The 57,671-nt window shown below is 30.0% G+C and carries 57 protein-coding genes (2 of these 57 cut by a window edge); 17 read left to right on the top strand and 40 right to left on the bottom strand.

What is annotated here, in order from left to right:
- From MBBWO_RS04895 to MBBWO_RS04865, 7 genes are all read right to left on the bottom strand, one after another.
- A protein-coding gene (locus MBBWO_RS04895; protein WP_116669760.1) for a TIGR02710 family CRISPR-associated CARF protein crosses the window boundary here: on the bottom strand, positions 1 to 54 show its beginning. Its footprint begins 1,272 nt before the window's first position; only the first 54 of its 1,326 coding nucleotides appear in the window; it begins with the start codon at positions 52 to 54; its stop codon lies off the left edge, out of view.
- Between the two features lie 40 nt (positions 55 to 94).
- The gene (gene csm5 / locus MBBWO_RS04890) at positions 95 to 1,213 is read right to left on the bottom strand and encodes a type III-A CRISPR-associated RAMP protein Csm5 (RefSeq protein ID WP_116669759.1); all 1,119 of its coding nucleotides are present in this window, start codon (positions 1,211 to 1,213) and stop codon (positions 95 to 97) included.
- A 1-nt stretch (position 1,214) separates the two neighbouring features.
- Complete coding sequence (csm4, locus tag MBBWO_RS04885) at positions 1,215 to 2,168, bottom strand: type III-A CRISPR-associated RAMP protein Csm4 (RefSeq protein WP_116669758.1); 954 nt, start codon at positions 2,166 to 2,168, stop codon at positions 1,215 to 1,217.
- Between the two features lie 13 nt (positions 2,169 to 2,181).
- Complete coding sequence (csm3, locus tag MBBWO_RS04880; RefSeq protein WP_116669757.1) at positions 2,182 to 2,913, bottom strand: type III-A CRISPR-associated RAMP protein Csm3; 732 nt, start codon at positions 2,911 to 2,913, stop codon at positions 2,182 to 2,184.
- Positions 2,914 to 2,923: 10 nt separating this feature from the next.
- A complete protein-coding gene (gene csm2 / locus MBBWO_RS04875) occupies positions 2,924 to 3,358 on the bottom strand; it encodes a type III-A CRISPR-associated protein Csm2 (protein WP_116669756.1) in 435 nt (144 codons plus the stop codon).
- Positions 3,359 to 3,362: 4 nt separating this feature from the next.
- Positions 3,363 to 5,924, bottom strand: a complete 2,562-nt coding sequence (gene cas10, locus MBBWO_RS04870) for a type III-A CRISPR-associated protein Cas10/Csm1 (protein ID WP_116669755.1) — start codon at positions 5,922 to 5,924, stop codon at positions 3,363 to 3,365.
- Positions 5,925 to 6,246: 322 nt separating this feature from the next.
- Positions 6,247 to 8,961 (bottom strand): valine--tRNA ligase, encoded by a 2,715-nt coding sequence (locus tag MBBWO_RS04865; RefSeq protein WP_116669754.1) that lies wholly within the window; start codon positions 8,959 to 8,961, stop codon positions 6,247 to 6,249.
- Positions 8,962 to 9,305: 344 nt separating this feature from the next.
- On the opposite strand from MBBWO_RS04865, the gene MBBWO_RS04860 reads away from it, so the two are divergent.
- The 6 genes from MBBWO_RS04860 to pheT all read left to right on the top strand — a co-directional run bounded on the left by MBBWO_RS04860 (position 9,306) and on the right by pheT (position 13,494).
- On the top strand, positions 9,306 to 9,590 hold the full coding sequence (locus MBBWO_RS04860) for a hypothetical protein (RefSeq protein ID WP_116669753.1): 285 nt from the start codon (positions 9,306 to 9,308) through the stop codon (positions 9,588 to 9,590).
- A 3-nt stretch (positions 9,591 to 9,593) separates the two neighbouring features.
- Entirely contained in the window at positions 9,594 to 9,977 is a 384-nt protein-coding gene (locus MBBWO_RS04855; RefSeq protein WP_116669752.1) for a PIN domain-containing protein, read from the top strand.
- A 149-nt stretch (positions 9,978 to 10,126) separates the two neighbouring features.
- Complete coding sequence (locus MBBWO_RS04850) at positions 10,127 to 10,609, top strand: zinc ribbon domain-containing protein (RefSeq protein WP_116669751.1); 483 nt, start codon at positions 10,127 to 10,129, stop codon at positions 10,607 to 10,609.
- A 108-nt stretch (positions 10,610 to 10,717) separates the two neighbouring features.
- Positions 10,718 to 11,251, top strand: coding sequence for a flavodoxin domain-containing protein (locus MBBWO_RS04845; RefSeq protein ID WP_116669750.1), 534 nt, complete (start codon positions 10,718 to 10,720; stop codon positions 11,249 to 11,251).
- Between the two features lie 187 nt (positions 11,252 to 11,438).
- On the top strand, positions 11,439 to 11,801 hold the full coding sequence (locus tag MBBWO_RS04840; protein ID WP_116669749.1) for a hypothetical protein: 363 nt from the start codon (positions 11,439 to 11,441) through the stop codon (positions 11,799 to 11,801).
- A 37-nt stretch (positions 11,802 to 11,838) separates the two neighbouring features.
- Positions 11,839 to 13,494, top strand: a complete 1,656-nt coding sequence (pheT, locus tag MBBWO_RS04835) for a phenylalanine--tRNA ligase subunit beta (protein ID WP_116669748.1) — start codon at positions 11,839 to 11,841, stop codon at positions 13,492 to 13,494.
- A gap of 41 nt (positions 13,495 to 13,535) precedes the next feature.
- Here pheT and MBBWO_RS04830 read toward each other — a convergent pair whose 3' ends face one another.
- The 6 genes from MBBWO_RS04830 to MBBWO_RS04805 all read right to left on the bottom strand — a co-directional run bounded on the left by MBBWO_RS04830 (position 13,536) and on the right by MBBWO_RS04805 (position 17,230).
- Positions 13,536 to 14,348, bottom strand: coding sequence for a DUF6270 domain-containing protein (locus MBBWO_RS04830; protein WP_116669747.1), 813 nt, complete (start codon positions 14,346 to 14,348; stop codon positions 13,536 to 13,538).
- A gap of 65 nt (positions 14,349 to 14,413) precedes the next feature.
- Positions 14,414 to 14,818: a secondary thiamine-phosphate synthase enzyme YjbQ gene (locus tag MBBWO_RS04825; protein ID WP_116669746.1), complete on the bottom strand. Its 405-nt coding sequence runs from the start codon at positions 14,816 to 14,818 to the stop codon at positions 14,414 to 14,416.
- Positions 14,819 to 14,835: 17 nt separating this feature from the next.
- Positions 14,836 to 15,054, bottom strand: a complete 219-nt coding sequence (locus MBBWO_RS04820; protein WP_116669745.1) for a hypothetical protein — start codon at positions 15,052 to 15,054, stop codon at positions 14,836 to 14,838.
- A 13-nt stretch (positions 15,055 to 15,067) separates the two neighbouring features.
- Positions 15,068 to 15,733, bottom strand: coding sequence for a ribose-5-phosphate isomerase RpiA (gene rpiA, locus MBBWO_RS04815; RefSeq protein WP_116669744.1), 666 nt, complete (start codon positions 15,731 to 15,733; stop codon positions 15,068 to 15,070).
- 16 nt (positions 15,734 to 15,749) lie between these two features.
- On the bottom strand, positions 15,750 to 16,187 hold the full coding sequence (locus MBBWO_RS04810; RefSeq protein WP_116669743.1) for a UPF0179 family protein: 438 nt from the start codon (positions 16,185 to 16,187) through the stop codon (positions 15,750 to 15,752).
- Positions 16,187 to 17,230 carry an NAD(P)-dependent glycerol-1-phosphate dehydrogenase gene (locus MBBWO_RS04805; RefSeq protein ID WP_116669742.1) on the bottom strand — a complete coding sequence of 348 codons (1,044 nt, stop codon included), beginning with the start codon at positions 17,228 to 17,230 and terminating at the stop codon, positions 16,187 to 16,189. Before MBBWO_RS04805 ends, MBBWO_RS04810 begins: the two co-directional genes overlap by 1 nt.
- Positions 17,231 to 17,387: 157 nt before the next feature.
- Between MBBWO_RS04805 and MBBWO_RS04800 the strand changes: the two genes are divergently transcribed.
- A complete protein-coding gene (locus MBBWO_RS04800) occupies positions 17,388 to 18,068 on the top strand; it encodes a DNA polymerase domain-containing protein (RefSeq protein ID WP_394340362.1) in 681 nt (226 codons plus the stop codon).
- Positions 18,069 to 18,205: 137 nt separating this feature from the next.
- Positions 18,206 to 18,907 (top strand): TIGR02253 family HAD-type hydrolase, encoded by a 702-nt coding sequence (locus MBBWO_RS04795; protein ID WP_116669741.1) that lies wholly within the window; start codon positions 18,206 to 18,208, stop codon positions 18,905 to 18,907.
- A 23-nt stretch (positions 18,908 to 18,930) separates the two neighbouring features.
- Here MBBWO_RS04795 and MBBWO_RS04790 read toward each other — a convergent pair whose 3' ends face one another.
- The 5 genes from MBBWO_RS04790 to MBBWO_RS04770 form a co-directional block, all read right to left on the bottom strand.
- The gene (locus MBBWO_RS04790; protein ID WP_116669740.1) at positions 18,931 to 19,704 is read right to left on the bottom strand and encodes an exodeoxyribonuclease III; all 774 of its coding nucleotides are present in this window, start codon (positions 19,702 to 19,704) and stop codon (positions 18,931 to 18,933) included.
- 52 nt (positions 19,705 to 19,756) lie between these two features.
- Positions 19,757 to 21,304: a phenylalanine--tRNA ligase subunit alpha gene (pheS, locus tag MBBWO_RS04785; protein ID WP_116669739.1), complete on the bottom strand. Its 1,548-nt coding sequence runs from the start codon at positions 21,302 to 21,304 to the stop codon at positions 19,757 to 19,759.
- A 124-nt stretch (positions 21,305 to 21,428) separates the two neighbouring features.
- Positions 21,429 to 22,319 carry a triphosphoribosyl-dephospho-CoA synthase gene (locus tag MBBWO_RS04780; protein ID WP_116669738.1) on the bottom strand — a complete coding sequence of 297 codons (891 nt, stop codon included), beginning with the start codon at positions 22,317 to 22,319 and terminating at the stop codon, positions 21,429 to 21,431.
- A gap of 9 nt (positions 22,320 to 22,328) precedes the next feature.
- On the bottom strand, positions 22,329 to 23,333 hold the full coding sequence (hemB, locus tag MBBWO_RS04775; RefSeq protein ID WP_116669737.1) for a porphobilinogen synthase: 1,005 nt from the start codon (positions 23,331 to 23,333) through the stop codon (positions 22,329 to 22,331).
- A 4-nt stretch (positions 23,334 to 23,337) separates the two neighbouring features.
- Positions 23,338 to 24,036, bottom strand: coding sequence for an endonuclease III domain-containing protein (locus tag MBBWO_RS04770; RefSeq protein WP_116669736.1), 699 nt, complete (start codon positions 24,034 to 24,036; stop codon positions 23,338 to 23,340).
- A 122-nt stretch (positions 24,037 to 24,158) separates the two neighbouring features.
- Between MBBWO_RS04770 and aroC the strand changes: the two genes are divergently transcribed.
- The gene (aroC, locus tag MBBWO_RS04765) at positions 24,159 to 25,256 is read left to right on the top strand and encodes a chorismate synthase (protein ID WP_116669735.1); all 1,098 of its coding nucleotides are present in this window, start codon (positions 24,159 to 24,161) and stop codon (positions 25,254 to 25,256) included.
- A 21-nt stretch (positions 25,257 to 25,277) separates the two neighbouring features.
- On the opposite strand, the gene MBBWO_RS04760 is transcribed toward aroC, so the two are convergent.
- From MBBWO_RS04760 to acs, 3 genes are all read right to left on the bottom strand, one after another.
- The gene (locus tag MBBWO_RS04760; protein ID WP_116669734.1) at positions 25,278 to 26,228 is read right to left on the bottom strand and encodes an MBL fold metallo-hydrolase; all 951 of its coding nucleotides are present in this window, start codon (positions 26,226 to 26,228) and stop codon (positions 25,278 to 25,280) included.
- Positions 26,229 to 26,245: 17 nt separating this feature from the next.
- A complete protein-coding gene (locus tag MBBWO_RS04755) occupies positions 26,246 to 27,166 on the bottom strand; it encodes an MJ0548 connectase family domain-containing protein (RefSeq protein ID WP_116669733.1) in 921 nt (306 codons plus the stop codon).
- Positions 27,167 to 27,381: 215 nt separating this feature from the next.
- Positions 27,382 to 29,484 (bottom strand): acetate--CoA ligase alpha subunit, encoded by a 2,103-nt coding sequence (gene acs / locus MBBWO_RS04750; RefSeq protein WP_116669732.1) that lies wholly within the window; start codon positions 29,482 to 29,484, stop codon positions 27,382 to 27,384.
- 539 nt (positions 29,485 to 30,023) lie between these two features.
- Between acs and MBBWO_RS04745 the strand changes: the two genes are divergently transcribed.
- Together MBBWO_RS04745 and MBBWO_RS04740 are read left to right on the top strand one after the other, a co-directional pair.
- Positions 30,024 to 30,500, top strand: coding sequence for a hypothetical protein (locus tag MBBWO_RS04745; RefSeq protein ID WP_116669731.1), 477 nt, complete (start codon positions 30,024 to 30,026; stop codon positions 30,498 to 30,500).
- Positions 30,501 to 31,124 carry a DUF447 domain-containing protein gene (locus MBBWO_RS04740; RefSeq protein ID WP_116669730.1) on the top strand — a complete coding sequence of 208 codons (624 nt, stop codon included), beginning with the start codon at positions 30,501 to 30,503 and terminating at the stop codon, positions 31,122 to 31,124.
- A gap of 43 nt (positions 31,125 to 31,167) precedes the next feature.
- Here the strand turns inward: MBBWO_RS04740 and MBBWO_RS04735 are convergent, their stop codons facing one another.
- The 7 genes from MBBWO_RS04735 to MBBWO_RS04705 form a co-directional block, all read right to left on the bottom strand.
- Positions 31,168 to 32,109, bottom strand: a complete 942-nt coding sequence (locus MBBWO_RS04735; protein ID WP_116669729.1) for an ABC transporter substrate-binding protein — start codon at positions 32,107 to 32,109, stop codon at positions 31,168 to 31,170.
- A gap of 93 nt (positions 32,110 to 32,202) precedes the next feature.
- Entirely contained in the window at positions 32,203 to 33,225 is a 1,023-nt protein-coding gene (locus MBBWO_RS04730; RefSeq protein ID WP_116669728.1) for an adenylosuccinate synthetase, read from the bottom strand.
- A gap of 136 nt (positions 33,226 to 33,361) precedes the next feature.
- Positions 33,362 to 33,904: a hypothetical protein gene (locus tag MBBWO_RS04725; protein WP_116669727.1), complete on the bottom strand. Its 543-nt coding sequence runs from the start codon at positions 33,902 to 33,904 to the stop codon at positions 33,362 to 33,364.
- Positions 33,905 to 33,913: 9 nt separating this feature from the next.
- Complete coding sequence (locus tag MBBWO_RS04720) at positions 33,914 to 34,498, bottom strand: hypothetical protein (RefSeq protein ID WP_116669726.1); 585 nt, start codon at positions 34,496 to 34,498, stop codon at positions 33,914 to 33,916.
- Positions 34,499 to 34,507: 9 nt separating this feature from the next.
- Positions 34,508 to 35,101, bottom strand: coding sequence for a DUF6891 domain-containing protein (locus MBBWO_RS04715; protein ID WP_116669725.1), 594 nt, complete (start codon positions 35,099 to 35,101; stop codon positions 34,508 to 34,510).
- Positions 35,102 to 35,110: 9 nt separating this feature from the next.
- Complete coding sequence (locus MBBWO_RS04710; protein WP_116669724.1) at positions 35,111 to 35,803, bottom strand: DUF6882 domain-containing protein; 693 nt, start codon at positions 35,801 to 35,803, stop codon at positions 35,111 to 35,113.
- Between the two features lie 9 nt (positions 35,804 to 35,812).
- Entirely contained in the window at positions 35,813 to 37,048 is a 1,236-nt protein-coding gene (locus MBBWO_RS04705) for an LL-diaminopimelate aminotransferase (protein ID WP_116669723.1), read from the bottom strand.
- Between the two features lie 181 nt (positions 37,049 to 37,229).
- Here MBBWO_RS04705 and MBBWO_RS04700 point away from each other — a divergent pair, with 181 nt between their 5' ends.
- Positions 37,230 to 38,879, top strand: coding sequence for a hypothetical protein (locus MBBWO_RS04700; RefSeq protein WP_116669722.1), 1,650 nt, complete (start codon positions 37,230 to 37,232; stop codon positions 38,877 to 38,879).
- A gap of 66 nt (positions 38,880 to 38,945) precedes the next feature.
- Here the strand turns inward: MBBWO_RS04700 and MBBWO_RS04695 are convergent, their stop codons facing one another.
- From MBBWO_RS04695 to MBBWO_RS04675, 5 genes are all read right to left on the bottom strand, one after another.
- The gene (locus tag MBBWO_RS04695; protein WP_116669721.1) at positions 38,946 to 39,722 is read right to left on the bottom strand and encodes a hypothetical protein; all 777 of its coding nucleotides are present in this window, start codon (positions 39,720 to 39,722) and stop codon (positions 38,946 to 38,948) included.
- Between the two features lie 95 nt (positions 39,723 to 39,817).
- On the bottom strand, positions 39,818 to 41,461 hold the full coding sequence (locus MBBWO_RS04690) for an MFS transporter (protein WP_116669720.1): 1,644 nt from the start codon (positions 41,459 to 41,461) through the stop codon (positions 39,818 to 39,820).
- 323 nt (positions 41,462 to 41,784) lie between these two features.
- Positions 41,785 to 43,200, bottom strand: coding sequence for a radical SAM/SPASM domain-containing protein (locus MBBWO_RS04685; protein WP_116669719.1), 1,416 nt, complete (start codon positions 43,198 to 43,200; stop codon positions 41,785 to 41,787).
- Positions 43,201 to 43,705: 505 nt separating this feature from the next.
- Positions 43,706 to 45,373 (bottom strand): glutamate--tRNA ligase, encoded by a 1,668-nt coding sequence (locus MBBWO_RS04680; protein ID WP_116669718.1) that lies wholly within the window; start codon positions 45,371 to 45,373, stop codon positions 43,706 to 43,708.
- Between the two features lie 756 nt (positions 45,374 to 46,129).
- Positions 46,130 to 46,969 (bottom strand): CPBP family intramembrane glutamic endopeptidase, encoded by an 840-nt coding sequence (locus tag MBBWO_RS04675; protein ID WP_116669717.1) that lies wholly within the window; start codon positions 46,967 to 46,969, stop codon positions 46,130 to 46,132.
- 143 nt (positions 46,970 to 47,112) lie between these two features.
- Between MBBWO_RS04675 and MBBWO_RS04670 the strand changes: the two genes are divergently transcribed.
- From MBBWO_RS04670 to MBBWO_RS04660, 3 genes are all read left to right on the top strand, one after another.
- Complete coding sequence (locus MBBWO_RS04670; RefSeq protein ID WP_116669716.1) at positions 47,113 to 48,111, top strand: tetratricopeptide repeat protein; 999 nt, start codon at positions 47,113 to 47,115, stop codon at positions 48,109 to 48,111.
- 16 nt (positions 48,112 to 48,127) lie between these two features.
- Entirely contained in the window at positions 48,128 to 49,156 is a 1,029-nt protein-coding gene (locus MBBWO_RS04665; RefSeq protein ID WP_116669715.1) for an aldo/keto reductase, read from the top strand.
- Positions 49,157 to 49,419: 263 nt separating this feature from the next.
- Positions 49,420 to 50,247 (top strand): class I SAM-dependent methyltransferase, encoded by an 828-nt coding sequence (locus tag MBBWO_RS04660; protein WP_116669714.1) that lies wholly within the window; start codon positions 49,420 to 49,422, stop codon positions 50,245 to 50,247.
- Here MBBWO_RS04660 and MBBWO_RS04655 read toward each other — a convergent pair whose 3' ends face one another.
- Entirely contained in the window at positions 50,248 to 51,366 is a 1,119-nt protein-coding gene (locus tag MBBWO_RS04655) for a DUF763 domain-containing protein (RefSeq protein ID WP_116669713.1), read from the bottom strand. It lies immediately after the preceding gene.
- Positions 51,367 to 51,439: 73 nt separating this feature from the next.
- The gene (locus tag MBBWO_RS04650) at positions 51,440 to 51,898 is read right to left on the bottom strand and encodes a hypothetical protein (protein WP_133241502.1); all 459 of its coding nucleotides are present in this window, start codon (positions 51,896 to 51,898) and stop codon (positions 51,440 to 51,442) included.
- A 66-nt stretch (positions 51,899 to 51,964) separates the two neighbouring features.
- On the opposite strand from MBBWO_RS04650, the gene MBBWO_RS04645 reads away from it, so the two are divergent.
- On the top strand, positions 51,965 to 52,285 hold the full coding sequence (locus MBBWO_RS04645) for a TIGR04076 family protein (protein ID WP_116669711.1): 321 nt from the start codon (positions 51,965 to 51,967) through the stop codon (positions 52,283 to 52,285).
- 29 nt (positions 52,286 to 52,314) lie between these two features.
- Here MBBWO_RS04645 and MBBWO_RS04640 read toward each other — a convergent pair whose 3' ends face one another.
- The gene (locus MBBWO_RS04640; RefSeq protein ID WP_116669710.1) at positions 52,315 to 52,647 is read right to left on the bottom strand and encodes a cupin domain-containing protein; all 333 of its coding nucleotides are present in this window, start codon (positions 52,645 to 52,647) and stop codon (positions 52,315 to 52,317) included.
- A gap of 3 nt (positions 52,648 to 52,650) precedes the next feature.
- A complete protein-coding gene (gene hcp, locus MBBWO_RS04635; RefSeq protein ID WP_116669709.1) occupies positions 52,651 to 53,946 on the bottom strand; it encodes a hydroxylamine reductase in 1,296 nt (431 codons plus the stop codon).
- A 245-nt stretch (positions 53,947 to 54,191) separates the two neighbouring features.
- Between hcp and MBBWO_RS04630 the strand changes: the two genes are divergently transcribed.
- Entirely contained in the window at positions 54,192 to 54,965 is a 774-nt protein-coding gene (locus tag MBBWO_RS04630) for a TrmB family transcriptional regulator (protein WP_116669708.1), read from the top strand.
- A gap of 72 nt (positions 54,966 to 55,037) precedes the next feature.
- Here the strand turns inward: MBBWO_RS04630 and idsA are convergent, their stop codons facing one another.
- From idsA to fni, 3 genes are all read right to left on the bottom strand, one after another.
- Positions 55,038 to 56,027: a short chain isoprenyl diphosphate synthase IdsA gene (gene idsA, locus MBBWO_RS04625; protein ID WP_116669707.1), complete on the bottom strand. Its 990-nt coding sequence runs from the start codon at positions 56,025 to 56,027 to the stop codon at positions 55,038 to 55,040.
- Positions 56,028 to 56,093: 66 nt separating this feature from the next.
- A complete protein-coding gene (locus MBBWO_RS04620; RefSeq protein ID WP_116669706.1) occupies positions 56,094 to 57,437 on the bottom strand; it encodes an RNase J family beta-CASP ribonuclease in 1,344 nt (447 codons plus the stop codon).
- 6 nt (positions 57,438 to 57,443) lie between these two features.
- Positions 57,444 to 57,671 carry the 3' end of a type 2 isopentenyl-diphosphate Delta-isomerase gene (gene fni, locus MBBWO_RS04615; RefSeq protein ID WP_116669705.1) on the bottom strand. 819 nt of this gene lie beyond the right edge of the window, so only the last 228 of its 1,047 coding nucleotides appear in the window; the start codon falls outside the window, past its right edge; it ends in the stop codon at positions 57,444 to 57,446.

Raw genomic sequence — 57,671 nt, 5'->3', positions numbered from 1 at the left:
ATAAATTAAAGGCTCTTCAGAACCTCCAACACTTAAAACTAATGCTTTTTGCATAATATCACCTTTAATCTAATAATTATTATAATTACTTACACTATATTTCATTAATTGATAATTGAACCCAACCTAAAGGAGTTTTTTCTTTACATGTAATTTTCCTAGATTTAGGGAAGCAATAAGGATACGAATTCTTATGATGAGCGCTTTTTCTAACATTTTCAAAGAAAGCTGTGCCATTATAGTCATCATATTCTTTAATTTTAAGTCCAATTGTTGTTGCTAAAAATCCTGATCCTCCCCCGATTTTGAGAAGTGGTTTATCGGGAGTATTGTGTTTTTCTTGTGTTTTATAAAACTCTGATAAATAAGAAATATCATATTCTTCAGCAAATTCAAGCTCATGCTTAATATACTCTTTAGAAAATTTATAAATTGATTCTTTTATATAATCCAAATCAATTAACTGTTCTTTATCATCAATACCTAATGTGCGATAAATTTTTTTATCAAAGTTTGTTGACAAATTAAATTTAAGATTAATATTTTCATTTATTGTCTCCAAATAAGTTATAACTACCTTATCTCTTGAATATTTTTCATTTGTGAAAGGAATCTTAGCCATCACTGAAAATACATCATGAACACTTATTTTTTTAGCAGCTGTTGAATCAGAAATCCTTAAAAATTTCATAACACTGCTTTGAGCATCATTTCCTCCTCTTGATGAAAAAATACTCTTAATAATTCTTGAATCAGAATTATTTCTTTTATCAAATTTTCCCATAAACCACTTAATATCATTAAAATCCAAGGAATTATATAAGATAGCTGTTTTAATAGCTCCTTTAATTGAAGATCCTGGAATATATGCTTTATTTAAAGATTTGATAATTTCATTAATATCTTGATTAGGACCAGGATTATTTTTACATTCGTTATAAGTGAAATAGATTCTATATTTATTTGGTATTTTTGAGTCAAAATCTGCTAATCTAAAGTTAGGAGTTGATAAGTCATTTATAAATTTATCTTTTTCATCATCATTTAAAGACAAATAATACTTGGATACATTTATTCTCTTAAATATATCAAATATTTCTCCGTTCTTATTTTTAGCTTTAGTTGAAACATATTCAGAAGCCCCATATTCATTTCCAGAACCAATATAAACTGGAGATAAAACCTTTAGATTACATTCATAATTATTAGCCATTTTATTCCTCCAAATTATTTATATTGTATTTTAATGGAAATGCAAAACCATATTCAACAGCTGGATTGATCTTACCAGAATCTACAATTTTACCATAAAATTTTTGATAATCCGGAAAAGTAGAACCTTCTTTAAAGAATTTTACCTCTTTTCTTATTTCACCAGAAGCACTTCTTCCTCTTTTTGAGTCAATTTCATATGACGAATATTCATTAATTCTCTTTAAATCTTCATTTATTGGAATGAATCTTGAAAGAGTAATAAAGTTACCTCCATCACTATTTCCAGCTAAATCATTTAAATTAACATCTTCGATTTCATAGACAAATTGTCCTTTTCCAGTAGATATATCTCTACCAAAACCTCTATCTTTTAGAAATTTAATAGCTCCTTTAAGAATAGGTTCATATTCATTATTGTAAAATTCAACAAAGAAAAATAACCCCCTATTCATAAAATTATCTCCTTCACTGTAAAAAATTCCTTCAGTTTCATTAGTTAATCTATTTACACTATTGTTAGGGAGAATGTTACTTTTTTGACTATTATCAATTGAATATTCTTTCCCCATTAAAAGATTTCCAGATTTATAATAACTATCAAAATTATTTAAGATTTCATTTTCTGAAATTTCACCATGAATTAAGTTAAAGAAAATTTCTTCTTCAAAGTATTCAATTTTCTTAAATTCTTTTAATACATCCCTATTTTTAACTTCATTTGATTTTTTATTATTTAAAATCAATTTTGGGTAAAATCTAACTTTTTCATCTTGAGAATATATGAAAGGAAATGTTGAAGTGAGAACAAATGGAGGTTCACCATTTCTAAAGCTATCAAGCAATTCATCTACTTTATCTGGATAAAGTTCACTTATTGAATAAATAATAGCTCCAAATAATGTGTCTGAATGTAATTTAGGAAATAATGATAAAGGTTTAATATAAACCAACATTGTTATATCTCCTTTAATTTCCATTTAATTTGTCAATTGCTTCATTAAGTGTTTTAGAAGATTCAACTAATATTTCTTCATTGTTATCTATAGTGTAATATTCTTTACTTCTTTTAGCGATTGTGATATTAGTAAATCCTATTTGACCAGATCCCCTACTTCCACTTCCACCAAGATAATTATCTTCAACTAGTTTCATTGCTTCTAAAAGATTATCTAAATTGGATTCATCATCATCTTCATAAACAGTTAATATAATCTCAAAATTGAATTTAGATCCTTTTGGAACTCTTTCAATGTTTCTTGGATTGGCTTTAGAAGTGATTCTATTAATAGTATTTTCGTATTTACGTTCAGTTCCTTTTAAAATCTCATCACTAGTCTCCCATAACTTTAAAGTTTCATCAGTAGGATAAGCATCTCTTACAATGGTTCTAGTTGGATATTTTTCACCACTTTCACTTGCAGACATACCAAATAATTTAGAACTTAAGCAATCAGGATCTGTTGCAACTTTACCTTTGTTTTTAATTACACTATCCGCTGATTGTTTATCATAGAGTTCAAGTAAAGATCTTAATTTTCCTTTTAGTGAAGAACCTGGAATAAATGGATGACCTGAAATAGCATCCCTTATAACTGGATTGTCACTTCCACCAATATCAATGGAATCATCGGATCCACCAATGTGAAGACCTGTTTTACACTCAATTTCCCCATTAATTACATAATTTTCTTTAAACATTAACAATCACCTATTCACCATATAAATATTTATGATAAGCTACTATTGATTCAAAAAATTCAATAAATACCTTTAAATTTTCCATTTTCTCTTCTTCACTACCTATATCAACTTTTTCCATACATGTCATGATTAACTTATAAAATGGTTTTGGCATTTTTTTCCTTCCAACAGAAACTGCCATCCTTGGCTTTATTAAATAGAATTCAGATTCAATTTCATCCCAAGAATTTTTTTGTTCTATTTTACGAATAGCTGCAAAGAATTTCCTTAATTGGTTTGTTTTTAAATTTTTAGAATTTTCTGCAACTACATAAGCATATCCATCATCAACATCTACAAATTTTTTAATTCCAATATCTTTTAACATGTTACAATTTTTGATTTCATCTGTAATTTTTTTCATTTCACCATTGTCTTTATTTTGATTCCTATATGAAGCCATACAATCACCTTAACCTTAAGCTAACCCATGATACAGGGACTTTAATCCATGGCATGAATTTCATTGTTTTCTTATCTAGTTCATTTCTAAGAGTTCTATCAGAAATAAGTCTTAATTTATATTTAAGCAGTGGCACATAGGCTTTTTTAGATATTTTCTCATTAACATTATTATGCCAGTCTTTTTCATTATTAACTTCAATTGATTTAACATTAGAACGAGATTCCCATATCTTAAGCAGTGAATAAACAATACTTTTTGATACTTTCTTACTTTCAGCATAAGATTCCAATTCTTCTGCAAAGTCCAATAAATCATAAAATCCTTTCTGAAGACCATTTGATTTCCAAGATAAGATTTCATTAAATAATGTGATTTTATTTCTTCCGCATTCTTTTGACTTTTCAAGATTATTATCAGCAAGAATAGCTGCTTTTCCAATTGGGAATTTTGCTCCTGAAATATTAATTCCAGCAGATATATTTATTGAATCATTATTTGCTGTCCATTTTTTAAATTTAGACTGAAAACTTTCTGAAAACTTAATTATATCATCATAAGGACCTACAACTAGTAAATCATCCCCTCCAGAATAATTAACATAAATAGTTGAAACTGCATTTTCAATACACTTATCACAGATTTCTGCACCATCTTTAGGCCTGTAGACAGATTTTTTAATTATAGTATCCTCATCCCTTTCAAATTCAAGTTCGATTTCATCGAATTTATCAGCACAATCATCACAAGGGGCAATAAATACTTTAAATTCATCGAGAATTTCATTTATTAAACCTGAGAAGAATAAATCCAGATAAAAACTTAGAGAAGAAACTCTTGAAATACTTGAGAAATTATTGTCCTTATTTAAATGATTAAATCCATTTGAAAAGATTTTACCTAGATTATCAACATCCATTTTCAAAACACCAAGTTTATTAGCTCCTTTACTAATTTTAGCTAAGTGTTCAAAGTACAATGGCTGACCTTTGATATTTGGCACATTGTTTCCTAAAAACTTAAAGTCAAAGGATACATTATCAGAGGTGACCTCATCTATCAAATATGTGAAATCAGTGCTATTCAATATATAAACTGTAAATGAAATCTCTGGATATTTGTTAACAAGTTTAATTACATCCTTTTTACTCTTTTTGAAGATGTAGCCAATATTTAACAAATCAATAAAGAAGTTAGACCCTTCAATTTCACCATCATTTTCATATTTAACCATATATCTTGAATTAGCTACTGCCTGACCAAGTTCTTCATGAGCTGCACATTCAGCACAGATTTTCTTATCATCATCTTTATATCCAGATATTCCTTTTCCACAGACAACACATAAATCATCATAGCTAACATCTTCAATCTTAAAGACATCCTCTAGATTTTGTGAGAATTTATGTTTCTTGTCTTCAAAATGTTTAGAATTCAATTCTTGCAATATTTTACCGAAGTTCTTCAAATCAAGTTTTTCTTTATCTTTATCAACACCAGAAGCTTCCTCATAAACCAAAGACAAATACAATTCACTGTTAAAGTTTTCAATGAAAAATAGGTTGATTTTTTCTTTAAATTCTTCAATAACATCAATAGTTTTACTTGTATTTGGAGCGATTATAGTAAATCTTCCTCCACCACAGAACAGGATATTAGATGAGTTTAAATTTAATTTATTGATTAAATGTCCCACAATACTTTCAGCAAGTAAAGTTATGTAGAGAGATCTTCCCCTTAACCTTTTACTCATTCCGCTTTGAGCATCCTGTGGGGATGAAATTCTATAAATAAACTTCTGTATTCCAGATATATCACCAGTAACAACAAGATAACATTCCTGATCATCGTTTTTAGTTAATTTATTTTCACTATCCCTATCAAAAAGATATCTGCAAGTTGCTAGAGCAGCAGTTGTTTTTGCATGGTCATACAAAGAAACATCACTTTCAGATAAATAAGTTGCTGAAGGAATTGTTGATGTGTATTTTTTTAATAATGCAAGAACTGTATCAAAGTTTTCTGCATCAATTAACTTAAATTCATTTATAAATTCATTCCATAATCTTTCATAATCTGGTTTTAAATTCCATCCATCCATTGCTTGATTTGTTGTCTCTTTAGGATAAAGTGAATCATTTAAATCAAGTTTTTCTAAAGGAATATAATACTCATCAGTTTCAGAATTATTTAATGCAATTCTTGAAAAAATAGAGATTAATGGAGTATCTAAAACCTCTTGTTTTTCATCACTAGCTATTCTCTCAGCAGAGGAATGATGATCTGCTTTTTGAACAATACCACATAATTTTGGATTAATAGATTTAGAAGGTAAGTGATGATGCAAAACTAAATCTTCAATTTCATCACCATAGCTACCACGAACAAAATCTGCAGACCATTTACCATGAGCTCCATTTTGTCCATAATCATCAGCAGTTAACTTATCGTATTTAGAATCATACATTTTGCTTCCACTACGAACATTATCTGCTCTTTGATAAAATTTTCCAATATCATGCAATAATGAAGAGAATTTAACTATTTCCAATTCATTATTTATCATATTCTCTCCTTATTAATTGATAATATAAAAACAGTTTAATTAACAGTGAAGAAAATTTATTTCTCAGAATAAAGTTAAAAAAACTATTATATAGTACTAAGTTGTAAACAAAGTTAAATAAAGTTTTCTAAATAACTTTATAATTCTATTCAAAAAATAAAATAAAAGATTAAACAAAGAAAATATTTTAAATGAAAAATTTAATAAAAATCCAATAAAATCACTAAAAACTATGAAAAAATAAATTTATTTTAAAAATTTGTAAACAATTTAATAACAATATAAATATATTAAAATAAAAAAAGAAAAAAGTAGAAGTAAATTATCTCATTACTTCTAAAATTACATCAAGTTCTTCTGATTGGATAATATCTACTTTTTTACCAGAAGCACCCACAATATCCTTTTTGATGTTTAGTAAATCTTCAGATACTACTAATCCATCAATGTCAAGTTCACTAGCTGATTCCAATGCACTAGCTATTTCTTCAATGTCAGCAGTGTTTAAGTAGCCAGCGATTTTACCAGCATCCCCTTTGAATTTAGGTCCTATTTGAGCCATGTCAGGAGTTACTTCAACTATTTTTTCATGAACTTCAGGTTTTCCTGTTTTAATAGCTAAATTCTCAATTTTTAAGGTTCCTTTAATGTCATCTGAGAATTCTTCAAAGATATCTTTAAGTGAATCATTAGTATAGACAGACACTTCACTGAGAGCTGCATTTAATGGGATTTTTGCAGAGGACTTGAATCTTCTAATTTCATCAATTAATTCAATAGCTGCTGCTCCTTTTTCTTCTGCATCTGCACTTATTAAATCCTCATTTACTTCAGGCCATGAAGTGGTGTGGATTGATTCGCCTTCTCCAAAGTACTGGTAGACTTCTTCTGTGAAGAATGGTACAATTGGAGCTAAGAGTTTTAATGATGTTTCAATTACACATCTGAGAGTGTATTTAGCTGCTTTTCTTGATTCATCAGATATTTCATCATTGTACAATCTGTATTTTACAGCTTCAATATACTCATCACAGAAATCATGCCAGATAAACCTTTCAATTGATGTTATTGTTTCTGCAAAGTTGTATTCTGCAAATGCTTTATCAACATTGATATTTAAGTTGTTAAGTTTTGATAAAATCCATAAATCCAATGGTCCAAAGTTGTCTTTAACTTCTTCAAAGCTAACTTCTTCATCAAATATTTGCATACTGATGAATCTAAATGCATTCCAGAATTTTCTTAGGAATTTGTATCCATGTTTTATGTCTTTCCAGTCAAATGCTACATCTGAACCTGGCACACTGTTTGCTGCCCATGTTCTAAGTGGATCTGCACCGTACTGTGAAATTACATCATCTGGAGCAATTACATTTCCTCTGGATTTACTCATTTTATATCCGTCTTCACCAAATACCATACCATTGATTACAATGTCATCAAATGGTTTTTTGCCAGTTAAAGCAAGGCAACGGAGTGTTGTGTAAAATGCCCATGTTCTGATAATATCATGTCCTTGTGGACGGATATTTGCTGGGAAGTTGTCCTCATATCCTGGATTTGGCCATCCTGCAATGGATAATGGTGAAATGGAACTGTCCATCCATGTGTCTAAAACATCTTCTTCAGCTATGAACTCTTCACATCCACATTCACATGGTTTTTTAGGTTTGTCCTGTGTTGGGTCAATTGGTAAGTCCTCTTCATCTGGAAGGATTACTTTTCCACAGTCTTTACAGTACCATACTGGAATTGGAGTTGCAAAGATTCTTTGCCTTGAAATACACCAGTCCCATTCCATAGAATCTGCCCAGTTTAGGAGACGGCTTTTCATATGTTCAGGTACCCAGTTCATTTCTTCTGCAGCATCTTTAATTTGATCAACTAACTTGCTAACAGCTACAAACCATTGTTTTTTAACTAAAATCTCAATAGGAGTTTTACATCTCCAGCATTGACCTACATTCTGTTCTACTTTTTCCTGTTTTAATAGGTATCCTTCATCATCTAAGTCTTCAATGGTCTGTGCTTTACATGTTTGTAAATCCATTCCTTCATATCTTCCTGCTGCACTTGTTAATAATCCTTTTTCATTTATTGCATCGATGATTTCAAGGTTGTGTTTGTTTACCCAGCTTACATCAGTTTTATCCCCAAAGGTACATACCATTACTGCACCAGTACCGAATTCAGGGTCTACTTCTTCATCAGCAATTATTTTTACTTTCTGATGAGATAGAGGTACTTCCACATATTTATCAAGGAGATGTGCATATCTTTCATCATCTGGGTGAACTACAACAGCTACACATGCAGACATTAATTCTGGACGTGTTGTTGCAATCATTACACCCTCTTCAGATGGATCTGCTTCTTTACCAGATGCTTTAGATGATTCAATATCTGCATAGGAATCTTCTTTTGCAGGAGGGAAGTTTACATAGTTTAAGAATGTTTCATTGTCACTATATTCAACTTCTGCAAATGCAATAGCTGTTTCACAACGAGGACACCAGTTTACAGGGTGAATACCTTGATAGATTAATCCTTGTTCATACATTTTTAAAAAGGAATATTGAGTCCTTTTCATGTATTCAGGTGTCATTGTAATGAATTCGCGACTCCAGTCCTGTGAAAATCCAAGAGATTTCATTTGATCTTTCATTTTAGCTATGTTTTCAGTGGTAAGTTCAATACAGTACTCTCTGAATTTAGCTCTTGAAACATCATTTTTCTTGATGTTGTGAGTTTCTTCAACTTTTACTTCTGTTGGAAGACCATGGCAGTCCCATCCTTGAGTAAATAAGACATCATTACCTTTTAATCTCCTGTATCTTGCATTCATATCAATGTAAACCCAGTTAAGAACATGCCCTAAATGAATAGAACCTGTTGGGTATGGAGGTGGGGTGTCAATAATATATCTTGGTCTTGTTCCATCACCAAGGAATTTATAGATGTCATCTTTCTCCCATTTTTTCTCCCAATCCTTTTCTTTATTAAAGTCATAGTCTTTTGGAATATTTTTATCTGACATGTATTCTCTCCAAAATTAATAAATAAAAATAATATTATTAATTATATATTTTAGACTTTAAAAGCTTAATGTAAAAAATAGCTATTTTAAGAGTATGATAAATTACTTTTTGGAAATATATTTTTTCTTCATTATTTATTCAGTTACATATTATTTTTAGTGTGTTAAAATAAAATAAAATCTTGTTTTTAATTATAAAAATTTATTTAAATCAAAAATATTTACTTAATTGTTCAAGTTAACTATTTAAATTAATAAATAAAAAACCATACTTGTTTAACCCCTTGAAAAAAATGTATATTTGTATACAAATATATTAATATACAAAAACAAGGGGACTAAACATGGCAACAACAATAAGAGTAGATGAAAATGTAAAAAAACAGCTTAAAATAAAAGCAGCAGAAACAGGAAAAAGCCAATATGAGCTTGCAAACAAGTATATCCTAGAAGGATTGAAAAACGACAAAACACCATGTGATACAATGACTATAGAAGAAATAGAAGCATTATTAAAACACGACAACCCTAAAGGCAACCCTGCATTAAATAGACTGGCAGGAGCAATAAAAACTGATGAAAAAACAAATAGTGTCGAACTAAAAAAGAATAGCTATAAAAGGTCTTAAATTATGTTATTTTTAGATTCAAGTTATTTAATAGCTTTAATATTAGAAAATGATAATTATAATGACAAAGCTATTGAATTGAATAAAATAATATCAAATGAAACAACTATAATTAAAAATACTGTTTTAACAGAAGTGCTAAATAGCTTTAATAAATACAATGTTACACAGATTGAAAGTATTATAAATGATTTGTTAACACTTAATATAGATTATTTAACAAAGAATGACTACAAAAAAGCTCTAAAATATTACAAATATTATAATACAGCCATTAATTTCAGTGATTGTATCTTAGTAACTATGAATAAATATAAAACAAATCAGGTAATCAGTTTTGATAGCGACTTCAATAAAATAAAAGGAATAATCAACATCTCTTTTTAGACAATTCCCTGCTAAAATTTACACATTTACTTTTTATTTATTTTTCAATTATCTAATTTTCATAATTTATTTAACTTAATATACACATAATAATAGCTAGATAATACTAATTTTTAAGCTATTATCAAAGGGTTTTAAAGTGATATTAAATGAAATGCCCAAAATGTGGAAGAGAATTTCCAGATGATATTAATTTCTGCAATGAATGCGGAACAAAATTAGTTAAAGATGGAAATTTTATAGATGAATGGAAATGTTGGAGCACATCCAAACAGATATTATCCCTTGTTGGTGCTTGCTGTGTTATATTAATAGTGATTGGTGCAATCAGCTCCTTTTTAACTCCAGAAAAAGAAGACACAACTGTCATAAACAATACATCCTATAATGTAACCGTAGGTGACTATTCTAATTATGTAAGCAGCAGTTCTGATGGCTATGATACTTATTATTCCTATGAAGATGAACATGGATCTGGTGACTTGGAAGGTACTGTTTATAGTGATGGAAGCATAGAAGCTCATCAGAAAGGAACTACTGAATTTGGAGATTATGAAGTTAATTCTTATATGGACAGTGATGGAAATATCCATGGAACAGTAACAACAGGTGGATATACCTATTATGTTTAATTTTTAAGGGTTTTTTAATTAAAAAAAACTCTAATTTTTTTAATGAATAGATTTATAACTGCCAATTATTAATAATAGAAAACAAGAATAATTAATTTAGGTGCATTAATGAATAACATCATCATCTATGGTTCTCATTATGGGGCAACTGAAAGATATGCAAAAGAACTCTCAAAAGAAACAAACATTGAAGCAGTAACCTTTAAAGAAATTGCCAACGTTAACCACTATGACCAGATAATCTACTTAGGTGGCCTCTATGCTGGAGGAGTTTATGGAATGTCCAAAACATTAAAAAAGTTAAAAGACATTAAAAGTAAGAAAATCATAATTGCTACTGTTGGCCTTGCAGATCCTAAAAATGAAAAGAACATAAAAAATATAAAAAACCACATGAAAAAACAGTTGGATGAAGATATTTTTAAAAATGCAAAAATATTTCATTTAAGAGGAGCTATTGATTATTCTAAATTAGGATTTATCCATAAAACAATGATGAAAGCACTTATTATTAAAATTAAAAGAACATCAAATGATAAAAAAACAAGTGAAGATACAATGATACTTGAAACCTACAACAAAAAAGTCGATTTTGTTGACTTATCCAGTTTAAATGAGATACTAAATGAAATCATTTTATAAATCCCATTTACTTTTTAATCACATATTCTAAAGATTTAAATAATATGCCACTAAACTATTTTTCCCAAAGTAATATCTTAAATTATAGAAATTAGATTTTAAGAGATAACTATATTATATAAGATATATAAAAAATTATATATTGTTAATTATTAATTGATTCAACTAAAAAGGAGTGTGATAAAAAATGGAATTATTATGGTTTTATGTAGCTGTTGCATTAGCTATTAGTGACTTAATCCACACACAACTTATGTGGAAAGTTATGGCTGATTTTTACATAATATTAGCTGGTCTTATCCACAATACTGTTAAATCAAATGTTACTGTTTGGATTATACATGAATTATTTGAAGCAATATTCCACTTTATAGTTATTTCAGTCCTGTTCTTGTCACCGACAATTGGATTTTTAGCTGCATTTATACACTTTGTAATTGATGTATCACACACTTTATTACTAGATAATGTTGATATGAATGAAGCAGAACATAGAGCATTACATTTTGTAATCGAATCAATCTTTTTCATGGCAATCTATGGAGTATAGCTATGGAAAATCAAATTAAATGAAATTGGAGTATACTATGCCAGTAATTACATTTAAATATCAAGATTTAAAAGATTTAGGAATCGATATGGAGAAAGATGAACTTATAGACACTTTACCTATGATGGCTAGTGACATTGAGGACTTTGATGACGAAGAAATCAAAGTAGAGTTCTTCCCTAACCGTCCAGATAACTTATCTGTTGAGGGTGTTGCAAGATCTTTTAAAGGATTTTTAAATCAGGAAACAGGCCTTCCAAAATACGAAGTTGAAGAATCTGGAGAAAAAGTAATTGTAGATCCTGAAGTAGCTAAAATAAGACCTTACATTGCATTTGCAAAGATTGAAGGTGTTGATTTTAGTGGAGACAAGTTAAAGTATGTAATGGATTTCCAGGAAAACCTCCACTGGGTTATTGGAAGGGACAGGAAAAAAGTAGCTATTGGTATTCATAATGCAGATGTTGTTGAAGCACCATACAATTACATAGCTACTGCAAAAGATGAAAATAGCTTCGTTCCTCTTGAAAAAGATGCTCCAATGACTCCAGAAGAAATTCTAACTGAACATGATAAAGGTGTAGCTTATGCACATCTCCTAGAAGACTTTGATAAATATCCTTTAATTCTTGATAAAGATAATCAAATTTTATCTATGCCACCGATTATTAATGGTGAGTTAACTAAAATTAATGAAAATGTAGAAAACATCATTGTAGATGTAACTGGTATGGATGAACGTGCAGTTAACCAAACCTTGAATATTATCTGCAGTTCATTTGCGGAAGTTGGAGGAAAAATAAAAAGCATGGAAGTTGTTTATGATGACAGAACCATTACAACTCCTGATTTAACTCCACAAGTTCAGAATGTTCATGTTGATTTAGCTAATGAATTAATTGGTGGAACTCATTTAACTGCTGAAGAAATCAAACAATTATTAAGCCAAGCACGTTTTGATGCTGAAATAATCGATGATAATGAATTGAAAGTATACATTCCATCATATAGAATAGATATTCTTCATGAAGTTGATGTTGTTGAAAATATAGCTATTCAATACAGAATTAAAAAAATAGATGCTCAATTACCAAACATATCAACAGTAGCTTATGAACATGAATGGTTCACCTCTGAAGCAACCATGCGTGAAGTTATGATTGGAATGGGATTCCAGGAAGTAATGAGCTTAATGCTTACAAGTGAAGAATCCCACTATGAAAAAATGAAACAGAAAGAAGAAGATCATGTTCAAGTAGCACGTCCAATAACTATTGACAGAACTATGATTCGTACAAGTTTAATCAACAGTTTAATGGAATTTTTAGAAGACAACAAACATGAAGACTTACCGCAAAAGATATTTGAAATTGGAGATGTCTTATATCTCGATGAATCAAAAGAGAATAAAGTTACAACTTCTAAAAAACTAGCTGCTTTAATTTGTCATTCAACTGCAAACTTTACAGAAATCAAATCAACAATGACAACTGTTTTAGAAAACCTTGGATACAACATGGAAATATCTGATAGTGAAAATCCATCCTTTATTCCTGGAAGAGTAGCTAATGTAGAAGGAAAATCTGGTAATGGATCCATTAAAGGATTCTTTGGTGAAATTTCACCTGAAGTAATTACCAATTTCACTCTTGAATATCCAGTTATTGGATTTGAAATTGAATTTTTAAATTAGATTAAAAAATATCTAATTTAAACTCTTTTTTTAATAAATAGTTAATGAAAAATGTTTTTTAATTTATCAAGGAAAGTTAAATTATTATTCTCACTTATTTGTATTAATTCATGCAGTCTATCTGCATAAACTTTATTTTCATAGTGTACAGGCCCAATTCCCCAGATATGGTTCTCATCAACTAATGTTTTATTATCAAATTTTAAACAATTAACATCATAATTTTTGATAATATATTTATCTAACCTTTTAATATTCTTATTTCTTATTTTACTCTCTTTTTTATAATATTTATTAGATTCAACTGTTTTATCTTTCTTTAATACATTATATGCAACTCTGGCTTCGTTTAAAACAATTTTAGTATCTGGACAATGAGTATCTAAATAATCAAAAAACAAGTCAACATTTTCACGCCACAATTTAAAATAATCTTTTTTATTAGTTCTCATATTTAGAGGATTCTTAATTTTAAGATTATTATAAAATTCAGTTTCAAGTAAATCCCATTCATTATTTGTAATTATCTGATTATTATCAATTTCTAATACTCCAAATCTATCTTCAAAGTAATTATCAAAAATTAGCAAATCAATATTATTGTTTAATCCTTTTAAGAAGTGTTTATTTAAATCTTCTTTTATAAAACGAGTTCTCGAATTATTTACCTGTGATTCTGGAAGTATTGCTATATCTTCAATCCTAAATTCAACAGGATGTTGCATCAAACTGATTATGGAACCTCTTTGAGATGAAAGAACAACATTAAAATATTCCTTATAATTATGATTAATTTTACTGTAAAAAATATCCCTACTTACACAAGATCCAAAAACAGCAATGTTGTAAACCATATTCTCACTTAAATTATCAAAAAACTTATTTTACACTTCTTCAAACCAATATTTAAAAAAAATAGCTATTTACCAATAAAAGTTAAATTAACAGTTCTACTGCTTCTTGGTCCATCAAGCTCAACAAAAAATACAGACTGCCAAGTTCCTAAATCTAATTTTGAGTTTTTCACAGGCAAAGTTTCACTTGAAGAAAGTAAAAATGACTTCAAATGAGATGTGGCATTATTATCAATTCTGTCATGCTGCCAGCTGTATTTTTCATCAATTAAATTCTCAAACATAAACTCAAAGTCCTCTAAAAGGCCTTTCTCATTTTCATTTACCACAATAGCTGAAGTGGAATGTTTTGAGAAAATATTTACAATACCCTCTTCAATAGCTATTAGTTCATTGATTTTAGAGGTTATATCAATTATCTGAAATTTCTTATTGGTATTTAACTTAAAATCATTGTGAGCAATCATAATATCAAAAAAAAAAAAGATTAGTAGATGTTTCTTCTACTATAAGCCATGTAGACAATAAAGATTCCAATAGATAGTAAAACCAATTGTGGGAAAATCATAAAGATTATAGCTGGAATCAAATGCAACTCAGCCAATATCCAAAGTATAGCATAGATTATTATAAATGCACCTACTAAGAATAAACATTTATTTAATGTGTCTTTTAAATCACCTGGAATTCCACCCATTATTGGCATGAAAAACACCTCATTATAATTCTTTAATACCTTCAGAAGTTCCTACAATAACTTTGTCGACCATTTGAGAGAATATACCATTTTCAACTACACCCGGAATGGTGTTTAAGTCTATTTCCAAATGGCATGGACTTTCAATTTCATCAAATTTAGCATCAATTACAAAGTTACCGTTATCAGTTATTACAGGACCATCTTTCCTTTCAGCCATTCTAATTTCACAACTTGCACCCATATCTTCTAAAGCATTTATTACTGTCCTTGATGCTTCTGGAATGACTTCAACAGGCACTGGGAAAGCTCCAAGTTTATCAACACATTTGGATTCATCTACAATTACAATAAATTTCTTTGCAGAGTAATCAACAATTTTTTCTTTAGTATGAGCTGCTCCTCCACCTTTAATAAGGTTAAAGTCACCATCTACCTCATCAGCACCATCTACAGCCAAATCAATATCATGCTCTTCTAAGCTAGTTATTGGAATATTCCACTGTTTAGCAAGTAATAAAGACTGAAATGAAGTTGGAATTCCCATTACATTAATTCCTTCCTCTTTGATTCTCATACCTACTTTTTCAATAAAGTAATGAGTTGTAGAACCAGTACCTAAACCTAAAATATCGCCATCTTTTACATATTCTGCTGCTTTGTATCCTGCATCTTTTTTAAGATTCATAATAACACCTATTAAATTAAATCACAAAACCTAAAGTAAGTTTATTAAGTTTATATCCTTTTTTACATTCACCATGATGTTTTCCATGATTTTTTATAATAATACATTTATCACCATCAACTAAACCTTCCGGGAAACATTCATCATGATATTCACAGTTTTCACTACATTCTGGAGCACTATATTCAAATGTAGATCCTTCAAAAATATTTTTTGAATTGGAAAGTAAATCTATATCTGCTCTTTCAACTACAACAGGAATAACAGAGTTTTCACCATGAATTGGACATTTCTGTTCATTATCTTTAACTTCAATAATTTCATATTTTCTATTTTTCTCTAAAGAATCAACACAAGAAGGTTTAAATCTGCAACTTTTACATTCCTCTGCAGGCCCATAAAAGACAAAACTTACTCCAGGTCTTGCTAAATCTTTTCCAATAAGCGTAATCATTAAATCACTCCTGTCTTAATAGCTATTTCATAAGCAGCATCTTTTGAAAATCCATTATCACCTAAAATAGTATAACGTTCAGGTCTAATTGTATGTGCCAAGGTTAAAGCCTCAATAATATCATCATCAGATACTCCTAACTCCTTAGCAGTTGTAGGTGCTCCAACAGCTTTTAAACTATCCCTAATAAATTCCCAATCTCCACCATAAACATTCATCATTAAAATGGTTCCAATACCACATTGCTCTCCATGAAGACCAGATTTTTCGTTAATTAAATCTAGAGCATGGGAGAATTTATGTTCAGATCCACTAGCTGGACGACTGGAGCCTGCAATACTAATAGCCATACCACTGCTAAATAAAGATTTTATAACTAAACGGGCACTTTCCTCTAAACCAGGCTTTATATTCTCAGCATTATCTGTAATTAACTTTGCAGACATTAAAGATAAAGAAGCTGCTGATGAACTATAAGAGTCATGCTTTAAACGATGAGCCAATTTCCAGTCTTTAATAGCTGTGAAATTTGAAATTAAATCAGCACAACCTGCAGATAATAATCTTGGAGGTGCATTAGCTATAATTTCACTATCCCCAATAACAGCAATTGGAGCATGCGCTTTAACAGATGTGGCTTTTTTAGAGTCTTTTATTGATGCCTGAGGAGATAACATACCATCATGTGAAGCAGCTGTTGGCATTGAAACAAAATAAGCATTTTCATCAAAAGAAGCTAATTTAGCAACATCAATAACTTTACCTCCACCTATTCCTATAACAGTGGAATTTTCAGTTGTTAATTCTTTAACTTCATTTACTGAATCAAAAGAAGCTTCATGAACTTTAACAATATCAATATTAAAATCATATTCTTCTAAACTACTTATTGTAGGTTTTGCAGCTATATCATATGTATTATTACCAGTAACTAGTACGATATCCTTAAAAAGCTTAAGGCTACTGCAAATTTCCCCAGTTTCATGGACAACACCAGGACCAATATAAACTTCACGAGGCATTTGGATTTTTCTAGCGCACATATTTATCTCCTTGATATTTATACATTTTTATATATAACAAACTTAATTAAAATATATTTTCCTTTTCATCTAGATTACTTATTTTTATTCATTGGTAAAATTTAAATTAAAACCAAAACAAAGTAAATAACAACTTTAATTTAATTTGGTGCTAATATTGCAAGAAGATGAAAAACAAATTGAAATCGAAAAAGAAATAAAAAGCCAAGCACAGAAGTTCATTGATTATATTAACTCAAACCTTCCTGAAAGTATGGAGCTTGAATATGAAGGCTTTTACAGGCGTGGCTTTTTTGTAAGTAAAAAAAGATATGCTGTTATTGAAGATGGAGAGATAATAGCTAAAGGTCTTGAACTTGTAAGAAGAGACTGGGCACCAATTGTTAAAAAAACACAAGAAGAAGTTTTAATGGCTATTTTACGTGAAGGTAACACTGATAAAGCTATTGAAGCTGTTAAAAAAGTCTTGAAAAAAATAAAATCTGGAAATGTTACTCCTAAAGACTTAAGAATCCATACACAGATTACTAAAAAATTAAGTGATTATAAACAGATTGGGCCTCATGTAGTGGCTGCAAAGAGATTAGAAGAACATGGAATATCTGTCAGCAAAGGTACAATTGTCCAATATATTATAGTTAAAGGAAAAGGCAACATCAGCCAAAGAGCAGTTCCTTACGAGTACATTGAAGGATATGAATATGACAAAGATTACTACATCCACAATCAACTAATTCCAGCTATTTCAAGAATTATGAACTCTCTTGGATACAGCAAAAAAGACTTAGAAGATTTGGCAGCTGGTGAAAAACAGCAAAGTCTTGATGCATTTTTTTAAATAAAAAGATTTTATTAAAGCTCATTTTAAATACAAGTAATGTACATTTAATCTTCAATTTTTTATAATAATCCTCATTTTTAAAAATTAAATCAATAACAATTTTTAAATAATACAAAATGAAAAAATTAAGATTAATGAGAAAAACTGATAAAGCAGATGAAAGTGTTGTATTTTTTGATGTTGATGATACTTTACTTGATACCTCAACATTTGCAGAAACCGCAAGAAAAGCAGCTATTGAACTTATGGTTGATAATGGCCTACCTTTAGATAAAGATGAAGCATATTATCTTCTAAAAGACATTATTAAAGAGAAAGGTTCTAACTATGATAGACACTTTAATGTGTTGACAAAAACTGTTTTAGGAAAAGAAGATCCAATGCTTGTAGCTTTAGGTATGATAACTTACCATAATGTTAAATTTGCACTATTAAGACCATTTCCAAAGACCGATGACACTTTAATCTACTTAAAAAGTCAAGGATATCGTTTAGCAGTTATATCCAATGGATTAACAATTAAACAATGGGAAAAACTAGTTAGATTAAATATATATCCTTTCTTTGATGAAGTAATTACCTCTGAAGAAGTTGGTTTTTCAAAACCGAGCCCTAAAATTTATCAGGAAGCATTAAGACGTATGAAAGGGGATCCAGACAAGTGTGTTATGATTGGAAATAAATTTAAAGAAGATGCACTTGGTGCTGTTAATGCTGGAATGAGTGCAATACTTGTAAACTCCAATGTTACTGAAAGAGAAAAAATAAGAATAAAAAAAGAAAAATTAGATATTAAAATTATTGAAGACATTGGACAAGTCAACAGAGTATTATAATTTTAATTAATGAATCTGAAAATCTATAAATCTAATTCTAAAGTTATTGGGCAATGATCAGAACCCATAACCTCAGATTCTATTTCTGCTGATAAAACTTTATTTTTAAATTCTTTATTCACAAAGAAATAATCTAATCTCCAGCCAATACCTTTTGCTCTTGCATTATAACGATAACTCCACCAGGTGTAGTTGTCTGGTTCCTGATTAAATATTCTGAAAGTATCAACAAAACCTAAATCTAAAAAATCAGATAACCACTGCCTTTCTTCAGGTAAAAATCCTGAAGTTTCATGATTCCTATCTGGGTAACGTATATCAATCTCTTTATGTGCAATGTTTACATCACCACAGATGATAATATTGAATCCATCATCTCTTAAATTGCATACATAATCAGCAAGTGTATTGCAGAACTCAAGCTTGTAATCTAATCTTGATGCTTTACTCCCACTATTTGGAAAGTATGTATTAATTAAAGTAAAATCTTCAAAGTCAACTCTCAAAAATCTGCCTTCATCATCAATAGCTGGATTTCCAATTTTCTCAACTACATTAATTGGCTGAATTTTGGAGTAAGTTGCAAGACCACTGTACCCTTTTTTAACAGCATCCCTAAAATAAGAGTTGAAACCATCTACATCATAAACTTCTTTTGGTATATCAGCTATTTGGGCTCTGATTTCCTGTAAATTAATAATATCTGAATCATTATTATTAAACCAGTTATGAAAAACTTCTTTTTTGTTAATAGCTCTGATACCATTTACATTCCATGAAGTTAACTTAATTGACATAAATATCCAGTTAAAATAAATTAAAAAAAAGAAAAAAACTCATGAAGAGTTCTTATAAATCAATTCCATCAGATAAAGGCAATTCACGAAGCCATTTGATATCACTTTTGTATAACATACGGATATCAGAGATGTCATATCTTATCATAGCTAATCTTTCAATACCTAAACCAAATGCTAATGCAGGAACATCAATACCTAAAGGAGCTAAAACTTCAGGCCTGAACATTCCACATCCACCTAATTCAATCCATGACTCTTTATCTTCAAGATATACTTCACATTCAGTTGATAAATAAGTGTATGGGAAGTAAGCAGGTCTGAATCTAACTTCAAATCCTAATTTTTTGTAGAATTCTTTTAAAATTCCAAGTAAATTTTGATAGCTGATTCCAGGAGCTGCAACAAGTCCTTCTACTTGATGGAATTCTGGTAAGTGTTTGTAAGTGATAGTTTCTCTTCTAAATACACGACCAACAGAAAACATCTTAAATGGAGGTTCATGTTCATGAAGATATTTTGTAGATATTCCAGTAGTATGTGTTCTTAAAACAGCCTGTTTTGCAACATCTTCATCCCAATCATATTGCCATCCAATGGAGCCAGTATCTCCACCAGTGTTATGGACAATAGCTGTATCAGCAACTAACTGCTCATCATCAGGCAAATCACAGGTCAATGGATTTTTAAGATAAAATGTATCCTGCATTTCACGAGCTGCATGATCTTGAGGTTGGAAAAGTGAATCAAAGTTCCAGAATGCAGAGTCAACAACAGATCCATTAGCTTCTGTAAAACCAAGGTTTAAGAAAATCTCCCTAATTTCATCAATGATTCTTCTTAATGGATGTTCTTTACCAGCAAAGATTTCTGGAGCTTCTGCATTAATATCATAAGGACGATATTGTAAGTTTTTCCAGGTCCCATCTTTAAGTTGTTGGTGTGTTAATTGAGTAGCTTGTTCTTGAATAGTAAATCCTTCTTTTAAGATTTCCCTACCTTTTTCAAGAATACTAAAAGAGTGTGAGGTGTTTTTCTTAATGTCTAAAATATTTTTTCTGTCATTAAGTTTCTTGAAACCATCAATTAATGCATCTTGAAGGTTCTGTTTAAGAGCTTCTTTTTTCTCTAAAAGTAAATTTAATAATTTTTCATCATCACCTAAAGAATCATTGGATTCCTGACCTAAATCAGTTAAAGTAACAATTCCTTTATTGATTTTAGCCCAGTTTTTACGGACTAACCAACCAATAGCAATACTGGTATCCTTTTTATCAATACCTGATTCTTTTTGAAGCTCTCCCATGTTCATTTCTTTTTTATCTGCAAGAGTTTCAAGAAGTTTACGTTCAGGAAGTCCAGCTTCAGCATATTTAACTCCATCTTCTGTTAATGAGATTGTTTCTTCAACATCCTTTTTAACATCAATAATATCCTTGGAAGCAAGAGAACCTGCTGCACTCATAACTGATTTAATATCCATTCCAGTATTTTCAGCTATTTCTTCAGGAGTGATATTTTCATTATTTTTTAGTTCATTTAAAAGCTTTTTTTCATATATATGTAATTCATTAATGGTTTTTTTAATATCCTCACTCATTTAAACACCATAATTAAACATTTAATAATATTATATATTTTTGTTTAGATAATTAATAAATGTTTAGATTATAAAAAATCTATTTTAAAGTGAAAATTTAAAAAATAAAAAAAAAGAAAATTTTTTAGCTGTCAAATTCACTAGCTAAAAAACTAAGCATAATAGATGCAGCAGTCAAATCAGCAGTTGTTCCAGGATTTAACTTATTTTCAAATAAATAATTATCAAATTCATCTAATTTATCTGAAAAGTCATTATCATCTTTAAATTTAAGCAAATCTTCAGTTTGATTAGATACTTCACCAGCTTTCTCATCCCCATACTTTCTAGAAATTAAAGTGTCAGGAACTTGAGATAAAATAGTCAGGAAAGTTAAAACTGAAGCCCTATTTAAGGAATCATTATTTTTAACTTCAGAATATGTTTTAAAACCTATATCAAAGCATGTTGGCATGTCTGTAGTTAATTCACTAGCTAGTCTATCCCATGGAGCTGAGATTTTTAAAACATCATACATTGTTTGATTGTTTTCTCTTAACTCCTCTTTTGCATTTTCACTGGCTACATCATACTCATCCTGATCGCCCATTCCACCAGCATCAGCAATGTTTATAGCATCATACAAATCAATAGCATCATCAACAGTAGTGGCTGCCATTAATTTAACAACATTCTCTCTGATTTCATCAAAGGAATTACTGATAGCTGCTGCACAGGATATAGGGACAAGCAACATTACAATTCCAAGATTAGTGTTATTTGCAATCCAGTTATCAGTTTCTTTAACTGCTTCTAAGATGTATTTTCCCATTTGAGCATTTTCAGGATAATTTGCATCAACAGAAGATGCTGCTTTTCTGATTGTATCTCCAATTACAACTCCACTTATTAAAAAGTCTTCAAAGACCATATCATCAAAATCACGAGTTCTATGAACATTTCCAGGTTTTGGATATCCACTAACTTCAAGACAGGATGCAATTTGAGCTATTTTAGCTATTTTTTCTGAGTCCATATTATCCACTTATTCAATTAAATCATTTTCAAGCACATATGGTGCAAAGTTAGTTATAATTAAATCAGCACCTGCTCTTTTTATTGAAAGTAAAGATTCAGATATTGCTCTTTCTGTTAAGTATCCTTTTTCAATAGCTGCCATAATCATAGAATATTCCCCACTTACATTATATGCAACTAAAGGAAGATTAAATTCATCTTTAACCATGCGTACAATATCCAAGTAAGGAAGAGCCGGTTTAACCATTAAAAAGTCTGCTCCTTCAGCAACATCCAATTCACATTCACGGATTGCTTCACGTGCATTTGCAGGATCCATCTGATAACTTTTACGATGCCCTAATCCTGGAGAAGAACAAGCTGCTTCTCTAAATGGTTCATAAAATGCAGATGCATATTTAGCTGAATAAGACATTATTGCAACATTTTCAAATCCTTCACTGTCAAGAGCTTCCCTAATTGCATCTACTCTACCATCCATCATATCAGAAGGTGCTACTATATCTGCTCCTGCTTTTGCATGGGAAACAGCTACTTTTGCAATATATTCTAATGATTCATCATTTAATATTTCAAGACCAAAGTCTGTATTCTCATTTTCAACAATCAAACCGCAATGACCATGAGAAGTATATTGGCAAAGACATACATCACTTATTACAACAAGGTTAGTTTCCTCTTTAAGTCTTGCAATAGCTTTCTGAACAATTCCATCTTCTTTAAATGCAGGAGTGGCAATTTTATCTTTTGTATTTTCTAAAGGAACACCAAATACAATAATTGATTTTAAACCTTTTTCTTCAAGATGTTTTGCAAATTCAACTCCAGAATCAAGAGAGTATCTAAATTCACCAGGCATTGATGTAATAGGCTCTTTTTCATTTCCTTTAAGAGCTTCTTTAAAGTAAATTGGATAGATTAAATCTTCTTTATTAAGTTTAGTTTCACGTACAATATTTCTAATTTCTTCAGTTTTTCTAAGTCTTCTCATTCTTGTAATTGGAAAATACATTAAATCATCTCTTAAACTTATTTAATATATTGTCATTAACCCCATAAGGTTTTTTCTTATAATAATTTTTAGCATGTTCTACAATTAAAGCATGGTATTGCTTATAATCATCTACATCTCCTTGGAAATTCTCTTCAAATAGCTTTTTAACCTGATGATATGTTGCAGTTTCCTTAATAAATCCCAAATATGAGAATATTCTTTTTGTATATGCATCTACAACAAATTCTTTTTCACCAAAAGCATAAAGCAAAATAGAATCTGCAGTTTCATTACCTACACCTTTTACTGCCAAAACTTCCTTTCTTGTTGGTGTTCTACCATTCAGCTCAATGAAGAACTCTGCAATATTTTTAAGATAAATTGTTTTTTGATTGAAATAACCAGAAGGTTTTATCAACTGTTTAAATTTATCAGCGTCATTATTAATGAAATCTAAAATATTATTCGGATTAAAATCTGTGTATAATGCCAAGTTAGCTAATGCCCTATCCACACTTACCCAGGTAGTGTTTTGAGTTAAGATAGTTCCCATAATAATTTCAAATTGATCTATATATTCTTCAGGATAACTATCATCAACTTCCACTAAATATTTGCTTTTATCAATATCTAATGATTTATAAGAACCAGTTGGCCACCAGTCAAGGTGAGAATAAGTTTCAGTTAATGTATTATAAATATCATTTATTTCTTGACACATGATATCAACCTCCTTATTAATTCATCTTCAAAAAACTATAAGATGTTCAGTAATAAATAGTTGATGTATTATAAATATTATGATAAATAAAAAATGAAATAGCAATACAAAGAGGCAAATAAATGGTAAATACAATTGGAAGAAAATTTTCTATTACAAGTTTTGGATCAAGTCATGGAAAAGCTATTGGAGCTGTAGTTGATGGATGTCCAGCAAATCTTCCTTTAAGTGAGGAAGATATTCAAATTGAGCTAAATAAAAGAAGACCTGGAACTAGTTCGGTTACAACTCCAAGAAATGAATCTGACCAAGTCCAAATATTATCTGGAATTTTCGAAGGTAAAACAGATGGCACTCCAATTGCAGGAGTTGTTTTTAACAAAGACCAGCATTCTAAAGATTATTCAATGTTTAAAGACACCCCTCGTCCAGGACATGGCGATTATGCATGGATGGAGAAATACGGCAACTACGACTACAATGGAGGTGGCCGTGGAAGTGGAAGAGTAACCATTGGCCATGTGATTGGAGGAGCAATAGCTAAAAAACTCTTAAAAACCCGGAATATTGATATTGTAGCACATGTTACAGAGATTGGAAATATAAAATCCAAAGAACATGACTTCGACACCATCAAAGAGAATGTGGAGAAAAATGTTGTTCGCTGTGGAGATTTAAAAGCAGCTAGTGAAATGGAAGAACTAATTCTCTCTAAAAAAGCAGAAGGTGAATCTGTTGGGGGTGTTGTTGAAGTAATAGCTAAAGGCATTCCTGCAGGGCTTGGCGAACCAGTATTTGGAAAGTTAGATGGAGAAATAGCTAACATCTTAATGAGCATCGGGGCTGTTAAAGGTGTTGAAATTGGCCGTGGATTTGAAGTGAGCAATTTAGTTGGTAGTCAAAACAACGATGAATATTATATAGAAAATAAAAAAGTATTTACCAAAACCAACAATTCCGGCGGAATAATCGGAGGAATGAGTAATGGAATGCCAATTGTTGCAAGAATAGCTGTAAAACCAACTCCTTCCATATCAAAAAAACAGGATTCAGTAAATATCTGTGAAATGGAAAATGAAAAAATAAGTATAAAAGGAAGGCATGACCCATGTATCTGTCCTAGAGTAACAGTAGTTGCAGAATCTAGCTTAGCTATTGTTCTTGCAGACCATATGTTACAATCAGGTTTTATCCATCCTTCCAATCTAGATAAACAGTAATTATTTGCCTTTTAAAAAAAATTATCTTTTTGATAAAGTGAAATCCTTCTTAATAGTGGTTCCTTTATCAAATTTAGATTTACCAATTGTCAGTTCATCATTTTCATGAGCTCTAAGTGATGATTGGTAAGTATTCTGTTTTTCTCTCCTGTATAAAAAGGAGTTTTCATCTTTAAGTGAAGATATTACAGATTTATCTGGTCTTCTAAAGTTAACATCCAAAGCCATACCATCAAAAGCAGCTAATGTTTTAACACCAGAAGCATCACTTATTTTTTTAGCTTCAACAACTGGATTATCAGATAACATCTTTAATCCGAAATGAGTCATAATAGCAAGTTTTGGTTTGATCTCTTTTAACAATTTAATAAAAGAATCTGAACATAAATGACCACGAATTGACTGACTACCCGGTCTAATGACACTTGAAATAAAGATATCAGCACCTTCATGATAACTAGCTAAATCATCAAAGTATTGTGTATCTGTAGTGTAGGAAATATTGATATTTTTAGTTCTTATCTGAAATCCCACACCTGTAGGGTCACCATGAATTGTTTTAGTTCCCTTAATGGAAAACTTAGGTAATTTTTTAACATCACCTGGTTTTAGGACAACATTTTCAGATTTGCTTTTATGGTAATTAGAAATGCAAGGCCCCCAATCCTTAAAACCATTGAAGACACTTTCACTACCTATTATAACTCCATTTTCTTTAGTCATACCCCTTGTCATTGCTTCAATAAGAACCTCTGCATCAGTATAATGGTCAGTATGGGCATGAGAAATGAAAACACCGCTGAGATTTCTTGGATCAAGACCAAACTGATAGGTTCTCACTAATGCACCAGGACCTGGATCTACATGTAAATTAATACCATTTAGATTATCAATTCTAAAACCACCAGTCATACGGCGTTGACTGATAGTTGAGAATCTTCCACCACCAGTTCCTAAAAATGTAATTTTCATTTAAACCTCCATAAAAACTACAAATTACATAAAATAATATTACAAGAAAGATTAGACTTATTCTTTTCTAAACATAAGTTTTCATTTTCAATAACAACTTTATCTCCAATTTTAACATCGTCGGTCTCGCAAAACATTATAACTTTCCCTTTAGGTTTTGCAAGTTGCCTCCAGTTGTTATCAAAAGCCTGAGTCTTATCATTTAGTGTAACTTGTAACATATTACCCTCAATTGAACTTACTTCACCAATATCCCCTTCATTTATAATTTTTGAAGCTAGTTCAATCTCTCTAGATTTTTCAATTAAATCTTCTTGTAGTTTTTGCCTAATTTTAGCTAATACTTTAACATCTTGATCAATAGTTTCATTTAAATATTTTTGAGCTTCATCTGCAGTGAATTTAGGCTGTTGGATTAAAACATCAAATTTATCTCCCAAAGTAGGGGTTTTCTGGGAAACTTCATTGATAATCTCTTTAAATATATCACCCATATATTTTAAACTTAAAGTAGATTTCCATTTTTTAGAAATTAAAGCTTCAGCTTCTTTTTTTGCAAAGTTATTACCAAATATGATAATGGCTTTTTCACCAGCACTACGTGAAACAATTTCAGAACCAATGATTTCAATGATTTGATAACCATTTGTAGTTCCATAGATTCTTCTTCTTTTTGTTTCAAAAGCACCTTTAGAAGCAACTTCACCCATTACAGTATTTCCAACAGTGTCAATTTTATTACCATCATCAGATATTTTGATACTGATGTCAAAGTCTTTTGCTCTTTTATATAACTCTTCATCAGTAGCTATTTCACCATTGTAAAGTTCAGATTCTAAAGCTTCTAAATTTTCTTTATTTCCAAAATAAGCAATTTTTCTTTTATCACTAGCCATTACACAGCCTTTTTTACCAACATAAGCAATAATTAAACTCATAATGAAACTCCCAAATATAAAAAATGGTTCAATATTTCTAAATAAAACCATTAATCAATCAATATTATTTATTAAATTAATAGCTTATATATCTTTCAAAGGAAAGTTGAAGATTAATAGTTAAAAATAATTTATGAAAAATAAGACTTTTAATTAAAAAATAGCTATTATAAAAAAATAAAAAAAAGAGGTTAATTTCTCTAGATTAAGAGAAATTAATCAAGTTTAATTTTTACGTCAAGTGCACTTGATCCTTCTTCGTAAACAAAGATAGGGTTAATATCTAATTCAGATATTTCTGGGAAATCAATAGTTAATTTAGCTACTCTTTTAATAGCTTCTTTTACTTCTTCAATGTCACAAGGAGCTTCTCCTCTGTAACCTTTAAGTAAAGTAGCTACTTTAGTGTTTTCAATTTGTTCATCGATTTCATCACAGGTTAATCCTTTAGCTAATTTGAAGGATACATCTTCAATAAGGTTAACATAGATTCCACCCATACCAAATGCAATCATTGGACCGAATTGTCTGTCTTTTACCATACCAACTAATACTTCTTGTCCAGATGGCATCATTTTTTGTACTTCTACACCATCAGGAATGATATCAGGGTGAGCTTTCTTAGCATTAGCTATAATTTCATCATAAGCTGCTTCTGCTTCTTCTCTGTTTTCAATTCCTACTTTTACACCACCAATATCGGATTTGTGAAGTATTTTGTCAGATGCAATTTTTAATACAACTGGGAATTCCATTTCTTCTGCTAAGTCTCCTGCATCACTAGCTGAGGTTGCAAGTTTAATTGGAGCTGCAGAGATTCCATATGCATCAGCAACAGCATAAGCTTCACTACCAAGTAAAGTGTCTCTTCCATCTTCTTTAACTTTAGCGAAGATTTTAGCTACTTCTTCTTTATTGGTACCTTCAATGTTAGATACACAGTCAGTGTAGTTCCTTTCTTCTACACGTGCATATCTTGTCATTGCTTCAAGTGCTTTTACTGCAGTTTCAGGGAAAACATAGGTTGGTACATTGTTTGCTCTAAGCATGTCATTTGCATTGTCAAAGGATGGTCCACCCATGTTTACAACCATAATTGGTTTGGTGAATTTTTTCTCAGCTTCTAAAATTACTTTTGCAATTCCATCAGGATCAGCTGAAGCAGTAGGACAAACCATAATGATTAAACTGTCTACTTGATCATCTTCAAGAACAATATCTAAAGATTCTTTATATCTTTGTACTGGTGCATCACCTAATACATCAATAGGGTTGTTTGCACTTCCTTCATCAGGAATACATTCTCTTAATCTTGCTTTAGTTTCATCATCAAATTGAACAAGTTTTAATCCTGCTTTTTCCATAGCATCTACAGTTACTACTCCTCCACCACCAGCATTGGTAATAATAGCTACATTAGGACCAGTTGGTAATGGTGCTTTGGAAAATGCTAAACCTAAGTCAAATAAGTCAGCCATGGTTTCTACACGTAAGATTCCAGATTGTTTAAATGCAGTATCGAATGCTAAGTCACTACCAGCTAATGCACCTGTGTGTGAGGATGCAGCTTCTGCTCCTGCACTACTTGAACCAGATTTAAGAATGATAATAGGTTTTTTAGCTGCAGTTTCTCTCATAGAGTTGATGAAGTCATCATCTTCACTAATTGATTCTAAGTAACAGATAATTACTGCAGTTTCTGGGTCATCTGCAAGATATTTCATTAATTCAGTTTCAGTTACACCTGCTTTGTTACCAAGACTAATTACTTTACTGAATCCAATTCCAGATCTTACACTCCAATCAAGAATAGCTACCATCATTGCACCACTTTGGGAAATAAATGCAATGTTTCCTGCAGGAGGCATCATTTGTGAGAATGAAGAGTTTAATGGAGTGTGAGAATCAGTTGTTCCTAAACTGTTTGGACCGATAATGTTTATTCCATATTCTTCACCAAGTGCAGTTAATTCTTCTTCTAATTTTGCACCTTCTTCACCAATTTCTTTGAAACCAGCACTAATTACAACCATATTTTCTACGCCAGCTTCACCACAGTCTCTAACTGAGTCATTTACAAAGACTGCTGGAATAGACATAATCACTAAGTCAACCTTATCTGGGATATCCTTAATATTTGCATAAGCTTTTAATCCTTGAATTTCACCATCTGCATTAGGATTTACAGGATATATTTTACCTTGGTATCCTCCAGATACCATATTATCTACAATGATATACCCTACTTTACCTGGAGTATTGGAAGCACCAATAACAGCCACAGAATCAGGTTTAAATATCTTATTAAGATCTCTCATAGATTTTATCTCCTTATATATTACATATCTTTCATCAATTATTTACCTAATTTATAATGATAAATAATTAACAATTATCTTACTACTATTTAATTTTATAATACTATATAAAGATATTGATAAATAGGCTTTTTAATTGAATAAATTAACAAAAATAAAATTTTAATTTAACAAATATCCAAATTGACAATAAATAGGAAGAATAGAATATTTCAATATTAATTAAAAAATATTTCAATGTTATAATAGAAAAAATACATTAAAATTATAGAAATAATGAAAAATAACAATTTAAAAATATTAAAGTAACATTTCTTAAATAAAAAATGACTCCAAAACTAAGATTAAAATATTAAAATAAATAAAATAAAAGCATTAAAATAAAATTTAAATAATTTAAGTAATTATTTTTGAAAATAAAAGAAAAATAAATAAATTAACCATCAATTACATAACAGGTGTTAATTTATGAAAATATCTATTAATTAATATATAAAATTAAACAAATAATATTCTAATAAAAAATTGAGTGTAATAATATGAATAGTGAATTAAATTTAGAATTATACACAATTGCAATGACAAGATTAAACAATGGATTTGCAAAAATTGGAGATATAATTCAAGATAACACAGACCTTATAAATTCATCAACAGATGCTGAAGACTTTAATAAACTAGCTATTAAGATAAAAAGAACTTTACCTGATTTTAGAAAAGCTTCCTCTGAATTTGAAGAGTTCTACAATGACATAGTTGATGATTTATCCCAGAATGAAATTAATGTAAATGAATACCAGCCATTTTTTGAACATGTTGATGAAGTATTTCCTGCATATGAATCACAATTAAATGATGGTATTGCTGGACTTAAGGAAAGTATTGGTGGTGTAAATCCAAAGATAGATAATGAACTGGCTGAATTAGAAGAACTTCTAAATAAAACAGGTGAAATATTCAATAAGATACTTAAATTATCTGATGAACAAATGGTTATAATCAAAGGAGGCAACTAAGTGGAATTCAATTTAGAAGGAATAGGTATTGAAAAAGGCCTCCAATATGAATGTATTTATACTACTGAAAATTCCAAAGGAGAAAAAAATGCAGGACCTTTTGGATTTAAGTATTTAGGTGATGATAAAGTATCCTGCACTCTTTTTGAAGGTTCACAAACATTAAAAAATATAATGGAAACTAAAAAATACACTGTAAATATAACTGAAGATCCATTAATTTTCACATATGCAACAATTGGTAATTTACCTGATGAATACTTTGATGATGAACTAGCTGTTATAAAAGATGTCCCTGCATATTTAACAATTGAAGTTGAATCTATAGAAGAAGCAGACAAAGACAAATTTCCTCTTAAAAATGAAAAATCCCTCTATTTAATTGAAGGAAAAATAACAGATATGAAAATAAATAACAGATGTGCACATGCATATAACAGAGGATTATCTAGTTTAATTGAATGTCTTGTTAATTACAGCAGATATTTCATTGTTGATGATGAAATGAAAGCATTCTATGAAAATAGACTTGATGAAAATCAAAGAATCATCAATAAAGTTTCAGATAAAAAAACACAGGAAGCTATTGCCTATTTAAAAGACAATATGCTTAAAAATAAATAAAAAAAGGTAAATTAATTACCTTTACACTTTTTTTGATTATAAATTAACCTTCCCAGAATATATCAGTTGCAGGGATTGGTTCTTCTAAAATACCTAAATCAACTTCAATTTGCATGAAATCCATAATACTTTGTTTATAAGTTTCGTTTAAACCATAAACAAATTTAATACCACTAATTGCTTTTTTCTCTATTTCTACATCTGCAACTATATCCTCAGGCAACAATTCTGCTGCTTCATCAGGATTCTCTAAAATAAACTCTGTTGCATTTTCATGAATAGAAATAATAGTGTCTAATTTATCAGGATTTTCATCAATGAACCTTTCAGATGCTGCAACAACACAGCAAGGATGTTCTGGAAGGATTTCAGAAGATTTTATAAACATCTCATTTCCATTTTCAACAGCCATTGTTACATATGGCTCATAAGTTAACATACCATCAATTTTATTAGCATTTAAAGCATCATTCATTGGAGCTACTTTCATTGCAGAAATATTCATATCATCAGTAGACATGTTATTGTCCTCTAAATAATATTGAAGCAACATATACTGAATAGATGCTTCACCAGGAGTAGCTATTGATTTACCAGCCAAATCCTCAGGAGAATCAATATCAGATTCTGGACTTACTGCAATACCACTTCCTTCAATTTGAGCACCTGCAACAACTTTTATAGGAACTCCTTTTTCAACAGCAGATAAAACAGGTGTAATTCCACCATAACCAATATCAACTTCACCACTGGCCATACCAGTCATTAAGTCCCCACCGTTGTTAAACTGAACAAGTTCGGTTTCAATACCGTGAGCTGCATATTCCCCTTGTGCCTGAGCTACAAATAATGCTGCATCATGATCAGATGGAAGATAACCAATTGTTACAATGTCTTCATTAACAGGATTTGTTAAAAAAGAATATGCACCACCTATAATGAAAACAAGTAATACAACAACAGCTAAAATTAACTTTTTATCCATTTAATCACCGAATTATAATAATTAAATATGATATAACCTTTTACTTTAAAACATAAAAAGGTTTCTTAAAAAAAAAGTAGAAAAAAAGTAGAATTATAATAATTCATCTCTTAAATCAATTGTATCCTTTAAATCAGGACCAGTTGAAATAATAGTTACTGGAACACCAGTAGCAGTTTGAATATCTTCAATAAATTCTTTAGTTTCAGCAGATAAATCATCATAGCTTTGAGTTCTTGCACAATCCGGATATAATCTGTCTACACAGGTTAAAGCTATTTGAGTAGCACCATTAATCATACAAGATTCTTTAGCTAAATCCATATCAAATAAACCAACACGACGTCTACGTCCAGTTACAGTACCATATTCTTCAATGTTTTTAGCTTCTGCTTCTTCTTGAGATATTTCAGTTGGGAAAGGACCTTCTCCAACTCTAGTAATATATGCTTTAAATACATTGATTACTTCATCTACTTTAGTTGGACCTACACCAACATCAGCAGCAAAAGAGCTTGCAGTAGTGTCTTTACTGGTTACATAAGGATAGGTTCCATAATAAAGGGATAATGCAAATCCTTGTGAACCTTCAATAAATACATCTTCACCATTATCAATAGCTTCATTAGTGGTAGTTGCTACATCCAATAAGTAATCTTCAAGTTCAGGAACATCACGAGCCATAGTTGCAGTTCTTAAAACCCTATCAGAGTTAGCAGGACCACAGCCAGAACCAGTACTTCCGATTTTTTTAAATAAATGTTCTGAACCCCTGTCTCTTTCCATATGATCACTAGTAATCATAGCACATCTTGGATCAACAAAAGTTCTTTCACCAACATTATATTTTTTCAAATCCTCAAACTCACCGAATAAAACATCTTTATTAACTAAAACTCCAGCACCAATTAAGAGTTTAGCATCACTATGTATAAAACCAGACGGGATGAGTCTTAAACCATATTTTTCCCCATTAAATTCAACAGAATGTCCAGCATTTGGACCTACACCAGCACGGGCAATTATATTAGGCTTATCTTTATTACAAAGGTAAGTAATGCATTTTCCTTTACCTTCATCACCCCATGCACCACCTACTAAAATACTACAAGTCAATTTAAAAACTCCTTAATCTAAATTATACAAATGAAAATAAAAATTTTCACAACATTAAACTAGTATGTTCTTACTCTTTTAAAAACCTTTGCACATAAATATTACATTTTTTAAAAGAAAATTCACTTAAGAAATATCATGCCTTTTCTAAGATATCCAACAATATCTGAAGATATTTGTACCTTTCATATTTCCATTCTTCATTATCTTCAAGAAATGCATCTAAAACATAGGAATTCATCTGTCTTAAAATAGCTAAATGAACAATATTTTTAATGTTTTCATCCATTTTACCCTGTAAAATTAGCTGTCCAAATCCAGTAGCTATTAGAACAATATCTAAAGTTAAAACAATCCTATCAAACCTGTAATCAAGAGTATCTTCGATTATATTTTCCTCATAAAGAATAGATTCATTATAATCACTTAATTTAAGGCTCCATGAGCTTAAAATCCATCGAATACACTCAAGCATAGGTTTATCTGGATTTTCTTCAATCCAATCAATAAGCTCGACAAATGATAAATAACCTTCATCAGATCCAAAAGGCGCTAATTCATCTGTGCAATCCCAAAAGAATTCATAATTAGCTATTTTTACAGCATTTTCATGAGGTTTAACACCGTAAAATTCTGAGAAATTATCATAAAAATTAAAGCCTTCTTTAATATTATCCATAGTAAACACTTACTTCAATGAGGTATTTTCACATATTGAATCTTTATTAATTATATTTCTCTTAGACTGATATCTTAAAAAATATCTAACCCATTGATTGGAAAGTTCTTTAAGAGTGTAATCATCTAATTTTTCAGATTGACTAAAGAAATCCATTTGATTAGCTCCAACAACCATAGCTAATTCATCAAATTCCAAAAGTAAGAAAAAATCACATCTGAGATTTTCCAAATCAAAATCTTTGTAGAGACTGATAATTTTATTTTTACTAAATTTCTCTTTTAACTGTTCTAAATACTCAAAATCAAGAAATTTAATATTTTTAATCTTAAAATCAACTGCTGTTTCCAATCTGTAATTTTTAAGGTCAAAATCGGCTAAAAATTCTAAAGACCAAATATCATTGTAAAAAAAGTTAATAAAAGAATTATTTGCAAATCTAACAGATAAAATTAGCTCTTCATGAACTTCAGGGTCTCCAAGTTCAACATCCTTAATATCTAAATAAATGGTATCTTGAGCTATTTCCAAAAAAGATAATTTTCCAGAAGATATTGAAACTTCTTCAATACGTCTTAATGAATCTGTATTCAATTTTAACACCTAATGATTCTTTTTGAATGTTTCAAAAGCCCCTTCCATACCATATTCTTTTTCATCATAACTTTTATCCCATTTAAAAGGATTAATTTTAATTTGAGTGTTAATAGTTTCATCCCACTCAATATTAAAATCATTATTAGTTAAAGCTTCAGCAACTACTTTACCAATTTCCAAAGCCTTATCTTCATCTTCATCAAAGTCTCCAAAGGTGATATTCAAGATGCCTTCACAGATAGCCCCCTCAATATCATCATAGGTGTAAAAACAAAAACCTTTAGATTCAAGTTTATTGTTTCTTAAATGGACGAATAATTCAAAAGCATCAGCTACTCCTTCTTCAATATCATAACCACAATTATGAATGGCTATGATATCTTTAGATGCAAGTTCATTAAAGGTTTTTTCTAAATTTAAGAAATTTTTATTATTGAAATCATTTAAATCAACATCAGGAAGAGTGATTTCATCAAAATCAATATCTTCCTCAATAAATTGATCTTCTAATATTTCAAATATGTCTTCTTCATCATAGAAACCTGATTTAATAAGCATCCTGCTAACAAAGTCGATTTCTTCAGCTAAATTTTCATCCATAAAAATCACTTAGTCTACAGTAAGCATTTGAAGATGAGTTAAGTTTCCTCTTTCAGTGAAACCAGCTATTATACGGTCTTCACCAAGTTTAGCTACTGCAAAATCATCTTTATTTTTAAATTCATATCCTTTAAGTTTTGTATATCCTTCAAATGCTAATCTTGGATAAACAGAGAAATTCTTTTGGAAAGTGTTAAATGCATCTCTAAATTTAACAACAGAATCATTTCTTTTTATTAAATCTGATTTAATAGCCACAAATATATCTAATCCTTCAACATTAGCTGCATAGTAAGCATCCATATCTAATAATGCAGATGCAGTCATTGCCCATATATGACAGTCATCAAATTTAGTTTCAAATACTGGTGTTGTAAATTCAGGAATTTCATATTCAGCTCCAATTTCATAGATTTCACGAGCTGCTTTGATAAATTCATCGTCAAATCCAATATTTTCATTGTCCCAAGCCCAGGACCATTGGTTAAATTCTTCAGTAAAGAAACCTAAGATTTGAATGTCAAATTTAATATCATCACTAAAAGTTAAAGTCCCATTCTCTAAATCAACTTCCCCAACTAAGTTTCCAATTAATTCAGATAAGTTTTCTTGCCTGTCAAAAGCTAAACATCCATATTTAGAGAAGATTACTTTAAAATCATCCCCTTTTTCAATGGTAATCGGTTTTTCAATAGTTTTCAACAAAATCACCTAAAAGTCTAATTTGGAAATCCTATCCATTGCTTCTTTAGTATTTTCTAAAGTGTTAAATGCAGTAAGTCTTAAATAACCTTCACCACTAGGACCAAATCCAGAACCTGGAGTACCAATAACATTAGCTTCATTTAATAATAAATCAAAGAAAGCCCAGGAATCCATATTATTAGGAGTTTTAACCCAGATATAAGGAGAGCTGACTCCACCATACACTTGTAATCCTAAATCAGTTAAACTTTCCCTGATAACTTTTGCATTTTCCATGTAGTAATCAATTACTTCTTTAATTTGTTCTTGACCTTCTTTAGATAATGCAGCTTCAGCAGCTTTTTGAACTGGGTAGGAAACACCATTAAACTTGGTAGTTTGTCTTCTGTTCCAAAGAGCATTTAAGGATTGTTCTTCACCATCTTCAGTGTACCCTTTTAATTCTTTAGGTACAACAGTGTAAGCACAACGGGTACCAGTGAATCCTGCAGTTTTTGAAAAGCTTCTAAATTCAATAGCTACTTCTTTTGCACCTTCAATTTCATAAATAGAATGAGGAACATTATCTTCATTAATGAACTTTTCATATGCTGCATCAAATAAAATAACAGATTTATTTTCTCTTGCATAGTCAACAAATACTTTTAATTGTTCTTTAGTAAGAGTTGTACCTGTTGGATTATTTGGATAACATAAGTAAATAATATCTACAGGTTCTTCAGGAAGTTCTGGGATGAAATCATTTTCAGCATTACATTTAAGGTAAACTAAACCATCATACATTCCATCATCATTCATAAATCCAGTTCTTCCAGCCATTACATTTGTATCAACATATACTGTGTAAACAGGATCAGTAACAGCAACTTTATTGTTTAAATCAAATAGTTCTTGGATATTTCCAGTATCACATTTAGCACCATCACTTATGAAAATTTCATCAGTATCAAGTGAAACTCCATATGGTTTAAAATCTGTTTCAATAATAGCATTTGCTAAAAAGTCATAACCTTGTTCTGGACCATATCCTTTAAAAGAATCAGCTTCTGCCATTTCATCAACAGCTGATTTGAAAGCTTCTACTACTTTTGGTACTAAAGGTTTTGTTACATCCCCAATACCCATTTTAATAATATCTGCATCAGGATGATTTTTTTGGAATTCTGCTTCTCTTCTAGCAACTTCAACGAAGAGATAGCTACTTTCTAATTTAAGATAATTCTCATTAATTTTTACTACCATATTAAAAAACCTCATTAATAGTAATCTAATATATGTTTTTAATTTTGCAATATATAAACTTATTAATATTAACTTAAGTAATATAATAATATAATAATTTAAATATTAACAAATTAATATTATAAATTAATATTTTGACTATATGAAAAAATAGGAGTTTAAGATAAAAGTGAGGTAAATTATGCCAGGACATACAGGACTAATTATATTCAATATATTCCTTATTGGAGTAATTGCTATAATTATAGTAAAATTATATTATAGGAAAAGTGAAGGGCCTAAAACCCTTTCAAAACAAGAACCCGAAGAAACATTTTCATTTACTGAGGCAATATCCTCAAGAAAAAACTTATTTTCATCTAATGACTCATCAACTGAAAATGTAAGTGAAAATAACTTTTTCAATAATGAACAAATACCTTCTAAACCAAGAAGTAGCAAACAACCACAATATTTCCAAAGGAGAAAAGAGAATATATACACAGAAGAACAAATACCAAGACAGGAACAAGTAATAAGACAAGCGCCAAGACATCAGGAAGTTAAAGCAACTCAAGAAGAAAACATTTATTCTTTTGACAAAATAAACTTCACTGATAGACCAACTGGAGTTATTAAAACCGAGGCGCCTATAACAAAGGAACACAGGGATATTATGACAAACCATGTTGATAGAATTGTAGAAACTGAAGAAGCTAGAATTGAGGAAGATTTAAAAAAAAAAGAAGAAACCAAGGAAGATTCTGAATTGAAAGATTTATTTACCATCGATGAACTCATTAAAGAGTCCAAAAGAAAAGATGAAGAAAGAAAAAATGAATCTGAAAATATCAAAAGGAAATCTGAGGAAATAAAAAACAAATCTTCTGCTAAAAATGACGAGCCTACAATTGCGGATGAACTAAAAACAAATGACTCTGTTAAAGAAGAACCAACAATAACTGATGAAATAGAAGAAGAAATCAAAAAAACAGAAGAGAAAAACAGTGATGATACATTAGACAATTCTGATGAAGTTATTGGAACACCAACTCTTAAAACTCCAACTAAAGTTGAAAAGTCCATAAATGATGTTATCAACGATACTGTTGAAGAAGAATCTATTGAAGAAAACAATAAAAATCAAAATAAACTTGTAGATGAAACCAAAATTGATGATATTGAAGTTATTACTCCTGATGAAGATACCTTTGGAACTCCAATTGAAGATAGTGGACTATTTGAAGAAAAAACATATGATGAAGACATATTCAATGAAGCTCCAACAGAAAAGGAATATGAAGAATATAACGATCTTGACTACAGAAAAGATTTAGATAAAATCAAAAATAAAGTAAGAAGTTCTAAATTATTCAATGACTTCAAAAATAAACTACAAGAATACAGAGATGAAAAAGAAGAAGGTTCAACTGATGATGAAGCAGATTTCATTAGAAATATAAGTTATTATGATAATGCTACAAGTTATGGAAATGATTTTGAAACATATGGTAATTCTTATGAACCAATTGAACCAATAACTCCTTCTGAACAAGAGATAAGGGAAGAAAATACCCGTAACTTAATCAGCATTACAAGAGAATCTTCTAGTCCAACACAAACAGCGAGTGTGGCTAAAAGTGAAGGTAGCTCTGGACCTGCTAGAAACAGTATTAAAATTAATATAAACAATAGTGAAACTGTTTTAAAGAAAAATGATGAAATTATCTTTAAATACAACGGCGATACTTACTCAAGTAAAGTTTATAGCATTATTGGAAACGATATAACTGTTAAATTTAGAGGAAAAAGAGTTAAAATTAAACCATCTGATGTTAAAAAAGTATTTTAGGTGTAGAAATATAAGTTTCTACTACCTCACTTAATCCTATTTTTAAATCTTCTTTTTTTTAAAAAATTAAATTTCATATTTAAAGTCACTTTTATATTCAGATTCATCAGGAGTATAAGGGATATTGCTATAAAGTCTTAAAGTACGTATTCCCTCATTATTAGCTCTTTTCTTGAAGGATCCTTTTTTAAATTTTTTCCCATTACGTGCCATACCCTCTTTTGTACATATTCCATTATTGTATTCAAGAAGGGTTTTAGTAACCTTAGGTTTACTCTCATGTATTTTGCCAGCGCTTAATTTATGAGAAAGATTATCTTTTGAGGGTACATTCAATCTATCTGCAAAAGATTCGAAGTTATTTATGATTTTAGACAACAACTTAATGTTTTCAATGAATTTTTCGCCAATAACATTTCCTAAAACAACATAAAAGAAGTTATCTTTACTTTTTGTTGCATATTTTAATGTAAAATTTTTATTTAATTCTTTAAAAGTTTCTGAATCTCTTTTAACTTCAACTAAACAATATACATTATCTTCTAAAAATCTAAAATGAGATTTTTTTATATCCTGATTTGCTATTAAACTCAAATTGGGATTTATTTCATCCTCATTATCTAATCCAAAACCAAAGTAGTAAAATGTCTCTGAACTACTTACTTTTAATCTTGAAAACCAAAATGCATCAGAAGGTCTGTAAAACCTGTTTAAATTACATGAATGAGATTCAGGAATTATAAAATAATTTAATTTAACATAATCATTTTTTGGAAAATGATTTTTTAAACTTTCAAAAAACTTTTTTTCAGTATCTGCCCAAATAAATTTTGTTTTAACCATGTGTATAAATTGTATATAAAAAATATTTATACTTTTCCATTTTAAGTCAGTGATTAAAAAAAGTCAAAAAAAATAAGATAAAAAAAAGAAGGAAATTAAATTTTAGATATTATATCAAATAAAGTAGCGTTAATATCTCCCCTACTAATAATTCCTTCAAGTTTGCCATCTTTATCAACAACAGGCAATTTTTTAAAGTGATGTTTAGATAAAATGTTCATTGCTTTTTCAAAGTTTTCATCTTTGCTAATTGTATATAATGTTCTTTTATCTAAATTCTGAGAAGTAATAAGCTGTTCTACAGTTCCATCAATCTTTTTATCTAACACGTCTTGTTCAGCATCTTCTTCAATGTAAACACTGTATACAAAGTCATATACATTTTCTTTTGGTGTTAAATATCTTATTATATCCCCGTCACTAAGCATTACTCTTATTTTATTATTTTCATCAACAACAGGAACACCACCAATGTGTTTTGAGTTAATCAATTGTAATAATTCCCTAACAGTAGCTGTAGGTTCAATAGTTACAACATCTTTAATCATAAACTCTTCAACTTTTCTGGTGTGTTCTCCTTCTTTAACATCTCTAGATTCAGATTTAGATACAACATCCCTTTTAATATACATTACTAAAATAGCACATAATACAATAAGTCCACCAACAATAAATGGAGTGCTGTCAGATATTGTTTCACCTAAATATCCTGCTAAAAATGGAGCAATAGCTGAACCAATAAACCTTAAAAAGTTATATGATGCTGAAGTAGTAGGACGATCAACAGGAGAGTTTCCCATTACTGCAGTGGAAGTTAAAGTGTTGTTTGTTCCAATAATTGCACCAGATAAAATTACACATACAATAGCTACCCATTGAATATCTACAAAAATACCAATAAGTAAAAGCAAGATTGCAAAGATACCTAAAACAGTATACATTGGTTTTATAATACCCACTTTCTCTTCAAGTCTTGGAGCAAGGAATACAGAAGTGATAGCTACTAAAATACCCCATACTAAAAATACAAGACCAATTCCAAGTGCATCTAATCCTAAAATAAATGGAGCATATGCAAATAATGTGAAAAATCCAAAGTTGTATAAAAATGCAATTAAACCATAGGTTCTAATGTAATCATATTTTATAGCTACACGAACTGGATCTAAAATGGACATTTTCCTTTGTGGAGCTTCTTCTTTTTCTTTTTTTGATTTAAGTAAGAATAATAAAAGAACAAATGCAATTGCCATCATTATTCCTACACCAAAGAAAGGATAGTACCATGCAAATTGACCTAAAACACCACCAAGTAATGGCCCTACAGAAAATCCAATACCAACTGCTGATTCAAAAAGAATAATTGTACTAGCTACATCCTTTACAGAATAGTCCAATAATGCAGTCAATGCAGTTGCAACAAATAAAGAGTTACCAAATCCCCATACACATCTAAGTAAGATAACAGTCTCTACCTGATTTGATAAACCACATAAAGTTGAAAATATTGCAATTATAACTACACCAGTACTTAAAGTTCTCTTAATACCCCATTTTACAGTAATTATACCTGTAACAAGCATAGCTACTGCCATAACAGCATTATAACCTGTAAAAAGCAAAGTGGACTGAGTTTGACTTGCACCTAATTGTTCAGAAATAACTGGTAAAATTGGATCAACAAGCCCAAAACCCATAAAAGCAATAACAGCTGTAATGAATAATGCCCATACTGCCATTGGTTGCTTTTGTTTAGCATTCTGAGTTATTTTAATTCCTCCTTTAATTGAATTATGAAAAAAATGTTTTTTTAATAAAATATAATAATTATTCAGTATAGATTATTAAAAAATATATTCAAATCAACTATTTTTAACAACAATCTTTTAAAATAGCCTAAATACTAATTTACTCAATTTAATTAAAGTAATAAAAAAGCAAATTGATTTACTAAAATTTATTTTAAATAAATTAATATAGCGGACAACTATATCCGTTGTTATATTATTTGTTTTTAGTCATATATAAAATAACTATTAAAAAATAAAAAAAAATAAAAAATTTATGTCTGATTTTTTAAACATCCTGGATCAGGACCTAAATAGTCACCATCATTATAGGCATATGCCCTGCCTCTACAACCACCACAGATATATCTGGATTCACATACACCGCAATGATTAGCTAAAAGGTCTTTATCCCTTAGTTGTAGCAATAACTTATTATTACACCACATATCCTCTAAATCAGCATCTTTTATATTGCCTAATTTTAAAACATCATCATGCGGGAAAAATACACAAGGGAACATATCACCATTAGGTTCAACACTCATATAAAATCTTCCAGCACCACATCCACCAACAAAGTCAGCTAGTTCTTTCATAGCAGGATTAGTGTATTCTGGATTGAAAAAATGAGTTGGAACTAAATTACTATCACTTTCCATAGAAACTGCAACATCTGCAAATTGAGGAGCAGTAGATAATATCTGCATATCCCCTTTACCATTTTCCTCATAGATTAATTTTAAAAGTTCATTTCTTTGTTTTGGAGTTAAATCTAAATCTCTCACTTCACTTCCAGAACCTGTTGGAATGAAATTATATAACATAAACCATTCAACTCCCAGCTCCCTCATAAAATCAATCATTCCAGGTATTTCATCATAATTTTCCTGAGTTACAGTTGTTGAAACTTCAACGAATACTCCTAATTCAAGGAAATTTTTAATTGACTGGACAGCACGATTCCATGAGTTAGGAACTCCCCTAAAGTTATCATGTGTTTCTGGATTAAGACCATCAAGACTAATTTGAACAAATTCAAGACCTGCATCTGCAAATTCATTAGCATGTTCTATTTTTGCGGTTTTAAACCCATTTGTAGCCATTGAAACATACATACCATCTTCACTGGCATGTTTAATTAAATCTATTATTCCTGGATGAACTGTCGGTTCTCCTCCAGAAAATGCAATTGATGCAACACCCAATCTTGATAATTTATCAATCCCCTTGATTATTTCATCAGTTGTTAGTTCATCATCTGCTTTTTTACCTGCATTTTCATAACAGTGTATACATTTAAAGTTGCAGGCTTTTGTAATATTCCATACAATTTGGAATGGAGCTCCTGGAACAAATGGTTTGTGAACACCAAAATTACCCATCCCTTTTATAACACTTAAAAGACCTTTTCTCCAGTAAGGATCTTGCATTGTATTGATTAAAGCTTCTTCTGATGTATTGAAACTATTTAATCCTTTTTTAATTATTTGTTTGACAATAGGAAGAACCAATTTACATTTATGACATATGTCTTCCCTTATGCCTAAATAGTAGTCCAAAGCACATTGAAGGTGTGTCGCCTCACATTTATCACAGTAATGATTCAATTTAGAAATAGTTTTTTTAGAAAGAGGGTTGTTAATAAAAGCTTCAAACTCTCTAACCATTGAAGAAACATCTTTTTTCATCTTTAACCACCTTCATTTTGTTAAATAAGTGATTAATCATAATATCTTAGAACAATATAAATCCTAAAGTACCCAATGAAAAAAAATAATATAACGAATAATTGGAAATATCTTATGGAAATGTAAAAAGATATTATAACCAATCAAAAAGCAATATTAAATATTTCAAAATAGTATCTAAGAGAACAATAGCTATAAAAAACAAAAATAACACTACAATGATAGCTATTTACTAAATAAATACAATACTACTTCTTAAAAGAAATATTATAACATTAACTATTTATATTAATAATTAAGTTTAACTCCATATATAAAAGTTTTTATCCATATACATATATATAAAATTTTTAATTAAATGAAAAATTTTTAAATAGCATATAAAAAAATGTAGTTAAAGATATACTCTTAAATAACAAATTCCGAAAATAGTTATTCAAAATATAATTAAAAAATAAAAAAATAAGTTAACTGTCAAAAATAAGACAGTATTTTAAAAAAGAAATTATTTGTGAGCGAAGTAGAATACAAGCTCATCATCTTTAATTTCATCTAAACGTGCAAAACCAACCCTTTCAAATTGAACAATATCTCCAACTTCTAAATCAGCTAATGCACCTTCACCAAGACCTTCTTTAACAGAAGCATCATCCATAACTATTTTTACATTGACATTATCTTCAACTGGAACCCATTGAATAATTCTAGCTTTCAAATCACGAGCTTCTTCAAAGGAAGTGGAATTATAAGATACTTTATCTCCATCAATATCAACATTAACAGCATCCATTAATCTGACAATTCCATCTTTAAAGTCTTCACTAGCTAAGTATGCTTTTCCATCAAATGGTAAAATCCTATTTCCCCTATCTTCATGGTCTGCATGCAATGGTCTTTCAATATCTACTTTTCCACCTTCATATCCATCTACAGTAATTTCACATGGATTTTCAACAAAGAAATAACGATTAGCTATTGGTTCAATGAAATTACGGTTTAAACCATAGATTTTCTTCCAGCTAATAGCTGAATCAGCCATTTTAACACCGATTTCAGTGATTAACTCATAGATAGTTCTTGGGTCAATTCCTCTTCTTGCAATAGCCCTTAAGGTTCCAAGTCTAGGATCATCCCATCCACTGTAGGTTCCATTTTCAATTCCTTCAAGTGCTTTAGAGGTACTTAATGCAATATCTTCCATTTTAAGTCTACCATAATGGATGAATTCAGGCATGTCCCATCCCATGTGTTCATAGAGATATTTCTGTTTTTCAGTATTTGCCAAATGGTCTTTACCTCTTAAAACATGAGTCATACCTAATAAATGGTCATCTACAGCAACAGAGAAGTTCATCATTGGATATACTTTATATTTATGTCCAAAACGAGGATGCTCCTCTTCAACAATACGCATAGCCACCCAATCACGAATAGCTGGGTTTTTATGTTTAATATCTGTTTTCACTCTTAAAACAGCTTCTCCAGCATCCATTTCTTCAAATTTATTCCATAGTTCCATGTTCTCTTCAACAGTCCTGTCTCTACATGGACATGCTTGACAGTTATCTTTAAGTTCTTTAAATTCAGCTGAATCACAGGTACACATATATGCTGCACCTTTTTTAATTAGCTGTTCTGCATAATCATAATATATATCAAATCTGTCACTTTGATAGATAACTTCATCAGGTTTGATTCCTAACCATTCCAAATCCTCTGGAATCATTTTATATGCTGGTTCAAATACTCTTTTTGGATCAGTATCTTCTATCCTTAAAATAAGTTTACCACCATATCTTTTTGCATATTCACCATTAGGTACTGCAGCACGAGCATGTCCTAAATGTAGCGGACCACTTGGGTTTGGAGCAAAACGCATTACAACATTTTCATGGCTTCCAGGAAGTTCTTGAAGACCAGTTTCCTTTTTCTGTTTTCTTTCTTTAACTTCCACATCATATTTAGCCATTTCAGCTTCTTGTTCTTCAACACTTAAATTATTTACTTGTGCTACAATTTTACCAGCTATTGGACCTATTTCTTTAGCCCTGCTTCTAAGTTCTTCTTCCTGAGCCATAATAGAACCAATAACTGCACCAGGATTTGCACTTCCCTTATGTTTTGCAGCATTTAATAAAGCATGTTTATAGACAATTTCTTCTAAATCATTCATAAAATTCACTCAATAAAAAAATAAGTATTCATTTATAATTTATCTAATTAAGAATATATAAAGTTAATAGAACTTGAAATATAGAAATATGATAAAATGGTATATGAAAAAATTTATAAATTTAAATTAATATAACCTAATTCAGAATATGTACTCCTTGGTGGTATCCATATTCTAATTGTTTCACTATACAAACTGTGAAACAAAAACCAGTCCTTGTTATTATATTAGGCTGTTGTGATTAAAAAATGTCTAAATATGGGTTTTGGTTGTATGGTTAATAATAATCATACAACCTTTTTTAGACATGATTTCTATTTTTTCATGCAAAATAAAATAATTTGATAGATACAACTATTTTTAATCTAAATAAATGCTTCTTTTTAATTTTAAAAAAATTTTATATAAAAAAATAGTGAAAATAAGAATTAATAGAAAACATTAACTTTCACCTGCTTAATGGTGATAAATGTAAACAAAAATTCGATTTTGATTTTGCCTCTTATCCCATATAGCTGGACTGGAGGTGAAAAATTATGGCTGATGAACTATTACTGTTCATCGAGATTATTGCCTTAACTCTTCATGTACTCAAATTAATAAATTAATTAAATAGTGCATGAGAAGTTATTAATTTTTGACCTGACAAATGGTTCTTTGTTATTATAAAGGATTTCCCATGTCCTTGAAGTTCTGTCTAATTCTCCCATTTGTCATTTGAAAAATTTAAAAATAAAAAAAAGAATAAAAATAAGTTTATTCTAACTGTTTAACTAAATCAGTATCTTCAACATTGATCTTTTTAACAATAATTACTGCAATAACAATAAAAACAATAGCTACTATTAAGTTTTGCACCCAATCGCTTGTTAATGCTGCATCATATGGAATATTGTAAAATCCCGGAATCACATAATCAGTAAAATCAAATAAACCGTGACATAAAGCAGGTACTAACAAGTTTCCAGTTATTAAGTAGAAAAGAGCAAGAATAATACCCATTGCAGTTGCATAAATTACTTGCTGAATAATAGCATCTGGAGAAGAAGAAATTGCATTTGAAGCATGTACAAGACCAAATATTACAGATGAAACTATAATTGAAATATAAATTCCTTTTTTAGTCATACCATATCTTCTTAAGAAGTTTCTAAAGATTAAACCTCTAAACAAAATCTCTTCTGCAAATCCAATAGCTAAAGTAGTTAAAAATGCTATAACTATCAAACCGATATCAATTCTAAAAAGTGAAGGATTATTATACAATACTGGAGGTAAAATATTCCAGAGCACAGCTATTATAAGTATTGGAACTGATAAAAGAGCACCTATTTTAAGATTTCTTTTTGAAAAGAAGCTTTGATCAAAGAACTCTAACTTCCATGCCACTGCCAATAATAAAATAATAGCTACAACTTCTGAAATAAAGAAAGATAGGTTACTGTCAAAATAGTTATTAGCAGTGATAAGGTTACTAAAACCTGCAAAACTTATAATCAAAGTTGAAACAACCGCTGACAACACTAATACAATTAATGCTGCCACAACAAAAATATAAGGATGCCTTGTGAAAAATCTTTCATTTTTTGTATCCATTTTTAAACTCCTTATAGTTTAATTAAAATTATTAAATTAGTTTTTCAAAATAACAATCTTTAATTTATAGTACCATATAAATAATTATTTAGGTAAAATGAGTAGTTACTAAAATTGGGGGCAACATAAAGAGTTGAACAACTATGAGTGATGAAATAATAAAAGTTAAAGATTTTATAGAAAATAAAGAATGTAAGAAAGCCCTTGATTTAGCTAAAAAGATGCATAGGAAAGATAGAATAAATGACTATCTTGAAATACTTGATTTATTAATAGCTGAAAAATATCTTCCTGCATTTGAAGAAAAAGGACAATATTATCTTTATTTTGATGAAAATCATGACAATGAAGATTATGGTGAGAAGTACTTCAACCAGTATCTTGAAATTCAGCCTCATTCAATTAATTTAATGTGCAGTAAGGCAATGGCATTATCCTATAAAGATTTGAATAAATCCATTAAACTTATGGATAAAGCATTGAAAAGCTATGACAACTTCAGTGAAGATGAAAAACCTAGAATCACAGAAGAAGATATTTGGATGGGAAAAATAGAGCTTCTAGTTAAAAAGAATGATAAAAAAGAAACACTGGCTGAGCTGAATAACTTTGAAAAAGAATATCCCGACAACCCTAAAATGATTCTTTATAAAGGAATATTACTTTCTGAAACTGGGGAAGATGAAGATGCTCTTAAATATCTTGAAACATCTCTAAAAAGGGACAATACAATACTTGCCCTAAATGCAAAAGGAAATGCATTGTATAATCTTAGAAGATACAGTGAAGCACTTGAAGTCTATGACAAATGCATCAGTCATGAAAAAGAAGTTGATGACTTAGATATAATAACTAATTTTAATTCCAAAGCAGCATTTTCAGCTATTGAACTTGAAAATTATAATGAAGCTATTAAATATTTAAATAAAACAATAAATATGCTAAATGAACATGGTAGACTTAAAGATGACCTTGAAAAAATTTACAGACAATGTTCCTTTGAAAAAGAAAGGCTTCTTAAGCAATACAACATTCAAGACAGAAAATTTAGCAGATTTAAATTCCTTTCATCAAAAACAGCACTTATTGTATTAATCTTATTCATTATTGGATACTTCATATTAACCTATTTAGGTTATTAATTAAAAAGTGATTGATATGGACAAAATAAGACTTGGAAAGACTGATTTAATTGTAAATAAAAATGGATTTGGCGCACTTCCTATCCAAAGAGCAGATAAAGAAGATTCTGAAAAAATTATTAAAAAAGCCTATGAAAATGGTATAAATTTCTATGATACTGCTCGTTTCTACACAGATAGTGAAGAAAAACTTGGAAATGCTTTAAAAGATGTTAGAGAAAATGTTTTCATTGCCTCTAAAACTGGTATGGAAACTGTTGAAGAATTCTGGAAAGACCTAGAGACAACATTAAAAGAACTTCAAACTGACTATCTTGACTTGTATCAGTTCCACAATATATCATTTTGTCCAAAGCCAGATGATGGATCTGGATTATATGAAGCAATGATGGAAGCTAAAGAAGAAGGTAAAATCAACCATATTGGTATAACCTCCCATAAATACACAATAGCTAGTGAAGCAATAGAATCTGGATGTTATGAAACATTACAATATCCATTTTCATATTTAACTGGTGAAAAAGAATTGGAACTTGTTAAAAGATGTGAAGAATTAGATATTGGGTTTATAGCTATGAAAGCAATGGGTGGAGGATTGATTAAAAATTCAAAAGCAGCTTATAGCTTTATGATGAATTTTGATAATGTCCTTCCAATATGGGGAATCCAGAAAGAGTCCGAACTTGATGAATTCCTATCATATCAGGAAAACACCCCTGAAATGACTGATGAATTAAAACAAGCTATTGAATTAGATAAAAAAGAATTGGGAAATGATTTCTGCAGAGGCTGTGGATACTGTATGCCTTGTCCTGAAGAAATTGAAATAAACACTTGTGTTAGAATGTCTCTCTGGATTAGAAGATTTCCAACTGAACCTTGCCTAACAGAAGAATATCAAAAGAAAATGGAGAAAACACAAGAATGCACTGAATGTATGCAATGTATTGACAAATGTCCTTATGAGTTAAACATTCCAGAGCTACTTAAAGAAAACTACAAAGATTATATGAATGTGTTAACTGGTAAAACTAAAATAGTTTAATTAAATTAACTTTACATTAGTTAAAATAGAGGAATCAACTTCTAAGAATTGTTCAAGGAATGTGTCCTCTTTAATGTAAAAACCCCAATAAAAACTACAGAAAAATACTATAATAGCTATAATAAAACATAGTAAAAAAAATTTCTTTCCAGTCATTAGGTTAAATATTACCTTATTGTAACTAATAAAAGTTTCTAATAATCCAAAAAAATAAAAAGCATAACTATATTATTATAAAGTGAATATAAATTGAGGAATTAAAAATGAAAAAACAATGCGTTGGTGACCCCGATCAACTTAACTGGGTTAAATTTTGGCAGGAAAAATTAGAAAATAAAACTGATAAGAAGAAAGATTGGGATAAGGCAGCTCCTGGATTCTATAAAAGAGCAACAAAAGACGAATATAAAGAATTGCTTCTTGATGAGTTAATCTTAGATGAAGAAGATACAGTACTTGATTTAGGTTGCGGTGAAGGATCTATAACATTACCAATAGCTGAAAAAGTAAAAAGCATAACTGGTCTAGACTCTTCTATAAAAATGCTTGAATATTTAAGAGAAAAAGCAGATGAAGAAAACATGACCAATGTACATACTATTTTTCAACCAATAGAAGACATAAATCATGAAGAACTTGGAAATTATGATGTTGTTATATCATCAAGGTCTTTAAATGGTGTTGTACCAATTAAAGAAACCTTAGAAGAGATGAATAAAATAGCTAACAAGTATGTTTTTATAACAATTTTCGGTCCTGAAAACTGGCAAATAGAAACAGAATTTAACGAATTTATTGGAAAGGAACAGGAAACCTTCCCTGGATACAACTACATTTTTAACATCCTTTACAATATGGGAATTTATCCAAACACTAAAAGGTTAGATATTAAAGAATATAGAAAATATGATAGCATTGAAGAAGCTATGGATAATGGTAAATTCCGCTTAGACTTATTAAATGATGAAGAAAAAGAAAAATTAAAAGAATATCTTAATAGAATTCTTAAAAAAGACCCTGAAACAGGAAAATTATATAATAAGAAAGATAAAGCTGACTGGGTATTAATCTGGTGGAAAAAAGAAGAATAATTACTGATTCATATAAACATTTAAACGTTTTATTGCATCATACTTATTCTTATCATCTACTTTTGCTTTATACAGAGCATCCTTAACTGTTTCAATGGAATGATCATAAACTTCCCTATCAACAGGGTAGGGAAAACCATCTTTCCCACCATGAGCAAAGCTATATTTTACAGGATCTTCCCAACTAGCTTTTTCACCAAATATTAAATCTGAAATTAAAGCTAGTGCCCTTATTTTTTTAGGACCAATACCCTTAAGCAATATTAATTCTTCATAGTTTTCAGGCTGAATCTCCCACGCATTTTTCAGAACTTGGAATTCCCTATCAGATAAATCCATATCAAGCACTGGATGGTGAGCAGGCATTGTAAACATTGGCTGAGCTCCAAAATCACTTAACAATGTTTGATGAGGATCCCTTCTTTTAAAATATCTTTTAAGATGGTCTGGATTATCACAGATTAAGTCAACACTAATTTTTTGAGCTTCTTTACTTTTTTTTGATGCCATATTTAATGTAGAATCTCTTTTAATATCACAGGAAATTGCACTATGTGAATCCTCTAAATAGCTATCTAAATCATCACTCATCCAGTGATAACGCCTTGCATACTTGGTATTGGTATCCATACCCTGCTGGATTACAGCCCAGTCCCCTTTTTCTGTTAAAATGAAATTATGCTGATAAAGTGTGTAGTAATCCTGTATACATGAATTATCTATTTTAGCTGTTAGCTTACTTGTACGCACTAACTCATCAATCTTTTTATCTCCTAAATTGAAAAATTCTCCTTTCTTTTCAATTTGTGAAGGAGTTTTTCTTGAATTAGCACCTTTACCTCCCAAAACAACAATTCCATGGTCCTGAGCATTTAAACTGGCCCTTAATGCACCACAAGTAGTTGTTGTAGTTCCTGAAGAGTGCCAGTCAAATCCAATTACACAAGAAAAGCATTGAAACCAGTATGGATTAGATATTCTCTCAAGAAACTCGTGAACACCATATTCTTCAAGAATAACCTCAACAATAGCTCCAGATAATTTTACCATCCTTTTAAATAACCATCTTGGTGGATGACCTCCATGAATTGGAAGATTAGCAATCCCTTTCCTTTGCATGAATATAAATTACCTGAAAAATAGTTATAAAGATTAAATGAGAGCATTTGAAAAGAAATATATTAAAAAATAGCTATTTGTACATTCCTATACGGTCATTTGAAAGTCTGTACAGGCCACCAAATAGTAAAAATATAGATTCTTGATTTACTTTCTCCATAAGCTCATCAATTACCCTTTCCTGTTTATTGATAAATTCTTCATCTTCAAAGGAGCTGTTGAAAACATACATTTTTTCAGTTTTATTGTCTTTTCTTGAAACTTCCCAGATAACTCCATAAAACCTTAAGACAGCCACTTCTTCACTAGCTAAGTCTTCTAATATTCCTTTTATTAATTCATCTTCATTAAAATCCTTTTCAATGATTTCAATAGCTGAGTCTTCATATTGTTTTTGTGAAAGATATTCTGGCCTATTTCCTTTTTTAATTTCTTCAATTGCATTAAAATGAGTTGTAAAATCAGTTTCATTTCCTTTGGCAGAAATTCTTTCAAAATACATTTTCTTTTTACTTTCTCGGCTGTACATCAAAATAAGCTCCATTAATCTATAACTTAATATAGCGAAAGATAATATTTAAGATTATAGGTGAGAGTAATGAAAAAAGTTAAAATTACTATATTAAAAAGAACCATACAAGAGGATTTAGCTAAAGAATATGGAATTGATGACTTTCCTAAATGTCCTTTAATGGAAGATAATGCAGTATTTTATGCAGATTATGCAAAACCTGAAGGCTTTTGTGATGAAGCATGGAAAGCAATATACCAATATGTATTTGCACTTGCACATGGAGCAACAGAAACATTTTACTCTGGAACATGGATTAAAGAACCAGGAATAGCTATTGTGTGTTGTAATGATGGTTTAAGACCAGTTATATTCAAATTAGAAGCAACCGATATAGAATCCAAATAAAAATAAAAAAAAAAGAGAATAGTCAGAATTTAATCTGACTTAATCATTGTTAACATCATTTTGTAAGGCATGTTAACAGCTTGTAGTGCATGAGGTATGTTTGCAGGCATTATAATCATTTCACCTTTCTTAACAGTGTTTTTTACACCATCAATTGTAATTTCAGCCTCACCATCTACAATTTGAACCATAGCATCAAAAGGAGCACTATGTTCACTTAAGCCTTGTCCTTTATCAAAAGCAAAGATTGTTACAGTACCAAGTTCTTTTTTAATAAGTTCACGGCTTACTACAGAGTTATCCTGGTAATCAATTAATCCTTCAACAAAGAGTGCTTTTGATTTAATATCTTCATCTACCATTATTTATTCACCCATTATTTTCTTAATGTCCTCAAGTGGTTCACCAATTGGGGTTAAATTATAATTTTCAACTAAGAAATTTATAATATCATCATTTGCCCATGCAGGTAAAACAGGACCTATATACATATCTGTTTTTCCTAAATATAATAAGCTCCATAAGATTGCTACTGCTTTTTGTTCCATCCAGCTTAAAACAATGGTTAATGGCAAGTCATTTAATTCACATTCAAATAGATCACATAATGCAACTGCTAAGTCAATAGCTACAATAGTATCATTACATTGACCTAAATCAATTAAACGTGGAACTCCTTCAATATCTCCTAAATCAAGATCATTGAATCTAAATTTACCGCAAGCTAAAGTTAAAACAATAGTGTCTTCAGGTAAGTTTTCAACAAATTCTCTGTAGTAGTTTAATTTAGGGTTAGGGCTGTCACATCCTCCAACAACAAAGAATCTTCTGATTTTGCCTGCCTCAACTAACTCTTTAATTTTGTCAGCCAATGAAAGAATAGTGGATAATCCGAAACCAGTTGTAATTACCTCTTTTTCTTCAGCTTCTAATCCACCAAGTTCAAGAGCTTTTTCAATTACCGGAGTGAAATCGTAGTTTTCAATTTTTGGAACACCTGGTAATTTAGCAACATCCATAGTGAAAATTCTATCAGCATAGTCATCTTTAGGAAGAAGCACACAGTTACTTGTTGCTAAAATAGCTGCATTATATTTTGAAAATATTTCTTTTTGATCAAACCATGCTTTTCCAAGATGACCAACCAAATGGTCATACTTGTTAAGTTCTGGATAACCATGTGCTGGAAGCATTTCACTGTGTGTGTAAACTTTAATTCCTTTTCCTTCAGTTTGTTTAAGAAGTTCAGCTAGTGCTTTAATGTCATGTCCAGTTACAATAATAGCTGGACCTTCTTCTGCTCCAACTTGCACTTCCGCAGGTACAGGTTCACCATAATTTTTGATATGTGCTTCCTTAAGCAATTTCATTACTTTAATGTTAACTTCACCTGCTTTTAAGCCTAAATCAATTAAATCTTCTGCATCAAAGTTAACATTGGTTAAGGTTGTATAAAGTCCAGTTGTTAAGAATTCATTAACTTCATCATCTTTTTCGCCTAAAACATTTGCATTGTAGTTATATGCACTGATACCTTTCATTGCATAAATTAAGTTATCCTGAAGTCTTGCTACAAGAGCATCTTTTCCACAAACACCTTTTACAGTACATCCAGTTCCCCTTGCAGTTTGGGAACATTGATAACAAAACATGTCACTCATATTTAACACCTAATTAGAGGTTGAGTTTATAAGTATATTAATATTTTGTAACTTATTTTGGGTAAAAAGTGACAAATAGCTGTTGAAAAGAAAAGATTTAGAAAAAAAGTGATAAGTGTACTTAACAAAAGTGCAAAAAAGTGAAAAAGTGATAAGTACACTTAACAAAAAATCTGTTTTTATTCCAATGTAACCAAACTTAGTTAAAAGGTAACATTATAATAGCTGAAATCATAACTATAATCATGATTCAGGAACATGTAAATAATCTAAAGAAACTGGGCCTTTCCACTTATGAAGCAACTGCATATATAACTTTAACCTCCTTAATTTCAGCTACTGCAGTTAAAATCAGTGAAGAGTCAACAATTCCAAGAACTAAAATATATGATGTCTTAAAATCACTAGCTAAAAAAGAATACATTGAGATTGAAAATGGAAGGCCACTGATTTATCATGTTAAGTCCCCACTTATAACTTTAGAAAAAGAAAAGGAAAAATTTACAGAAAGTCTTGATAAAACAATAGTTACTCTTAATTCCATTTATGAACATGAAATAAGTCAAGTGCAGGCTCCAATTTGGAGAATAAGTGGAATCCCAAATATTATTCAAAAGGAACTTGAGATTATTCAAAGATCAAAGGAAACTCTTTCACTTAGAATAGGATTTCTTTTCAAGGATGAATATGAAGCCATAATAAATGCATTAGTTGATAAAAATAATGAAGTTGACATAAACATCCTTGCTTCTCCTTACACATATATTGAAAATAAAAAGATTGATGTTATAGACTTATTTAAAAAAGAAGGATTAGCTATCTACAAAGCCAATATTCCCTTTGTAAAAATGATTACATCAGATTCAAAAGAATTACTCCATATCTATGCAAAGTTTTCAGAGGATAAAAAAAGTGTAATTCCCTACTCAGCCATTGGTATCTGGAACCAATATGAAGACATTGCTAAAAACTACGAAGACCGTTTTAAAAAGCAGTTAGAAAAGATAAAAAAGCAGTAATTTAACTTATTTTAAAAATTAATAAAAAAAAGAATAGCTAATGCCTCCAAAGGGAAGCATTAAATTATAAATTTAGGAATGTCTTTCAAGTACAAAATCTGCAATATCCATAAGTGCATCTTTAGAAGCAGATTCAGGTAATATTTTTAATAGTTCTTTAGCTTCAGATACATTTGATTGAGCGACATTTTTAGCATATTCAATAGAACCATATTTATTGAATAAATCGATTGCAGTATCTATATCTTCTTGTGAAGAATTATCATCTTTTAAGATATTTAATAATTTATCATGGTCTTCACCTTCAGATTCAGATAAAGCTTTAACTGCAATTAAAGTCATTTTTCCCTTAGCTATATCACTACCAATAGGCTTACCAAGAGATTCTTCATCACTTGCAAGATCTAAATAATCATCCTGAATTTGGAAAGCTAAACCAATCAACCTACCATAATCATACATTGCATCAATGACTTCATCACTAGCTCCACCCATAATAGCTCCAGCTTTAGTTGCAGAAGCTATTAAAGCACCAGTTTTTTTGAAAATCATTTCCATGTACTCTTCTTCAGTTACATCATATCTTCCTTCAAAACTAATATCTAAAGCTTGACCTTCACATATTTTAACACATGCATCAGCTACAGTGCCAATAGTTTTAGTTAATCTGGAAGCATCTGCATTTTCACAGTCTACAATAATTTCAAAAGCCTTTGAGAATAAAGTATCCCCAGATAAAATAGCTAAACCTTCATCCCAAACTTTATGAACAGCAGGCATACCTCTCCTCATATCATCGTCATCCATTATATCATCATGGATTAAAGAGAAAGTATGAATCAATTCAATAGCTGTAGCAGATTTAAGTGCATCTTCTTTTGAACCTCCAACAGCTTCAGAAGTGATAAGAGTTAAACAAGGCCTTAACATCTTACCTCCTGCTTTAGTTAAATAGATTGAAGCTTCTTGAAGAGTATTTGGAGTAATTGTAGATAAATTATCTTCAATACTTTTAAAAATATCTCCAGAATATAAACCAAGAACTTCTTTCACATCACTCATATAATTTCCTCCAATTATATATTAATATATCCAATCACAGTATTAATTTTTACTAAAAAATATTAATTAACCATTAAAAACTTGTGCTTGTGCATTTCTTAAAATATGAACATTATTTCCAATTCTATATCCTTCTTCTTCAGCTAATTCACCATATGCAGAAAGCATTGACAAATCACCGTGAGCTGGAATAATATGTTGTGGTTTTAACATTCTAATAAAGTCCCTATGGTCTTCACGACCTGCGTGACCAGAAACATGAGCATTTGCATAAATTCTTGCACCACTTGCCTTTAATCTACGTTCCATAATATGTCTGTTAGCAGCATTAGTTGGATTTGGAATAATTGGTGCAGAAATAATTACATTATCTCCTCTTTTTATGTTAAATGGAGTTTTACCATTAGCTATTCTTGGAAGTAATGCATCTGGTTCTCCTTGGTGTCCTGTGGTTACAAGTAAATATTTTTCACGATTATCTTCAGCTTTCATTAAAGCCTTATTTACTGCTTTAGGACTTCCATAAATACTTGAATTTTTAGGTAATTTTAAGATTCCCTGACTTTCTGCAATACCACAGAATCTTTCCATAGATCTTCCAAGGAATAAAATTTCCCTATGACTTTTTTTAGCAATATCTGCAATAGTTTGGACCCTTTCAACATGAGAAGAAAATGTAGTAACAATCATACCAGTTTTCTCATAAAGAGGTCCTCTCATTAAATCCTCTAAAATATTCCTAGCTATTCTTTCAGAGTATGTTTTTACTTCATTAGTATCTTTAATATTAGTTGATTCAACAATGAGCGCTAATACTCCTTTCCTACCTAACTCTTTTAATCTCCTGTAATCAGGTGGTGGAGATACTTTTTGATGATTATCAAATTTAAAATCTAAAGCATAAACAATAATTCCTTCTGGAGTGTGTAATACTGGAAATACAGCCTGTGGAATACTGTGAGTAGATTGAACAAATTCCAATGTAATATCCTCAGACAATTTCATTTTTCCTCCAGGATTTAAAGTTTTAATTGGATTGTTTACTTTAAATTTACGCTCACCATTAATTTGTTTTTGGATTAATGCAGCAGTATAAGGGGTACCAATTAAAGGAGCATCATACCTATGTGCTAATTTAGCTACAGCACCAATATGGTCTAAGTGACCATGAGAAAATACAATTCCTTTAACTTTACCATCAACATCCTTCATTAAGGTATCGTCAGGAATTACTCCTCTTTCAATTAAATCTAAACTGTGCATTCTATCAATATCAGTATCTTCGTGGATACTAATCCTGTCAAGGTGAATTCCCATATCAAAAATGATAACATCTTCCCCTACCTTAACAGCAGTCATGTTTCTTCCAACTTCCTCGTATCCGCCTATAGCGATTACTTCAACACTCATATAATTTTATCTCCTTGAATATTTTGTTGTGTTAAACCCTCTATCCTCTAACCATTGTTTAGTTTCTCCTTTAATGATTAAATTAGAGTTTTTAAGTTCTTCAATGTTATTTGCGCCAACTAAGAACATTGCAATTCTTAAAGATTCATTAAACTTATTAATATATTCGATAATATCTTCAACACTTACAGATTCTTTTAAAAATGGTAAAGCCATACCAACAGCATCTGCACC

It is taken from the genome of Methanobrevibacter woesei, assembly GCF_003111605.1.
Lineage (GTDB): Archaea > Methanobacteriota > Methanobacteria > Methanobacteriales > Methanobacteriaceae > Methanocatella > Methanocatella woesei.
Note: the sequence above shows the minus strand (reverse complement) of the source record. Positions and strands in the feature narration are given on the sequence as shown.

Excerpts from the sequence above, each read along its gene's own strand:
- MBBWO_RS04670 (WP_116669716.1), top strand. The coding sequence starts at position 47,113 with ATGAGTGATGAAATAATAAAAGTTAAAGATTTTATAGAAAATAAAGAA.
- MBBWO_RS04850 (WP_116669751.1), top strand. The coding sequence starts at position 10,127 with ATGAAATGCCCAAAATGTGGAAGAGAATTTCCAGATGATATTAATTTC.
- csm3 (WP_116669757.1), bottom strand. The coding sequence starts at position 2,913 with ATGTTTAAAGAAAATTATGTAATTAATGGGGAAATTGAGTGTAAAACA.
- MBBWO_RS04700 (WP_116669722.1), top strand. The coding sequence starts at position 37,230 with ATGCCAGGACATACAGGACTAATTATATTCAATATATTCCTTATTGGA.
- MBBWO_RS04695 (WP_116669721.1), bottom strand. The coding sequence starts at position 39,722 with ATGGTTAAAACAAAATTTATTTGGGCAGATACTGAAAAAAAGTTTTTT.
- csm5 (WP_116669759.1), bottom strand. The coding sequence starts at position 1,213 with ATGGCTAATAATTATGAATGTAATCTAAAGGTTTTATCTCCAGTTTAT.
- MBBWO_RS04865 (WP_116669754.1), bottom strand. The coding sequence starts at position 8,961 with ATGTCAGATAAAAATATTCCAAAAGACTATGACTTTAATAAAGAAAAG.
- MBBWO_RS04715 (WP_116669725.1), bottom strand. The coding sequence starts at position 35,101 with ATGGATGAAAATTTAGCTGAAGAAATCGACTTTGTTAGCAGGATGCTT.
- MBBWO_RS04640 (WP_116669710.1), bottom strand. The coding sequence starts at position 52,647 with ATGGTAGATGAAGATATTAAATCAAAAGCACTCTTTGTTGAAGGATTA.
- csm2 (WP_116669756.1), bottom strand. The coding sequence starts at position 3,358 with ATGGCTTCATATAGGAATCAAAATAAAGACAATGGTGAAATGAAAAAA.
- MBBWO_RS04760 (WP_116669734.1), bottom strand. The coding sequence starts at position 26,228 with ATGAAAATTACATTTTTAGGAACTGGTGGTGGAAGATTCTCAACTATC.
- acs (WP_116669732.1), bottom strand. The coding sequence starts at position 29,484 with ATGAGAGATCTTAATAAGATATTTAAACCTGATTCTGTGGCTGTTATT.
- MBBWO_RS04745 (WP_116669731.1), top strand. The coding sequence starts at position 30,024 with ATGAATAGTGAATTAAATTTAGAATTATACACAATTGCAATGACAAGA.
- csm4 (WP_116669758.1), bottom strand. The coding sequence starts at position 2,168 with ATGTTGGTTTATATTAAACCTTTATCATTATTTCCTAAATTACATTCA.
- aroC (WP_116669735.1), top strand. The coding sequence starts at position 24,159 with ATGGTAAATACAATTGGAAGAAAATTTTCTATTACAAGTTTTGGATCA.
- MBBWO_RS04860 (WP_116669753.1), top strand. The coding sequence starts at position 9,306 with ATGGCAACAACAATAAGAGTAGATGAAAATGTAAAAAAACAGCTTAAA.
- hcp (WP_116669709.1), bottom strand. The coding sequence starts at position 53,946 with ATGAGTGACATGTTTTGTTATCAATGTTCCCAAACTGCAAGGGGAACT.
- MBBWO_RS04620 (WP_116669706.1), bottom strand. The coding sequence starts at position 57,437 with ATGAGTGTTGAAGTAATCGCTATAGGCGGATACGAGGAAGTTGGAAGA.
- MBBWO_RS04655 (WP_116669713.1), bottom strand. The coding sequence starts at position 51,366 with ATGCAAAGGAAAGGGATTGCTAATCTTCCAATTCATGGAGGTCATCCA.
- MBBWO_RS04820 (WP_116669745.1), bottom strand. The coding sequence starts at position 15,054 with ATGCCAATAATGGGTGGAATTCCAGGTGATTTAAAAGACACATTAAAT.
- MBBWO_RS04790 (WP_116669740.1), bottom strand. The coding sequence starts at position 19,704 with ATGTCAATTAAGTTAACTTCATGGAATGTAAATGGTATCAGAGCTATT.
- MBBWO_RS04680 (WP_116669718.1), bottom strand. The coding sequence starts at position 45,373 with ATGAATGATTTAGAAGAAATTGTCTATAAACATGCTTTATTAAATGCT.
- MBBWO_RS04660 (WP_116669714.1), top strand. The coding sequence starts at position 49,420 with ATGAAAAAACAATGCGTTGGTGACCCCGATCAACTTAACTGGGTTAAA.
- hemB (WP_116669737.1), bottom strand. The coding sequence starts at position 23,333 with ATGTATTTTCCAATTACAAGAATGAGAAGACTTAGAAAAACTGAAGAA.
- pheS (WP_116669739.1), bottom strand. The coding sequence starts at position 21,304 with ATGAGTGAGGATATTAAAAAAACCATTAATGAATTACATATATATGAA.
- MBBWO_RS04795 (WP_116669741.1), top strand. The coding sequence starts at position 18,206 with ATGAGAAAAACTGATAAAGCAGATGAAAGTGTTGTATTTTTTGATGTT.
- MBBWO_RS04855 (WP_116669752.1), top strand. The coding sequence starts at position 9,594 with ATGTTATTTTTAGATTCAAGTTATTTAATAGCTTTAATATTAGAAAAT.
- MBBWO_RS04810 (WP_116669743.1), bottom strand. The coding sequence starts at position 16,187 with ATGATTACGCTTATTGGAAAAGATTTAGCAAGACCTGGAGTAAGTTTT.
- rpiA (WP_116669744.1), bottom strand. The coding sequence starts at position 15,733 with ATGAATCTTAAAAAAGATGCAGGATACAAAGCAGCAGAATATGTAAAA.
- MBBWO_RS04770 (WP_116669736.1), bottom strand. The coding sequence starts at position 24,036 with ATGTGTCAAGAAATAAATGATATTTATAATACATTAACTGAAACTTAT.
- MBBWO_RS04675 (WP_116669717.1), bottom strand. The coding sequence starts at position 46,969 with ATGGATACAAAAAATGAAAGATTTTTCACAAGGCATCCTTATATTTTT.
- MBBWO_RS04805 (WP_116669742.1), bottom strand. The coding sequence starts at position 17,230 with ATGTGCGCTAGAAAAATCCAAATGCCTCGTGAAGTTTATATTGGTCCT.
- pheT (WP_116669748.1), top strand. The coding sequence starts at position 11,839 with ATGCCAGTAATTACATTTAAATATCAAGATTTAAAAGATTTAGGAATC.
- MBBWO_RS04725 (WP_116669727.1), bottom strand. The coding sequence starts at position 33,904 with ATGGATAATATTAAAGAAGGCTTTAATTTTTATGATAATTTCTCAGAA.
- MBBWO_RS04780 (WP_116669738.1), bottom strand. The coding sequence starts at position 22,319 with ATGGACTCAGAAAAAATAGCTAAAATAGCTCAAATTGCATCCTGTCTT.
- MBBWO_RS04830 (WP_116669747.1), bottom strand. The coding sequence starts at position 14,348 with ATGGTTTACAACATTGCTGTTTTTGGATCTTGTGTAAGTAGGGATATT.
- cas10 (WP_116669755.1), bottom strand. The coding sequence starts at position 5,924 with ATGATAAATAATGAATTGGAAATAGTTAAATTCTCTTCATTATTGCAT.
- MBBWO_RS04755 (WP_116669733.1), bottom strand. The coding sequence starts at position 27,166 with ATGAGTTTAATTATTGCTTATGTTGGTAAAAAAGGCTGTGTAATGGCT.
- MBBWO_RS04735 (WP_116669729.1), bottom strand. The coding sequence starts at position 32,109 with ATGGATAAAAAGTTAATTTTAGCTGTTGTTGTATTACTTGTTTTCATT.
- MBBWO_RS04690 (WP_116669720.1), bottom strand. The coding sequence starts at position 41,461 with ATGGCAGTATGGGCATTATTCATTACAGCTGTTATTGCTTTTATGGGT.
- MBBWO_RS04685 (WP_116669719.1), bottom strand. The coding sequence starts at position 43,200 with ATGAAAAAAGATGTTTCTTCAATGGTTAGAGAGTTTGAAGCTTTTATT.
- MBBWO_RS04665 (WP_116669715.1), top strand. The coding sequence starts at position 48,128 with ATGGACAAAATAAGACTTGGAAAGACTGATTTAATTGTAAATAAAAAT.
- MBBWO_RS04630 (WP_116669708.1), top strand. The coding sequence starts at position 54,192 with ATGATTCAGGAACATGTAAATAATCTAAAGAAACTGGGCCTTTCCACT.
- MBBWO_RS04840 (WP_116669749.1), top strand. The coding sequence starts at position 11,439 with ATGGAATTATTATGGTTTTATGTAGCTGTTGCATTAGCTATTAGTGAC.
- MBBWO_RS04645 (WP_116669711.1), top strand. The coding sequence starts at position 51,965 with ATGAAAAAAGTTAAAATTACTATATTAAAAAGAACCATACAAGAGGAT.
- MBBWO_RS04705 (WP_116669723.1), bottom strand. The coding sequence starts at position 37,048 with ATGGTAGTAAAAATTAATGAGAATTATCTTAAATTAGAAAGTAGCTAT.
- MBBWO_RS04845 (WP_116669750.1), top strand. The coding sequence starts at position 10,718 with ATGAATAACATCATCATCTATGGTTCTCATTATGGGGCAACTGAAAGA.
- idsA (WP_116669707.1), bottom strand. The coding sequence starts at position 56,027 with ATGAGTGATGTGAAAGAAGTTCTTGGTTTATATTCTGGAGATATTTTT.